Below are 42,657 nucleotides of genomic sequence, written 5' to 3'. Positions count from 1 at the left end.
CACCAGGCGACGCCGTCCGCCCCGTACTGACGGCCGAACCGGGTGTGGTTGTCCCAGCCCTCCTCGCCGTCCCATGTCTCGTAGATCTTCTCGGGGATCGCCATGACGTGGTCGAGGAGAGTCCGCCAGCGCGGCGACGAGGAGTCCGCGGAACCGCTGCCGGACCCATGTTGCGCCTCGCCGACTTTCGGCACGCGATCACGGGCAGGGCGGACCAAGCACTGGCCACAGGCATGCTCGGGCAGTGCCGAGGTTGTCCGCGTTGCGTTCGACGGCCCAGGCGTGGGCGGTGTCGAGGGTGGCCAGGGGGCCGGACGTGGTGCGAAGAAGTTGGGCGTGGCTGTGGGAGCTGTCGGAGACGTTGCGGCCGGACGAACGGTGTCTCCTGTGGATCTGCCGGGGCCGGCAAGGGCAGCCCCGGTTCGTCCAGACGGTCTTGTTGTTGAAACGCATCTCATCTGTGGGAGAGGAGTGAGCGATGATGCTCGTGCGAACCGACCTCTTCCGGGAGCTGGACCGGCTGACCCAGCAGGTCTTCGGTACCGCGACGAGGTCGGCTGCCTTGCCAATGGACGCCTTCCGTACCGGTGACGCGTTCGTGGTCGAGCTGGACCTGCAGGGAGTGGACCCGGCGAGCATCGACCTGGACGTCGAACGCAACGTGCTGCCGGTCAGGGCCGAACGCCGTTCGGGTTGCCGACGCGGGCGCTGAGGTGGTGATCGCGGAACGGCCCATGGGGTCCTTCAGTCGCCAGCTCTTCCTCGGCAACACTCCGGACGCCGGACGCATAGACGCCTCGTACGAGGCCGGCGTGCTGCAGCTTCGGATCCCGGTTGCCGAGCAGGCCAAGCCCCGCAAGATCACCATCAGCGGCGGTGAGGGGCGCGAGCAGATCGGCGGCTGAGTGTGCCGGACGGGGGCCCGCTCGTGCCGTACGCGCCCCACTGGTTCTCCCGGAACGACCGGCTCCCGGGAGAACTGGTGGGGCGGGTCGTCTGTCGTCGCGCTCATGGTCGTGGCGGCGATGCCGGCTGATGCCTGTTCCCCGCCGTTCAGGACGCGGCTGTCCACCGTGTCGCCCCGTCTGCCCCGGCCGCCTCGTCAGGGGTGCGGCTGCGGGCGGCGACCCGGAACGGAGCTGGTGCCCCAGGCTGCCGACAGCACACCCGACATATGGTGCTTGTGTGGGTGATTTCTGGTTCCCTTCTCTCACTCGGGAGCGAGGGCATGCAGCTGCACGTACCGTCCGCCTGTGTCCTGGCCGGCCGTCCACCGGCTCCGGCCGGGGCCGGAAGGAAGGGACTGCGGCCCGGACAGGGCCGACTGGGGATGGGGAGGCGGTGATCGCCCAGATGAGGGACACCATGTCGCAGGGTCGGCCGCCGTCCCGGCGAGTGCTGACCGCGTGGCGGACCAGCGACCTGCCGGTGTGGTTGCGAAGGCGGGCGGGGCAACCGATGTGGCCGACGGGTGCGTCGGGCCGACCGGCAGGCGCGGGCTGCGCCTCGTACGGTGTGACGAGGCCGGCAGTCGGCGCGGACGCGGTGAGCGGCTGCTCCAGCCCCGCCTGCACGGGCACCGCGGTCGTCACGAGGATCGGGTAGGGCCGTGCAGTCGTCGCTCTCCAGCCGCGGATCTGACCGCGGTATGGAACAGGTCGAAGCCCTTATGGCCGAGGTGATGCGTGAGACCGGAGCCTCGGTCGGCCTGCTCTACCTGCTGCCGCCCGGGGACCGGCTGCTGTGGCTCACTCTGCTGTCCGGTGTGTCCCGGCAGATCGCCGCGCCCTGGTCCCGCGCCTCGGTCGACACGGCGACGCCCGTCACGGACGCCATGCGCCTGCGGAGTCCGGTCTGGCTGGAGAGCCGGGAAGAGGTGGCCCGTCGCTATCCGCAATTGGGCCTGGTCCTGCCGTACGATTTCATGCTTGCCGCGGCTCCCTTCCTCAGCGGCACTCTGGCGTGGGGCGGCCTCGCGCTGCTGTGGCCCCTCGGACACCCTCCACACCTCAGCCCGCACCAACGTGAGGCCGTCACCACGTGCTGCCGGCGGACGGCAGGCGTTCTGCAGCAGGCCGCCGCCCGGGGCGACCCGCTGCTGCCTCCCGAGGAACCCAGGTACCTTCCGAACCTGCCCGAGGACGCCGACCCCGCCCAGGCCGTGGCCGCGCTCGCCTTCACCGAACGCCTCCCCACGGGCTGCTGCGCACTGGACCTGGACGGCCGGATCACCTTCATCAACTCCGCAGGCGCCGATCTGGTGGGCGCCGATGCGGCCACCCTCACGGGCCGTCGGCTGTGGGAAGCACTGCCGTGGCTGCACGCCGCGGTCAGTGAAGAAGGCTACCGAGCCGCGCTGGTCACCCGCCGGTCGACCTCGTTCACCGCAACACGTCCCCCGGACAGAGCACTGTGCTTCCGGCTCTACCCGGACGGCAGCGGTGTCAGCGTCCGCCTCACACCCGCCACGCGGCAGACGGCCCCCGCGCAGGCTCCGTCATCCGGGGAGTCGGTCGGCGCCATGGGGCTGTACCACCTCACCCACCTGGCGGCCGCCCTCGCCGAAGCCGCCACCGTCCAGGACGTGGCCGACGTCGCCGCCGACCAGGTCGTCCCCGCCTTCGGCCCCCAGGGACTGGTCCTCACCGTCGCCCAGGGAAACCGCCTGACCATCGTCAGCCACCGCGGCCACAGCGCCGAGCTCATCAACCGGTTCGACGGCACGCCCGTGACCTCCGACACCCCGACCGCACACGCACGCCAGATCGGCGCCCCCGTCTTCTTCCCCACTTTCGCCGACTTCCAGCGCGCCTATCCCGGCGCGCCCCGCTACGACACCAGGAGTTCCTGGGCCTTCCTGCCACTGACCACATCCGGCCACCGCATCGGATCCCTCGCCCTCTCCTACGACCAGCACCGCCGCTTCGACCCCGCCGAACGCGCCCTTCTCGCCTCCCTCGCCGGGCTGATCGCCCAAGCCCTGGACCGCGCCCGCCTCTACGACGCCCAGCACACCCTCGCCCACACCCTCCAGACCAGTCTGCTTCCCCCCGCACTGCCGCATGTCCCCGGCCTGGACATCGCCGCCCGCTACCAGTCCGCCGGCCACGGCATGGACATCGGCGGCGACTTCTACGACCTCATCCACATCCCCACCGCCACCACCGCAGCCATCGGCGACGTCCAGGGCCACAGCACCGCCGCAGCAGCCCTGATGGGACAAGTCCGCACCACCGTCCACGCCCACGCCATCTCCGGCACCTCCCCCGCAGACCTCCTCGCCCGCACCAACCGCCTCCTCACCGACCTCGACACCGGCCTCTTCACCAGCTGCCTGATCGCCCAGCTCGACCTCGCCCACCACCACGTCCGTCTCGCCACCGCCGGACACCCACCACCCCTGCTCCGCCACCCCGACGCACGCACCGAGGTCCTGGACCTGCCCCCCGGACTCCTGCTGGGCATCGACCCCGACGCCGACTACGACACCACCGGCATCCCGCTCCCGCCCGGCGCCGTACTCCTGCTCTACACCGACGGACTCGTGGAAATCCCCGGCACAGACATCGACGACACCACCGCCGCCCTCGCCCGGCACCTCTCACAAGCCCGGACCGACAACCTCGACCGCCTCGCCGAGAACCTCATCCGCCACGCCGAACACTCCGACCACCACCACGACGACATCGCCCTTCTGCTCATCCGGCGCGCCCCCACCAGCGACTGACGCCCCCCACACCACCGCCCACAACGGACGAACCTGCCGTCGCCGAAAGAGCCGTTCGGCGAATCAGAGAACGTCACCGACGAGCGTGCCTCATTCGGGCCGGCACGAGCGCAGGCGGGCCACCGGGCGGGTCATGGCCGGGGAGACCGGCCAGGTGCCGGCTGATCCACCGCAGCGGCGAACTGCTCCGCGGGGGCAGGCAGTTCCTCTGCCGGGGCGGTGAGGTCGAATCGGACGTCCACGACGCCTTCGACCGCGTGGACCAGCCGGAGCGCCGTGGGCACCAGAGAGGTGTCACGGAGGTGCCCGGTCACCGTGACCACACCGCGCGCGACCGACACCTGGAGCGAGGGCTCGTCGGGGAAGAGGGCCGACACCACCTCGTGGCGGACCTCGCGCTGGATGGCCGTGTCGGAGCGCAGGAAGCCCTTGAGGATGTCACAGCGGCTGACCACGCCGATCAGGCGGCCGTCGCCGTCGACGACCGGCAGCCGCTTGACATGCTTGGTCCCCATGAGCCGGGCGGCCTCCGCCAGGGTCGCTTCGGGCCGGACACAGACCGCCGGTGCCGTCATCAGGTCGCCGACGATCACCCCGGACGCCTTGCCCAGTTCACTCGCGCGCAGCAGGGCCTCGAGCCGGGTCGGGTCGCTGTCGCGCAGTTCCTGTTTGGGCAGCAGATCCGCCTCGGAGACCACGCCCACCACACGGTTGTCGCCCTCGATCACCGGCAAGGCACTGACGTTCCACTTGGCCGTCGCCTCGACCACATCCTTGTAGGTGGCGTCGCGGACGACGGCGACGACCTTCGCCGTCATCACGTCGCGGACGGTGTGCGGGGCATCGCTGACGAACATGATCTGCCTCCCTGGACACGCGAACACGGATTGCCGTCAGAACTCTTGGGAACTACCGCGGCCGAGGCCGGCAGGCCGATGAGTGTCTCCATGGTCAACGCACGCCCCCTCTCCGCGCAGGGCCGATCGGGTCCCGCCGTGCGGCCGACCGGCTCATCGGGGTCAGGCCCCACGACGCACCGAGGACGAGAGAGGCGGCGCTCCATCGCGAGACGGCCACGGTCCGGAGCCGACTCCTTCTGCCGGGATCGGCGGGATCCGAGGCCGCCCCGGCCGGTGACAGGCCTGCCGACGCGGCACCGAACATCCGCCTGTTCGAGGCTGTTCGGTCCCCTGGGCGCAGGGACCACCGGCCTCGGGCCGGGGACCCCAGGTCCCTTCGGGTCGGTCGAAGCGCGCGGCAGAGTGGTGACGGAAAGGCTGAGCGACATGAACTCTCGCAGCAGGACGCACCTCACGCGCCTGGACGTGGCTCCGCGCGTACGGTCCCTTCCGCACGTGGGCGCGGCAGTCGGGCACGTGCTGGGTGTCCCGATCGGGAGGGACGGTGAGATGATGAGCCTGCGCGCGGCTGACCTGCGGCGGACACTCGTGGAGCTGGCCGCGCCGGAGGAACCCGGCCTCGACACCGTCTGCCGGGCTGCGGTCGATGTCTGTGGCGTGGACGCGGCGGCCTTTCTGACCGGCCGGGGAGAGAACCGGGGTTCCCTGCACACCACCGACGCCACCTCGGCCGCCATGGAGGATCTGCAGATCACTGTAGGGGAGGGCCCCAGCGTCGACGCGTGGGAGACGCGTGGCCCGGTGCTGACGGGTGATCTGGAGGACGAAGCCCTGGCAGGCCGGTGGCCCGGATTCACCGCGCTGGCGCACGGTCGTGGCGTGAGAGGCGTGTTCGTGTTCCCCCTCCAGGTGGGTGCGGTACGGCTGGGCACGCTGTCCCTGTACCGGTCCCGGCCGGGCCCGCTCAGCCGGGAACAGGCCCGTGACGCGGTGCTGCTGGCGGCGATCGCCCTTGACAGGCTGCTGGAGCCGTCCGAGCGCAGCGGATGGTCGCAGCCGGCCACACCGGATGTCGGGCAGGACAGCCTCAAGATTTATCAGGCCACCGGGATGGCGGCCTCGCAGTTGGCCGTGGGCATCGATGAGGCGTTCTCACGGTTGCGGGCTCATGCGTTCGGCTCGGGTCTCCCGCTCGCGGAAGTCGCCCGTCAACTGCTGGACGGCGCACTTGACTTCGCAGCGCAGGACGAAGACACCGAAGGCCGGGAACGCTCCTTCGGCCACCACGAGGAAAGCTGAGAGGGGCGCGTGTCATGGCACGGGAAGAAGCACTGGTCCAGGCGTTCGTCGATCTGGCCGACACGCTCGTCGAGGACTTCGACATCATCGAGTTCCTCAACCGGCTGGCCGGGCACTGTGTGTCGCTTCTGGATGTCGACGCGGCCGGCATCCTGCTGACCAATCCTCAGGGCCGCCTCCACCTGATCGCGGCCTCCAGCGAGAAGGCCAGACTTCTGGAACTGCTTCAGCTCCAGGGTGCCCAGGGCCCCTGTGTCACCTGCTACACCGAGCGGCGCCGCGTCGACTACAGCGACCCCGTTCCCGGTGCTTCCGCCGACGTCCTGCCCTGGCCGCGCTTTGCGATGGCGGCCCGGCAGGAGGGGTTTCACGGAGTGTGCGCGCTGCCGATGCGCCATAACCGTCAGGTCATCGGCGCACTGAACCTGTTCCGCACCGAGGCCGGCGTCCTGGACGACCGCAACGCGGCACTCGGACAGGCCCTCGCGGACATAGCCACCCTAGGCATCCTCCAAGAACGTGCCGTACGGCAGCGGGAGGTCCTCGCGGAGCAGCTCCAGCACGCGCTCGACAGCCGCGTCATCATCGACCAGGCCAAGGGTTTCCTCGCCCACCGTCTGAACACCTCGCTCGACGAAGCCTTCCGCGCCCTGCGCGGCCTCGCCCGCAACAGCAACCGCAAGCTCGTGGACGTGGCACTCGACGTGGTCACCCAGCCCGGCACCATCGTCCCGGACAGCGGCATCGCACCCGACCGGCTCGTCGGCGAAAGCTGAACCAGGGGAACGAGCGCAGTTTCCCGCGTGCCGACGCATACGCAGGACACCCCTGTTGGAAGCCGACGACTGACCCGGGTTCCGCAGTTGATGTAGCGGGATAGTCCGTGGATTCGGGGGTTGACGTGCGGAAACGCGCCGTCGGCTGGTGGGACGGCGTGTATCTAGGGCTGGTGGTTCGTGCTGGTCAGCGGCTCGCGGGGGCGAGCTGGTAGATCCGTGGCGGTGGGTCGAGCTTGAGGGCGTGGAGCAGGTCGCGTTGGGGCTTGGTGATCTCGGTGCGCTGCTGGAAGGTGCCGGCGGGGCCGGTGAAGGTACCGAGCTTGATGCGGTCGAGTTCGTGGCGCAGTGTCGGCCAGGTCTGCCCGGTCTGGGTCTCGGCGATGCGGGCCAGGAGCAGGGCGAGCCAGCAGAGCAGGACATGCACGCGGATGTGTTCCTCCTTGCGGTGGAACACCGGCCGCAGGTCGATGACCTGCTTCATGTCCCGCCAGCCGCGTTCGACTTCGAGGAGTTGCTTGTAGCCGAGCTCGATGTCCTCGGTGGTCATCTTGGGGTCGGAGGTGCGCAGCAGGTACTTGCCGTCCAGGTTCTCCTCGGCCTTGATCTTCGCGGCGTCGATGCGCAGCAGCCCGCCGGGCGTGACGCGCAGGTAGCGGTTGAGTCCGGGCTTGGTGGAGATCACCCCGCGCAGTTCGGCCCGCTTGGTCGGTGCGAGCTTGTCGGTGTTGTCGATCAGTTCGGTGAGGTGGGCGACCAGGCGGTCTCTGGTCTTCGCGTCGCGGTCGGCGGCGTCGGGGTTGAAGCAGATGACGAACCGCTCGTCCTCGCGGATGCGGACCTCCTTGACCCGCAAGTTGTCGCGGACGTCCTGGTAGCGGCCTTGGCGGGCCAGTGCCTCGGTGGCCTCGGCCGACCCGGAGCGGAGTTTCTCGCCGATGATGTAGTGGTGGTCGCCCGTGCGGAGGTGGTGGCGGTTGCGTTCGGAGGCGAAGCCGCGGTCGGCGACCCACACGATCCTGGAGAGCGTCCAGTCGCGCATGTCGTCCTTGACCTGCCGGATCAGCGCCGAGTCGCTGGTGCAGCCGGGCCAGGACCACACGCGCACCGGGATGCCGGTGCGGGTGACGGCCATCCCGATCACGACCTGCGGCAGGTCATCGCGGTGGTCCTTGGACTTGCCGAACGACCTGAACCCCCGCACCTGGTGCTCGTCACTCGCCTCGTTCTCGGGGACGGGCCGGCCCTGCTCGTCGCGGGCGATGGCCTCATCGGCGTCCTCGGTCTCGAAGTAGGTGGAGGTGGTGTCGAAGAACAGCAGGTCGACCTCCAGGTTGAGGAGGCTGGCGACCTGGTGGAACACCTCTTCCTCGAGCGTGGCGGAGATCTCGATCAGCCAGTCCATCGCCCGGTAGCAGGCGTCGTCGCTGGTGGCGGGCAGCCCGTCAATGGCGACGTCGTCGTTGACCCACCGGGCCGCTGCCAGCTTCGACGACGGTGCCAGGGCGCGGTTGGCGACCAGCGCGAACAGCACCCGCTCCGCGCTGGCATCGAGGCGACGTTTCTTGAGCAGCCGTTTCATCGCCTTGCCGATCTCCAGCTGCTGCCAGAGCCCGTCCAGCACCCAGGTGCCGCCCAGCGGCCGGGACTCCACGAACACCAGCCCGTCCACCGTCGCGGACAGGGCGGCGTCGGGGTCCAGGAACCGGGTCACCGACGCCACCAGCCGCTGCAGCGCGTCCCGGTTGGATGCGTCCTCCCGGCCGAAGTTGTAGATGACCTGCACCCTGGAGCGTTTCGCCGCGGGGTCCCACACGTTGTGGGCCAGCTGCAGGTAGCGCACCACCGTGCCGTCCCTGTTCCGCCGAGGAGTCGACCGCAGATACATGGACTAGAACCTAGCCTCCAAGCCCAAGGCACGTCAGGGAAATCACCTACAAGCGTGTATCTAGGGCGAACCTCGATTCCCACCAACTGCCACACCGCTGACCAGCAAGTCCGACCTCACCCAAGGCCCAGAAACCCGATTAGCTGCGGAACCCGGGACTCAGGGAAGGATTTGCCGTTCCCTCTTCTCCGGAGCGAGGTAAAAAACGATGCCCGTCACGGCTGGGAGCGGTCATCTTCGCCCGGCAGCACCCCTCGACGACAGCCCAACGTGACCCAAGCAAGGCGCTCGCCGTCCAGCCGGCATCGTGACCGCAGCCGCCGTGCCCAAGACATGCTGCGCGACCAGGTCGCAGGAATGGCCGAGAAGGCCGGTCAGGAAACGTCTGTCTCTAGTGGCTTGAGGTCGGGCGGGTAGCCCTTTGCGCGGAGCCAGGTGTCGAGGGCGAGGGTGACGATGTCTCCATGTGGTACGCCAGTGTCGGCGTTGTAGCGGCGAATCCGGCGCTGGAGCTGGAGGACTTCGGGGACGGCGTGGTTGAACTGTCCGCGTTTGGTGTGCCGGTTTCTGATGACGTCCAGGGTGTCCGGGTGCGGCGTGAGAACGTCATCGGTCGGCTGGGACACGGCGTCGAGAGCGTCGGCGATTTCACGTAGTCGGCGGGCGTAGGGGGAGTGATCAGGCACGAGAGCTGCTCCGGTCGGTCCGGATAGGCCGATAGCTATCCGCCTATTGGGCTATTGGAATAGTCGGCACGGGGCGGCCGCCCCCTTGCGTGAGGGTGGCCGCCCTGTTCCTTGCGGTCGGGTCAGAACCCGCGGGTGGTGAGCCACTCGTCCAGTGCGACCGAGACGATGTCGCCGATGGGCAGGTGGTCGAGTTCGTTGTCCAGCGCGAAGCGCTTGAGCCGCTTCTTCAGCTTCAGCGCCGCGGGGACCGACGAGTCGAGACTCTCGCGCGCGATGATGCGCTGGTTGAGAACGACGGCGGTCTCAGGAATGTCCTTGGGACGGCCGGATCCCTGAGCCCACGGTGTTCCTTCGCTGGGCGCTGCCTGCGATTGCGCCTCCTGTTCCTGGTGAGCCCGTGAAACATCGGTCCTCACCGGGAACCCGTTGCCCCCTGCGGCCGTCGGAGAATCTGCAGGGCGAAGCGCCACCTCGGCGCCCCAGACTGCGCCAGGAGCCGCGGACGTGCCGTGCTGCACAACGGGTGCGGCTGGCTGCGTGGGCTGGATGGCAGGTGCTGCGGGCTTGGCAGCCGGGAGCCCTGCCTCGGTGGCGGCGACGGCCGGGCGAACTGGCTGACTGGCGGCCGGCTCCGGGACGGGCCTGTTCGGTGCCTCGGCAGTCGGCTGGGCGGAGGACTGTGCCACTTCGGGCATCGCCTCGGCCCGGCCCTGTGCCGACCCCTCGGGGTTGGGAACAGCGGAAGGAGCGGGCTGAACCTGCGGCTCGCCGGCTGCGGGACGGTCTTCGCCCTGGGGGGTGGCCTGTTCGGCGGCGTACTGCTCGGGGGTGAGCTCGGCGGTCGGGGGAGGGGGCGGAGGGGTGGTCTTCTTGGTTGCGCCCAAAGTACGGCCGCCCGTGCGGCGGGCCGGGGGCTTCATGCGTTCGGTCATGCTGCGGTCAGCTCCTTCATCAGCTTGGCGTACTCGCTCAGTTCGGTGGGGATCTCGCCGAAGGCCTCCATGTAGTGCACCCAGGAGTGGATGGTGGTCTCGGCGAGCGGGAAGGCCTCGTCGCGGTCCGGGCCGATGCCCTCGCCCTGGTCGGGGTCGAGGAGTTGGTCCTTGGCATGGCGGGGCAGGCTGGTGCGGTCGTCGGCCTTGACCATGACGACATGGGCGGTGACGCCGTGCTCGTTGCGGGCGGCGGCGCGTTCGGCCTCGTCGAAGGTGGCCACGAGCTTGCGGCGCTCGATCTTGGTGGGGGCGACCGGGACGAGCAGCAGGTTCGCCTCGGTGATAGCCTCGTGGAAGATGCGGGCGCTGCCGCCGCCGGCGTCGACCACGATCGCGCCGAACTCGGTGCGCTTGGTACGGATGTACTCGGCGATGTCGTCGAACGGGTACCGCTCGACCACCAGGTTGGCCGGGACCTCGAAGCCGGCGGCCTGGGCGACCTTGAACCAGTCGTAGGCGGACTGGCTGGTGGCGTCGGCGTCCAGCAGCAGGGTGGGCAGTCCGAGGACGACGGCGTAGTAGAGGGCGATGAACCAGGCGGAGGTGGTCTTGCCGGTGCCGCCCTTGAGCATGCCGACGACGATCACGAACGCGTCCCAGACGTGTTCTGTGGCCGCGGCCAGGGTCTTGTGGCGGGTGTTCTCGTTCACGTGTGCTCGATCTCCTGAAATGGGAAGGGGTGTCTTGTTGTGCGCGCGTCGACGAAGGAGCCGACGACGGGGGCGCCCGTGCTGCCCTGTGGCGGCTGGAATGCCGCACGGGCGCCCTCGTGATCTGCCAGGCAGGGTGGGGAACACCCGCGAGGACAGGGGTGCTCATTGCCGCTTCCTCGCGTCGTGGGCGGGTCCGTGGGCGTGCTGGGGCCGCATGCGGGTGCCTGCCTGGTGCAGGAGCCGGTAGACGGTGGCGACGGAGTAGCTGTGCTCCCTGGCAAGTTCCGGCACCGTTTCACCGGCCTCGTACCGTGCGCGCAACGACACCGCGAGCGTGTGCCGCTCGGCGGCCCGTGCTGCGGCGCGCATCCGCAGGGTCTGCTGGGTCGTGCGTACGGTGCCGTCGGCTTCGATCAGCAGGCGCCGGGCACCGCGCCGCGTCTCTCCTGCTGCTGTGGCGAGTTCGGTGAGGGTTGCGCCGTGCTGCTCGTACAGGGTGCGCAGATGGGCCGCGAGGCGCTGGCGGGCCTGCGGGTTCTCCCGCATCCGGCGGGTCTGCCAGGAGGTACGCATGACGGTCCCGGCGTCGTGCAGCCGGTTGAGGACGGTGCCGTAGGACAGGCCGCTGGCGATGACGAGTTCGTCGACCGTGGCACCGGACTCGTACTGCTCGCGCAGGGCTTGGGGGGTCACCGCCTCGTTCGCGACAGGGGTGACCGTGGGTTCTGGGTTCATGCGACGGACTCCCATTCGCTGAGGGCTTCGGCATGGGCGGCGGCCAGCTCGTCATAACTGCGCTGGTCCGATGGGGTGATGAGGATCAGGTGGCCGTCGGTGGCGACCCGCCAGTCGGCGGCAGGACGCCCTGTGACCGGGTCGAGGACGCGCCCGTCCGGGGCGTGCCATGGCGGTGGGATCTCGTCGGGGCGCGGCACGGGTACCAGGACCTGACGGCCGTCGCGGACGATCACGAGAGCCCTGCTGCGGTGCTCCGCAGGCCGGTCCAGTGCCTCCTGGTAGGCCGCCCGCTCGGCCGCGTGCAGGGCCTTCCGCCTGGCCGCGATGCCCCAGGTGCCGTGTTGCTCGGCGACCTTGGCCCAGCCCTGTGCCGGCGCTGTGGTGTGGCCGTTGTCGGCGTCCGGGAGGCGGTTACCGAAGCCTTCCAGAGCATGTGGCGCGAGGGCCCAGGTCTGCCCGGTGTGCTGGACGAGGCCGTGGTCGGCGAGGCGTTTCAGGGTCCGGTAGGTGGTGGCGCGGGAGACCGAGGAGGTACCGACGAGCTCGGCAACGGTCTGATCCTGGCGTACGCGTAGAGCGCTGATGATCATGAGGGCGGCGCTGCCGAGGCTGTGGTGGGCAAAGGCGTCGTGGGCCATCAGACGGCCGAGGACGGTGGAGTCGATGTCGGCCGTCGTGGCCGTCTCAGGGGTGTTCCACTCCTCAAGTGCCGGGTCGGGGGGGCACTGAGTGGTACGGGTACGAGACAACGCAGGGGGTGCCGTGTGCCGGCGGGGACTGCCGAGGGTGAGGTACCAGGTGGAGCCCTCCCGGCCGTGGCCCACCCGCAGGCGCCGCAGCCAGCCGTGCGGCTTCAGGACGGTCTCGTAGACGGCCCGCAGGGTCGTCCTGGAGATCCCGGCCTCCTCGGCGGTCTGGCGCTCACTGGCGTGATGCAGAGGGCCGCCCGCGATCTCCGCGAAGTTCAGGTGCGCCCGCAGGACGCGCAGCGCGGTCCTGCCCCGCTCGCCACGCCAGGGCGTGGTCTCGATCCGGTCCCGCAGCGCCGCCAGGAGCTCGTAGGCGTGGTCACGGGAGCCGAGCGCCCTGGTGGTGTTGATCATCTGGGTGGCGCTGGCCCACACCCGGCGGATGTAGTCCAGGGCTCGGGACTGCCCGGAGCGCAGGGAGATGTTCCGGGCGTGTCTGCCGCCCTCGTGGTCGGGATGCAGCAGCAAACGGGTCAGCTGCTCGATGCTTCCGCCGGCGCGGGCCACGTGGCAGGCGATGGCCGCGGTGATCCGGTGACCGTGCTCCGCCGCGCCCTGGCGGTCGCCACGCAAGGTCACCGTGCGGCCGTCGGGGCTGAGCCTGCTGTAGCTGCCTGCTGCGTAGCGGCCGGTGAGGTCGCCGAGCAGGACCAGGTCGGCGGCAGGCTTGGAGAGGTGGGAGAGTCCCTGCAGCGTGGTGTGGCTGCCTGTGACTGCCTCTGGTGGGGAGAAAACGGGACGTCGAGCCGACGGGGAGTAGTGCGGGTGGGCTGTGGGGTGTGGCATTCTGGGCTTGTCCCAAGGACATGGACGCCACCAGGGCCCGCTAAAACCGCAGGTGGTGTCCGGAACCGACCTCCAATCGGTGCCAGCGAAGCCTCCAGGATGGCCGTCCTGGAGGCTTTCGTGCGCTCTGGCACCGGTCGGAGGCAGGCGTCCCCATCGCGGCTCGACCGGAGACGAACGGGAGGCCTGTCAGAGTCGCCACCTTGGATCCGCACCGGTCAACTCCGCTCGCTCAAAGGGCAGTTTGGGAGGTCGATGCCTCTGACTGCCTCTGAGCGACCCGGGTCGAACCGGGGTCGAATCAGAGTGTTTTCCTCTGACTGCCTCCGATCGCCTCTGCAACCCGACCTAGCAGGTCACAGCCGTTTCGGCCTCAGTAAGCCCAGGTCAGAGGGGTGCACCGGAATTACCGCCAGTACTCGGCCGTCGACCTGGCGCACGCCCGCTCCTTCGAGGACGTGTGGCACCTTCTGGTCCACGGCGATCTTCCCGACGCGGGGCGCGGAGCCGCCTTCGCCGCCGAGACCGCCGCCCTGCGGCGGCTTCCCGAGGCGGTGGCGGCGGCCCTGCCCGCCATCGCTGCGGCCGACGCCGGGATGAACCCCCTGGCCGGAATGCGCACCGCCCTGTCGCTGCTCGGCGCGGAGAAGGATTTCCGGCCTGTGTACGACATCGACGCGGACCGGCGCCGCGCGGACACCGTCGTGGCGGCCGCGGCCGTACCGACACTGCTCACCGCGCTGTACCGGCTGGGGAAGGGGCTCGAGCCCGTCGAGCCGCGCGAGGATCTGTCGTACGCGGCGAACTACCTCTACATGTTGACCGGGGCGGAACCCGACGGCGAGCGGGTCCGCGCGATCGAGCAGTACCTGATCTCAACCATTGATCACGGCTTCAATGCGTCAACGTTCGCCGCCAGGGTGATCGCCTCGACCGGAGCCGATGTGGCCGCGTGTCTGGTGGGGGCGGTGGGGGCGCTGTCGGGGCCGCTGCACGGAGGTGCGCCCAGCCGGGCGCTGGATACGCTGGACGCGATCGGCACGCCCGACCGCATCGACTCCTGGATCCGGGAGCGGGTGCTCGCCGGTGAGCGCATCATGGGCTTCGGTCACGCCGTGTACCGCACGGAGGACCCGCGCTCGCGCATGCTCCGCGAGACGGCGCTGGGTTTCGGCGGGCCGCGTGTCGCGTTCGCCGTCGAGGTGGAGCGGCACGTCGAGGCGATCCTCGCCGAACTGAAGCCGGGCCGTGAGCTGCACACCAACGTGGAGTTCTACGCCGGTGTCGTCATGGAACTGTGCGGGCTGCCCCGGGAGATGTTCACCCCGACGTTCGCGGCGGCACGGGTGGTGGGCTGGAGCGCCAACATCCTGGAGCAGGCCCAGGATTCGAAGATCATCCGCCCTGTGGCGCGGTATGTGGGGCCGGGGGCGCCGGTGGCGGTACCGGAGGGGGCGTGAGGGGCTGCGCATCGAGGGCTGTTCAGCGAGGTGCGCCGAAGGGGGCGCGCACGGCGCACGGTGGGCGCACGAGCGGTGGGCCCGGTGTCACGCGTGACGGACCGGGCCCTGCGCGGGGGGAGCCCGACGGCCTTCCCCGAAGGCGCGTCACGCGTCCGGGATGTCGGCCTTCGCGCGAATGAGGGTCTCGCGGGTGATGACGACGATACGTTCGTAGTCGGCGCGGGAGGCGTCGGACGGAAGGTCGGGGTCCAGTGAATCCGTGACGTCCGTGCCGATTACGGCGAAGTTCCCGTCGGCCAACTCGAAGATGTCAGGGCAGTTGCCCCCTCCCGTGCTCCCCCGCTCGGCTGGGGGCACACCGATCCGACGGATGATCTGACTCACTGTTGCTTCCCTTGGTCCGTTGGCTTGCGCACGACGACTGCTCGGTGCAAGGCGGGCCCTGTGGGGTGCACTCGTCATCCGGCGGCGTAGGCGACGATGGTGTGGGGTCCTCTACGCGATCAAGCGCGAGTCAACTCCCTGGCGTCCCCATCAACTCCGCACTTGACCTGTTCGTTATGGGCCGTCGGCGTGAACCTCGGGATGCGCGCCCTCTACTCGGCCGGTGGCTCGCCCACGACCCACCACTCGTCCACGTCGGCCTCTTCGAGCTGACGCAGGAGCTCGTCGACCATCCGCCCCAGGTCGGCCTCGATCGAGTCGGAGGGGAGAGTCGCCCGCTGGCCCTGCGTGGCGTACCAGTACTCCCGGACGACAGGGTTCTGCAGCAGACCTCGCATCCGGCCGTGGAACTCCTCGCGGGTGAGGTTGCCGATGCGGTAGTAGAAAAGCAGGTTCGTGTACAGGGCGTTGGCGAAGAGGTACTGCCGTCGTTTCTGGGGTGACGCCGGCACCTCGAAGATGTCCAGCACTTCGGCCAGCTCGGGGCTGTCGATCGCCTTGCTCAGCAGTTCCCAGTGCAGCCGCTGCTGATGAGCGAGGTTCGTGTGGGGAGGTGCCGCGACCGCCTGCTCCAGGCGCTCGAGTCGCGTGCGCAGCGCGTTGAGGGTGTTCCGCTGGACGGTCAGTGCTGCGAGGGCCCCGGCCGCCATGCCGAGGCCCGCTGCGGCGACGGGAGCGAGCCCCCGCATCCGAGACTTCCGTGTGGCCATGTCAACCCCCGAATCAGGCGGCCGTGCGCCGGTCGTCGGGGTGCGGGTGGAGTGACGGGGACCGGCGAGCAGTGGGCGGCGCTTGCCGTCTCCCAGAGTGCCGAGCGGCTCTGATCGGCGGGGGAGGCGGAGGGGAGGCGCACGGAGGGAAGCGAGGGTCGCACGCCAGGGCGCCTTGCCAGACGTCTGCCCCGCAAGTGCTGCTAACAATCGTTCACTTCGTGGGGATTCCGCCGACTCGTATCCTGGGGCGCGTTCCATGGTCGTACGCGCTCCGGAGCCGTGAGCCGGAGTGCGCGCAGGTGTCAGAGAGGTCGCACGGTGACGCAGAGCCGCAGTCCGCAGCAGATCCCGGTCGTCGTCATCGCCGGATTCCTCGGCTCCGGCAAGACGACCTTGTTGAACCATCTCCTGCACCGCAGTGGCGGCAGTCGGATCGGGGCGATCGTCAACGACTTCGGGGCGATCGAGATCGACGCCATGGCCGTGGCCGGCGCGCTGGGCGACTCCACCGTGTCCCTCGGCAACGGCTGTCTGTGCTGCGCCGTCGACGCGAGCGAACTCGACGTGTACCTGGAGCGGCTCGCCCGTCCCGACACCGGCATCGACGTCATCGTGATCGAGGCCAGCGGTCTCGCCGAACCCGAGGAACTGGTGCGGATGGTGCTTGCCAGCGAGCATCCGGGGATCGTGTACGGCGGGCTCGTCGAGGTCGTCGACGCCGCCGAGTTCGACGACACCCGTGCCAAGCACCCCGGGATCGACCGGCATCTCGCCCTCGCCGACCTGGTCGTGGTGAACAAGCTGGACCGGGCCGCCGACGGCGAGCGCGTCCTCGGACTCGTCCGCTCCCTCGTCGACCGTGCCGCGGTCGTGCCCGCCTCGTACGGCCGTGTCGACCCGGAGTTCCTCTTCGACTGCAGGCCGAGCGAGGAGCGCGTCGGGCAGTTGTCCTTCGACGACCTGCACGCGCACGACGCGGGCGAGGCGCATGCCGATCATCTGCACGCCGGCTACGACAACCTCTCCCTCACCTCCGAAACCCCCATGGATCCACGCCGGTTGATGCGATTCCTCGACAGCCGTCCGGAAGGGCTCTACCGGATCAAGGGGTACGTCGACTTCGGCGCCCACGACGCCATGAACCGGTACGCCGTGCACGCCGTCGGCCGGTTCCTGCGCTTCTACCCGGAGGCCTGGGGCGCCGCCGAGGAGCGTCTCACCCAGCTCGTCCTCATCGGCTCCGGCATCCACGCCGACGCCCTCGGCAAGGAGCTGGAGGCGTGCAGGAGCGACGCCTCGCGTGCCGACGAGCATGGCATGTGGGGCGTCCTGCGCTACGTGCGGGATCCGAACGACGCACCGGGGCCCGGGGAAGTGGCCTAGGCCGGGTCCAAGCGTCGTTGTTCGACTGCAGCGCCGTCGTGGCTGGTCGCGCAGTTCCCCGCGCCCCTTCAGGGCGCGGCGAACAGCGCCGGACCTCAGCGAAGCCGCTTACACAGGGCCCGCCACCACGCCCACCGTCTTCGGCAGGGAGACGCCCGAGCCGTCGCGGCGCGGGTCCATCTCCGGCAGCTCGGCCGGCATGCCGTTCTTCTGGGCGGCCTTCGCCGGGACCGGGCCCGCCCAGGCGAAGGACAGGCAGTCCTCGCCCTTCAGGAACCGCTGGCAGCGCACACCGCCCGTGGCGCGGCCCTTGCGCGGGTACTGGTCGAACGGGGTCAGCTTGGCCGTCGTCTGGACGGAGTCGTCCAGCGTGCCGCGCGAGCCCGCGACCGTGAAGACCACCGCGTCCGCCGACGGGTCCACCGCCGTGAACGAGATCACCTTCGTGCCCTCGGCGAGCTTGATGCCCGCCATACCGCCCGCCGGACGGCCCTGCGGACGCACCTGCGAGGCCTGGTAGCGCAGCAGCTGGGCGTCGTCGGTGATGAAGACCAGGTCCTCCTCGCCGGTGCGCAGCTCGACCGCGCCGACGATCCGGTCGCCCTCCTTGAGGGTGATGACCTCCAGCTCCTCCTTGTTGGACGGATAGTCGGGCACCACCCGCTTGACCACGCCCTGTTCCGTGCCGAGCGCCAGACCCGGCGACGACTCGTCGAGCGTGATGAGGCAGACCAGCGTCTCGTCGCCCTCCAGGGAGACGAACTCCGACAGCGGGGCACCGCCCGCGAGGTTCGGCGCCGCGGCCGTCTCCGGCAGCTGCGGCAGGTCCACGACGTTGATCCGCAGCAGCCGGCCCGCCGAGGTGACCGCGCCGATCTCCCCGCGCGCGGTGGCCGGCACCGCCGAGACGATCACATCGTGCTTGGCGCGCTTGCCGTCGCCGTCACCGGCGAAGGGCTCGCTGTTCGCCGTACGGGCCAGCAGGCCCGTCGACGACAGCAGGACCCGGCACGGGTCGTCCGCGACCTGCAGCGGTACGGCGGCCGCCGGCGCGCCGGACGACTCCAGCAGGACCGTACGCCGCTCGGTGCCGAACTTCTTGGCCACCGCGGCCAGTTCGGACGAGACCAGCTTGCGGAGCTCCGCGTCCGAGTCCAGGATCCGCGTCAGCTCCGCGATCTCCGCGTTGAGCCGCTCCTTCTCCGCCTCCAGCTCGATGCGGTCGAACTTGGTGAGACGGCGCAGCGGAGTGTCGAGGATGTACTGCGTCTGGACCTCCGACAGCGAGAAGCGCTCCATCAGGCGCTCCTTGGCCTGCGCGCTGTTCTCGCTGGAGCGGATCAGCCGGATGACCTCGTCGATGTCGACGAGCGCCGTCAGCAGGCCCTCCACCAGGTGCAGCCGGTCGCGGCGCTTGCCGCGGCGGAACTCGCTGCGCCGGCGGACCACGTCGAAGCGGTGGTCGAGATAGACCTCCAGGAGCTCCTTGAGGCCCAGTGTCAGCGGCTGGCCGTCCACCAGCGCGACATTGTTGATGCCGAAGGACTCCTCCATCGGCGTCAGCTTGTAGAGCTGCTCCAGGACCGCCTCTGGCACGAAGCCGTTCTTGATCTCGATCACCAGGCGCAGGCCGTGCTCACGGTCGGTGAGGTCCTTGACGTCGGCGATGCCCTGGATCTTCTTCGAACCGACCAGGTCCTTGATCTTGGCGATGACCTTCTCGGGGCCGACCGTGAACGGCAGCTCCGTGACGACCAGGCCCTTGCGGCGGGCCGTCACCGTCTCCACCGCGACCGTGGCGCGGATCTTGAAGGTGCCGCGCCCCGTCTCGTAGGCGTCGCGGACGCCGGACAGACCGACGATCCGGCCGCCGGTGGGCAGGTCCGGGCCCGGGACGAACTTCATCAGGGTGTCCAGATCCGCGTTGGGATAACGGATCAGATGACGGGCGGCCGCGACGACCTCGCCCAGGTTGTGCGGCGGCATGTTCGTGGCCATGCCGACCGCGATCCCGGACGCGCCGTTGACCAGCAGGTTCGGGAAGGCGGCGGGCAGCGCCACCGGCTCCTGCTCCTGGCCGTCGTAGTTCGGCGCGAAGTCGACCGTGTCCTCGTCGATCGACTCGGTCATCAGGCTCGTCGCCTCGGCCTGGCGGCACTCGGTGTACCGCATGGCGGCCGGCGGGTCGTCGTTGCCCAGGGAGCCGAAGTTGCCGTGGCCGTCGACCAGCGGCACGCGCATGGAGAACGGCTGCGCCATGCGCACCAGGGCGTCGTAGATCGACGAGTCGCCGTGCGGATGGAGCTTGCCCATGACCTCGCCGACCACGCGCGCGCACTTCACGTAGCCGCGGTCGGGGCGCAGGCCCATCTCGTTCATCTGGTAGACGATCCGGCGGTGCACCGGCTTGAGGCCGTCGCGGGCGTCGGGCAGGGCTCGGGAGTAGATGACCGAGTACGCGTACTCCAGGAAGGAGCCCTGCATCTCGTCGACGACGTCGATGTCGAGGATCCGCTCCTCGTACGAGTCGTCGGGCGGCGGGGTCTTCGTGCTGCGGCGGGCCATCGCTGCCGGCTCCTTGCTGAGGCGTGTGACGGAATCTGACGCGGTCCATTGTGGACCGTGGCACTGACAAGACGGGCCCAGGACTTAAGCCCTCTCGTGATTGCCCGCAGGGTACGTCATGTCCGTTCCGGCCCGGCGCCCCGGATTCTCGCTCTCGGCGTACGTCGTCCGGGAACTTCGCCGACCCACCGCACGCTTGCATACAGTGACAGGACCGGCAGGAAACGCGCGGTTTCCACGACCGCGTCCGCGATCGGAAGGACGTACATGCCCATGGGTCACACGGCCACAGACCAGGCAGGCACCGGGGGCCTGACAGCGACCGAGCACCGCCTGGCCAACGGCCTTCGCGTGGTGCTCTCCGAGGACCACCTGACCCCCGTCGCGGCGGTGTGCCTCTGGTACGACGTCGGCTCCCGTCACGAAGTCAAGGGCCGTACCGGCCTGGCTCACCTTTTCGAGCACCTCATGTTCCAGGGCTCCGCCCAGGTCAAGGGCAACGGCCACTTCGAGCTGGTCCAGGGCGCCGGCGGCTCCCTCAACGGCACCACCAGCTTCGAGCGCACCAACTACTTCGAGACCATGCCCGCCCACCAGCTGGAGCTCGCCCTCTGGCTGGAGGCCGACCGCATGGGCTCCCTGCTCGCCGCCCTGGACGACGAGTCCATGGAGAACCAGCGCGACGTCGTGAAGAACGAACGCCGCCAGCGCTACGACAACGTGCCCTACGGCACCGCCTTCGAGAAGCTGACCGCCCTCGCCTACCCGGACGGCCACCCCTACCACCACACGCCGATCGGCTCGATGGCCGACCTGGACGCGGCCACCCTGGAGGACGCGCGCGCGTTCTTCCGCACGTACTACGCGCCCAACAACGCCGTCCTGTCCGTCGTCGGCGACATCGACCCCGAGCAGACCCTCGCCTGGATCGAGAAGTACTTCGGCTCCATCGCCTCGCACGACGGCAAGCCCGAGCCGCGCGACGGCACCCTGCCCGACGTCATCGGCGACCAGCTGCGCGAGGTCGTCGAGGAGGAGGTTCCGGCCCGCGCCCTGATGGCCGCCTACCGCCTGCCGAACGACGGCACGCGCGCGTGCGACGCGGTCGACCTGGCGCTCACCGTGCTGGGCGGCGGCGAGTCCTCCCGTCTGTACAACCGGCTGGTGCGCCGTGACCGTACGGCCGTCGCCGCCGGCTTCGGGCTGCTGCGGCTCGCCGGGGCGCCCTCCCTGGGCTGGCTGGACGTGAAGACGTCCGGGGACGTCGAGGTGCCCGTCATCGAGGCCGCCATCGACGAGGAGCTCGCCCGGTTCGCCGAGGAGGGCCCCACGGCCGAGGAAATGGAGCGCGCCCAGGCCCAGTTGGAGCGCGAGTGGCTCGACCGGCTCGGCACCGTCGCGGGCCGCGCCGACGAACTGTGCCGGTTCGCCGTCCTGTTCGGCGACCCGCAGCTCGCCCTCACCGCCGTCCAGCGCGTCCTGGACATCACGTCCGAGGAGGTGCGGGAGGTCGCCAAGGCCCGCCTGCGCCCCGACAACCGCGCGGTCCTCGTCTACGAGCCGACCGCCCCCGAAGCCCCCGCCGACCAGGACGAGAACGAGGAGGCGGCCCAGTGACGGAGCTCGCCACGATGGACTTCCACCCCCAGCCCCGGGCGGGCGAGGCCAGGCCGTGGGCGTTCCCGGCGCCCGAACGCGGCACGCTGGACAACGGCCTGACCGTCCTGCACTGCCACCGCCCCGGCCAGCAGGTCGTCGCCGTCGAGGTCCTCCTCGACGCGCCCCTGGACGCCGAACCGGCCGGCCTGGACGGCGTCGCCACGATCATGGCGCGCGCGTTCTCCGAGGGCACCGACCAGCACTCCGCCGAGGAGTTCGCCGCCGAGCTGGAGCGCTGCGGCGCCACCCTCGACGCGCACGCCGACCACCCCGGCGTCCGGCTCAGCCTGGAGGTGCCCGCCTCCCGGCTGCCCAAGGCGCTCGGCCTGCTCGCCGACGCCCTGCGCGCGCCCGCCTTCGCCGACAGCGAGGTCGAGCGCCTCGTCCACAACCGTCTGGACGAGATCCCGCACGAGCTGGCCAACCCCTCCCGCCGCGCCGCCAAGGAGCTCTCCAAGGAGCTGTTCCCGGCGACCGCGCGCATGTCGCGGCCCCGCCAGGGCACCGCGGAGACCGTCGAGAAGATCGACTCCGCCGCCGTGCGGGCCTTCTACGAGCGGCACGTCCGGCCGGCCACGTCCACGGCGGTGGTTGTCGGCGACCTCACGGGCGTCGACCTGGCCGCGCTCCTCGGAGAGACCCTGGGCGCCTGGACGGGCACCCCGGCCCAGCAGCGGCCCGTGCCGCCGGTGACCGCCGACGACACCGGCCGCGTCGTCATCGTGGACCGCCCCGGAGCCGTCCAGACGCAGCTGCTCATCGGCCGGATCGGCGCCGACCGGCACGCGCGCGTGTGGGCCGCCCAGGTCCTCGGCACGTACTGCCTCGGCGGCACTCTCACCTCCCGCCTGGACCGCGTCCTGCGCGAGGAGAAGGGCTACACGTACGGGGTGCGCGCGTTCGGGCAGGTCCTGCGCTCCGCCCCCGACGGCTCGGGCGCGGCGATGCTCGCCATCAGCGGCTCCGTCGACACACCGAACACCGGTCCTGCCCTGGACGACCTGTGGAAGGTGCTGCGCACCCTCGCCGCCGAGGGCCTGACCGACGCCGAGCGCGACGTCGCCGTGCAGAACCTGGTGGGTGTGGCGCCGCTGAAGTACGAGACCGCGGCGGCCGTCGCGAGCACGCTGGCCGACCAGGTCGAGCAATCCCTGCCCGACGACTACCAGGCCACGCTGTACCAGCAGCTCGCCGCGACCGGCACGGTCGAGGCCACCGCGGCGGCCGTGAGCGCCTTCCCGGTGGACCGTCTGGTGACCGTCCTCGTCGGTGACGCCGCTCAGATCAAGGAGCCCGTGGAGGCGCTCGGCATCGGCGAAGTGACCGTCGTCGCCGCCGAGTAGGCGCCGGGAGGCACGGACGTGTTGCGGCCCCGGGTGACAGAGGTGTCCTCCCGGGGGCTGTACCGGGGGCCGCAGGATGTCCGAATTGGGGCGGAGGTTGCCTGTCTGCCGTGTGGCGTGCGCTACAAAAGCCGTGATCCGTTTGAGGATTGATAACGGTCCCGCATACCGTCGGCCCGGCTGTTCGTCAGGCAGTGCGCCGCATCCGCGGCACCGGACAGTCATCGCCGAGTCCCCGTACGGCGCGAGCCAGGGGAGCCGGGGACCCATATCAGTCCCTGGGGTGAATCGGGCGCCCGCGCGTGAGCGAGGGGGTCCGTAGGAGACCTTCCTGCTCCGAACCCGTCAGCTAACCCGGTAGGCGAGAAGGAAGGAAAGGACCGCTCGTCTTGGCGTACACCTGCGCCACCGGGAAGCATCGCCGGCCCAGCCGGATGCAGCGCACCTCCGTCCGCGCGGCGGGTTTCGCGGCGCTGACCACCACCGGTGTCATGGCCACCGTCGCCTCCACCCCGGCTCTCGCCGCGGAGCCGACCCCCGAGCAGACCGGGCTGATCCCCGTCGTCGCCGCTGGTGAGGCCGTCGCCGACCAGGTCGACGACCAGGTCGCCCTGCAGAAGAAGGCCGCCTTCGAGGAGGCCGCGCGTGAGGCCGCCGCCAAGAAGGCCGCGGAGGAGCGCGAGGCACGCGTGCGTGCCGCCCGCGAGGCCGAGCGCAAGCGTCTGAACGCCTTCGTGCTGCCGATCACCGGCTCCTACGTCTCCACCGGCTATCACGCGAGCAGCTCCCTGTGGTCCTCCGGCAGTCACACCGGCATCGACTTCCACGCCGCCAGCGGCACGTCCGTGCACGCGGTCGGCCTGGGCACCGTCGTCGAGGCGGGCTGGGGCGGGTCGTACGGCAACCAGGTCGTCATCAAGATGAACGACGGCACGTACACCCAGTACGGCCACCTGTCCTCCATCGGCGTCTCGGTGGGCCAGCAGGTCACCCCTGGGCAGCAGATCGGCCTGTCTGGCGCGACCGGCAACGTCACCGGCGCGCATCTGCACTTCGAGGCCCGTACGACGGCGGAGTACGGCTCCGACATCGACCCGCTCGCCTACCTCCGCCAGCACGGCGTCACCATCTGACGGCACCCGGCGACGTCTGACGGCACCCGGCGACGGCCCGTCCCGAGCCCCGGCCCACGCGGCCGGGGCTTTCGCCGTTTTCGGCACCTCGCTGTCCAAAAAATATCCCTGGATTCCGGCCCGCCGTCGGAAATTCCGGCTCATTGCAATAGAGTCACGGAACACACGTCAATCGGCGGCGCTCGGCGACGTTTCACGGGGATTAAGGCGGAGGTCGGTATGCGTATTCCGGCGCACTCGGTGTGCACGGCCATCCGGGACGACATCGTCGCCGGTGTCTACGAGCGCGGCGGCCGCCTCACCGAGGAACTCCTCGCCCGCCGCTACGGCGTTTCCCGGGTCCCCGTCCGGGAGGCACTGCGCACCCTGGAGGCCGAGGGCTTCGTCGTGACCCGGCGGCACGCGGGCGCGTGTGTCGCGGAACCGACCGAGCAGGAGGCGGCCGACCTGCTGGAGATGCGCATGCTCCTGGAGCCGCTCGGTGCCGCCCGGGCCGCCCAGCGGCGCACCGAGGCCCACCTGAAGGTGCTGCGCGGACTCGTCCGGCTGGGCCAGGAGCGGGCCAGGAGGGGCAACAGCGAGGATCTGCGCTCCCTGGGCGGCTGGTTCCACGAGACGCTCGCCCAGGCCTCCGGAAGCCACGCCCTGACGTCCATGCTCACCCAGCTGCGCCACAAGATCGCCTGGATGTACGCGGTGGAGGCGCCCGCCAACCCCGTGGAGTCCTGGGCGGAGCACGGCGCGATCGTGGACGCGGTGGCGCGGGGCGACCAGGAGCGGGCGCGGACGGTCACGGCGCTGCACACCGAGCGCGCGAGCGCCGCCCACCGGCTGCGTTTCGTCGGCGGCGCGGACCGCGCCGACCGTGTGAGGACTTCGCAACCTCCCGTAAACATGACGGGTCTGCGTCATTAACACGGGAGCCGTATACAAAGAAGAGATATTCGGCGGAGAGGTATTTCCGCTGCCCTTTTCCGTGCGCGCCCGGAATTCTCGGTGGCGCGCATTCGGTGTGCCCGGCCCCGGGTTTCCGGTTATGCCGCCGGTAATGTCGCGGAGCAGCCGCGGAGCAGCCGCGGAGCGAGCGTGGAAGTGAGCGCGGAAGCCAGCGCTGAATCAGGCGTGAAAAAACGGCGGGGCCGCGCCACCCCGAGGGTGACGCGGCCCCGCGTGTGACTCAGACGGTCTCGGGGAGCTCCTCGAGACCCTCGGCGACCAGCTTCGCCAGCCGGTCCAGGGCGATGTCCGCGCCCTCGGCGTCGGAGGCGAGGACGATCTCCTCGCCCCCCTTCGCGCCGAGGCCGAGGACGGCCAGCATGGAGGCCGCGTTGACGGGGGTGCCGTCGGCCTTGGAGATCGTCACCGGGACGCCTGCGGCCGTGGCGGCTCGGACGAAGATGGAAGCGGGGCGGGCGTGGAGGCCCTCGGCCCAGCCGACGTTGACGCGGCGCTCAGCCATGTGTTGCTGCCCTTCGGTTCTCAGGTTGTCTAGACCGGTGTTGTCTAGACCAGTGTTCCACACGTGAAGCCGGTGAGGAACGGGCCGAACGTCCCGTTCCTCTGGCGGTCGCCGGATCGCGGCCTCGATCCTGCTTCCGTCCTCCACAGACTGCCTCGCGCCGTTGTCGTACGCGAGCCGTACTCTGGGCCCCATGCAGAGCGCCTCGGACCGGCACGAGTACCCCGCCCACTGGGAAGCCGACGTGGTGCTGCGCGACGGCGGCACCGCGCGCATCCGCCCCATCACCGTCGATGACGCCGAGCGCCTGGTCAGCTTCTACGAGCAGGTCTCGGACGAGTCGAAGTACTACCGCTTCTTCGCGCCCTACCCGCGACTGTCCGCGAAGGACGTCCACCGCTTCACGCACCACGACTTTGTGGACAGGGTGGGACTCGCGGCCACGGTCGGCGGCGAGTTCATCGCAACCGTACGCTATGACCGCATTGGTGCCGACGGTATGGCCGCCTCCGCGCCCGCCGACGAGGCCGAGGTCGCCTTCCTCGTCCAGGACGCCCACCAGGGGCGCGGCGTCGCCTCCGCCCTTCTCGAACACATCGCGGCCGTCGCGCGGGAGCGGGGCATCCGCCGCTTCGCCGCCGAGGTGCTGCCCGCCAACACCAAGATGATCAAGGTGTTCACGGACGCCGGCTACACCCAGCAGCGCAGCTTCGAGGACGGCGTGGTCCGCCTGGAGTTCGACCTCGAACCCACCGAACGCTCCCTGGCGGTGCAGCGCGCGCGGGAGCAGCGCGCCGAGTCCCACTCCGTACGACGGCTGCTGGCGCCCGGCTCGGTCGCCGTCGTCGGCACCGGGCGCGCCCCCGGCGGCGTCGGCCGCAGCGTCCTCGGCAACCTCCGCGAGGCCGGCTTCACCGGCCCCCTGTACGCCGTGAACCGGGCGTTCCCCGAAGACCTCAAGGAGATCGACGGGGTCCCCGCACACCGCTCCGTCCGCGACATCGCCGGCCCCGTCGACCTCGCGATCGTCGCCGTCCCCGCCGACCTCGTGCCCGAGGTCGTCACCGAGTGCGGCGAACACGGCGTCCAGGGCCTCGTCGTCCTCTCCGCCGGATACGCCGAGAGCGGCCCCGACGGCCGCGAACGCCAGCGCGCCCTCGTCCGGCACGCACGCGCGTACGGCATGCGGATCATCGGCCCCAACGCCTTCGGCGTCATCAACACCTCCCCGCAGGTGCGGCTCAACGCCTCGCTCGCCCCCGAGATGCCGCGCCCCGGCCGCATCGGACTGTTCGCCCAGTCCGGCGCCATCGGCATCGCCCTGCTGTCCCGGCTGGACCGGCGCGGCGGCGGCGTCACCGGTGTCACCGGCGTCTCCACCTTCGTCTCCTCCGGCAACCGCGCGGACGTCTCCGGCAACGACGTCCTGCAGTACTGGTACGACGACCCGGACACCGACGTCGCCCTCATGTACCTGGAGTCCATCGGCAACCCCCGCAAGTTCACCCGCCTCGCGCGGCGCACGGCGGCGGCCAAGCCACTGGTCGTCGTCCAGGGCTCCGGCTCCGCCCCGCAGGGCCACGCCGTCCGCGCGACCCGGCTTCCGCGCGCCACCGTGTCGGCGCTACTGCGCCAGGCCGGCGTGATCCGCGTCGACACCATCACCGAGCTGGTCGACGCGGGCCTGCTGCTCGCCCGCCAGCCCCTGCCGACCGGACCCCGCGTGGCGATCCTCGGCAACTCCGAGTCGCTGGGCCTGCTCACCTACGACGCCTGCCTCTCCGAGGGCCTGCGCCCGCTGCCGCCGCTGGACCTGACGACCGAGGCCTCGGCGGAGGACTTCCACGCGGCGCTCGCGCGGGCCCTGGCCGACGAGACCTGCGACGCGGTCGTGGTGACGGCGATCCCGGCGATCGGCGAGACCTCGCCCAGTGACGCCGCCCTCGCGGAGGCGCTGCGCTCGGCGGCCGCCGCGGCCCCCGCCAAGCCGGTCCTCGTCGTCCACGTGGAACTGGGCGGCCTCGCCGCCGCGCTGTCCGCCGCGACCAGCACCGCGCCCCGCGCCGGAGCGGGTGCCGGAGCGGGCGCACGCACGCGTGGCGCGACGCCGCCACAGCCCGGCGCCGCCCCCGAGGGAACCGCCCCCGAGGGAACCACCCCCGAGGGAACGGCCGCTGCGGTGGCGGCCCCCGAGGGCGCCCACCTCATCCCCGCCTACCCCGCCGCCGAGCGGGCCGTACGCGCCCTCGCCGAAGCCGTGAAGTACGCGCAGTGGCGGCGCGAGGCCGCCGAACCCGGCAAGGTGCCCGAGTACGAGGACATCGACGAGAAGGGCGCCGCCCGGCTGATCAACGGGCTCCTCGCGCGTGGGCAGGGCCTCACCCTGGGCACCGAGGAGACCTGCGAGCTGCTCGGCCACTACGGCATCCACCCCCGCCGGGCCACCCCCGCGCCCGCCCCCGACGACGCGGCCCGCGCCGCGGGCACCCTCGGCTACCCCGTCGCCCTCAAGGCCACCGCCCCGCACCTGCGCCACCGCGCCGACCTGGGCGGCGTCCGCCTCGACCTCGCCGACGAGGAGCAACTGCGGCGGGCGTACGCCGAGTTGACCGAGCTGTTCGGAAAGCCGGAGGAGATCCGTCCGGTCGTCCAGGCGATGGCCCCGCGCGGGGTCGACACGGTCGTCCGCGCGGTCATCGACCCGGCGGCCGGGGCCGTACTGTCCTTCGGGCTCGCCGGGGCGGCCTCCCAACTGCTCGGCGACATGGCCCACCGCCTGGTGCCGGTCACCGACCGCGACGCGACCTCCCTGATCCGCTCGATCCGTACGGCCCCCCTGCTCTTCGGCTGGCGCGGCGCCGCCCCGGCCGACACCCCCGCCCTGGAGGAACTGCTCCTGCGCGTATCCCGCCTGGTCGACGACCACCCGGAGGTCGTGGCGGTCACCCTGGAACCGGTCGTCGTCGCCCGCCACGGCGTCAGCGTCCTGGGCGCCTCGGTCCGCCTCGCCCCGCCCCCGGCCCGCGACGACCTCGGCCCGCGGACCCTGCCGGCCTACTGACGCCTCCGGCGGACCCGCGCCGCCCCGGACCGAGCCCTCGCGAGCGGTGCCTCGCAGTCAGTGGGTCCCCGTAGGATGGACCGCATGGCCAAGACCAGTACGACGACCCAGGGGCTGCGCGCGGCGATCGAGCGCAGCGGCTACTACCCGGCCCTCGTGGCCGAGGCGGTGGAGGCCGCCGTGGGCGGCGAGCCCATCCGGTCGTACCTGGTCCACCAGGAGACCACGTTCGACCAGAACGAGGTGCGCCGGCACGTGACCGTGCTGGTCCTCACCGGCAACCGCTTCATCGTCAGCCACACCGACGAGCAGGCCGCCGACACCACCTCCCCGACGCCGTACGCCACGACGTCCACGGAGTCGGTGAAGCTCGGCCGGATCTCCTCGGTCGTCGTCAGCCGCGTCGTCGCGAACCCGGAGTCGTACACACCGGGCACCCTGCCGCGCGAGGTCGTGCTGACCATCGGCTGGGGCGCCGTCTCCCGGATCGACCTGGAGCCGGCCGCCTGCGGCGACCCCAACTGCGACGCCGACCACGGCTACACGGGCAACTCGACCGCCGACGACCTCAGCCTGCGCGTCAGCGAGGCCGGCGACGGCCCGGACACGGTGCGCCAGGCGCTCGCCTTCGCCCAGGCGCTCTCCGAGGCCACCGCGGACACCGCCCGCTGATGGCCGCCCCCGCCTCCTGGGACCACCCCGAACCCCTCGCCGTCTCCACCGCCCCCGTCCCGGAGTACGGCACCGGCTCCCTCGCCGACCTGCTGCCCACGCTGGCCGCCGGCATGGGCGTACCCGGAATGACGGCGGCGATCGAGGAGCTGACCCCGGCCGACCGCAACTGCGTCTTCCTGATAGACGGCCTCGGCTGGGAGCAGATCAAGGACCACCCGGACGAGGCGCCGTATCTGCACAGCCTCCTCGGCGGCTCGCGCGGCGGCACCGGACGTCCCCTCACCGCCGGCTACCCGGCGACCACCGCGACCTCCCTCGCCTCCGTCGGCACCGGCCTCCCGCCCGGCGCCCACGGCCTGCCCGGCTACACCGTGCGCAACCCGGCCACCGGCGAGCTGATGAACCAGCTGCGCTGGCAGCCCTGGACCTCGCCGCACGCCTGGCAGCCGTACCCCACGGTCTTCCAGCTCGCCGACGCGGCCGGTGTGCATGCCGCGCAGGTCTCGTCGCCCGCCTTCCAGAACACCCCGCTGACCAAGGTCGCGCTCAGCGGCGGCACCTTCCACGGGCGGCTCACCGGCGAGGAGCGCATGGACCTCGCCGCCGAGCAGCTCGCCGCCGGCGACCGCTCCCTCGTCTACACGTACTACGCCGAACTGGACGGCGCGGGCCATCGCTACGGCGTCGCCTCCGACACCTGGCGCGGCCAGCTCATGTACGTCGACCGGCTGGTCCAGCGCCTGGCCGAGCAACTGCCCCCGCGCAGCGCGCTCTACGTCACCGCCGACCACGGCATGGTCGACGTCCCCTTCGACGAGCAGCACCGCATCGACTTCGACGAGGACTGGGAGCTCCGCGCCGGAGTCGCCCTCCTCGGCGGCGAGGGCCGCGCCCGGCACGTCTACGCCGTCCCCGGCGCCGAGGACGACGTGCTGACCTGCTGGCGCGAGGTGCTCGGCGAGCAGTTCTGGGTGGCGTCACGGGACGAGGCGATCGCCGCGGGCTGGTTCGGGCCGCAGCTGGACGAACGCGTGTACCCCCGTCTCGGCGATGTGATCGCGGCCGCCCGCGACGACGTCCTGATCATCGCCTCCGAGCGGGAGCCCAAGGAGTCGGCCATGGTCGGCAACCACGGCTCGATGACCCCTGCCGAGCAGCTCGTCCCCCTGCTCGAAGTACGCTCCTGACGCCCGCACATCCCCCTCTCCACCGAAAGGTGTCCCACTCACCATGCCCGAGCTGGTGTTCTTCTCCGGAACCATGGACTGCGGGAAGTCGACGCTGGCTCTGCAGATCGAGCACAACCGCTCCGCGCGCGGGCTGCAGGGCATGATCTTCACCCGCGACGACCGTGCGGGACAGGGCAAGCTGTCCTCCCGTCTGGGCCTGGTCACCGACGCGGTCGAGGTCGTGGACGGCCAGGACCTGTACACGTACCTCGTCGACCACCTCTCGCAGGGCGGCCGTGCGGACTATGTGATCGCGGACGAGGCGCAGTTCCTCGCCGAGGAGCAGATCGACCAGCTCGCGCGTGTGGTCGACGATCTCGGCATCGACGTCTACGCCTTCGGCATCACCACCGACTTCCGCTCCAAGCTGTTCCCCGGCTCCCAGCGGCTCGTCGAACTCGCCGACCGCGTCGAGGTCCTCCAGGTCGAGGCGCTCTGCTGGTGCGGCGCCCGCGCCACCCACAACGCCCGCACGGTCGGCGGCGTCATGGTCGTCGAGGGCGCCCAGGTCGTCGTCGGCGACGTCAACCAGGCGGACACCGTCGGCTACGAGGTCCTGTGCCGCCGGCATCACCGCCGCCGTATGACGAGCGCCTCCGCACGCGCGGGCGCGCTCTCGCCGGACGTCCTGCCGGTTTCTCCCTACTGAGGTCGTCGGACAGCACCAGTTCCGCACCCGGCGCCACACTGAACCGCTCCGGGGCCGATGGAGTCTCCGGACGGTCCCGGAGCGGTTCAGCGGAACTCCACGGTGCTCTGCGTCCACCTGGGCGGCCGGCCCGCACCGCGTCGGCTCCCTACGCCGCTGCTCGCCGCTCGCCGGTCCGCGCGCGCCGCCCGAGCACATACCCGGCCTGGAGCCGCGTCCTGGCGCCCAGGGCGTCCATGAGATCCGCGATCCGCCGCTGGCAGGTCCGCAGGGAGATGCCCAGACGGCGGGCGATCACCTTGTCCTCGAGACCGTTCAGCAGCATGCGCTCGATGGAATCGTCGATCAGCGCGGAGGCCGAGCGCGCGCTGTCGTGGTCGTAGCTGCCGTCGAACGGCCGCGCCTGGTCCCACGCGCCGTCGAGCGTGCGCCACAGTGCGGCGACCACGGACGGTTCACGCACCACGCTGAGTCCCGGTCCCTCGCCGACCGGGACCACGGCGACCTCCGCGTCGACGACCAGCAGCCACGCCGGCGAGGAGGCGGCCGTACGCACTTCTCCTCCGTGCGTGTACAGGGCCTCGGCCCGCTCGCGCACCCGTACGTCGAACCGGGCGGCCTCCGGCAGCAGCACCCGGAGCAGTTCGGGTCGGGTCCCCGCGTACCTCGGCCACGGGCCGCGTTCCGGGTCCGCGGGCTCGTGCCAGGGGTCCTCGGCGGGCAGGGACAGCAGGATCTCCCGCTCGGCCCCGGCGGTGACCGTGGAGAGGACTCCCCCGGCCGCCGAGGGGTCCTCGAACCGCTGGACCTGCGGCGGCCATGCCTCGTCCACGAGATTGGCCCGGTACAGCGGCAGCAGACTGTGCATCTGCTGCCGCAGCCGCTCCAGTTCGTTCTGCCGCTGCTGCAGGGCCTCGTCGTGCGCCGCCAGCAACTGCACGGACGCGGTCAGCGGATTGACGGCCACGTACGCGTAGGTGCAGCCGTGCACCAGGTGCAGCAGCCGCAGCCGGCCCAGGTCCTCGATGGCGTCCGCGGCCTCCGCCTCGGAGAGGCCGAGGTCTCGTACGCAGCGCCCTATGTCGACCCAGTCGCTGCGTAAGGCGAGCGTGTACACCTCACTGGCCGCTGTGCCTGCCCGCGGTACGTCCGGCAGGATGGATATGTCATCGATGGACATGATGTGTCTCCCCTTCGTATTCGTGCCTGACGCAAGTCGACGGCTGCCCGTCGAGTCGCCCCCGATCGATTCTTCAACGGGAGCGGGGCGCGCGCCGAACCACGGCGCGCCGTCTTCGTCAATATGCAACAACCGGGCAACACAAGCCGCTCGAGCCATAGGGGATGCATGAGCCACCGTCAGTCCGTAAGCCCTTTACCAGGCCTTTGGTCCGATCTGAGTCCCATCACGGCCCTGCCGGTGACAGCCGAGGAGCAACGCACGGGCAACGTGCTGGGGCGGATCAGCTTCGCCGACGCCCCGGCCGCGCCCGGACTCGACGACGGCATCCCGCGTCTGACCACCCACATGGCGAACGAACTCGTCCCTTCCGTCCAGGAGATCTGGCGGACCGACCGCCCCGTGCGGGCCGGTGCCGCCGGTGATGCCGTCTTCGCCGAGGACGGCGAGCACCTCTTCTACGCGGCACGCCTGGGCCCGCGGCCGGTCTACCGGGACGCGGTGCGCGAACTCTACGAGAACGCCCTGCGGTTGACCTGGGAGCGCGGCTACACCGACCTGGCCCGCATGTGGAACCTCATCGGCGGCATCACCAGCCCGAACGCGGACGGCCTGGAGATCTACCGCGACTTCTGCATAGGCAGGGCGGAGGCCTTCGCCGCCTTCGCCGAACAGTTCCCGCAACTGCCGGCCGCCACCGGAATCGGCACGCTCAGCCCCGGCGTCGACCTCTGCTTCCTCGCCGCGAAGCCCGGCCGCGCCGTACACCTGGAGAACCCCCGGCAGACGCCGGCCTACAAGTACCCCTCCGCCTACGGGCCGAAGTCGCCGAGCTTCGCCCGGGCGACCTTCCTGAGGGACCTCGAAACCCCTGGCGCCGGCCGCCTCCTCGTTTCGGGCACCGCCAGCATCCTCGGCGACGACACGGTGCACCTCGACAACGTTGCCCGGCAGACCGAGGAGACCCTCCGCAACATCGAGGCCCTCGTCGGCAGCGACAACCTCCGCCGGCACGGCGTGGACGGCGTCGGCTACGACGTCAAGGACCTCGACCAGGTCAAGGTCTACGTGCGCGACGCCGAGGACCTCCCCGTGGTGAAGGGCATCTGCGAGTCGGCGTTCCCCCGCGAGACCGACATCGCGTACTTCAACGTCGCCGTCTGCCGGCCCGACCTGCTGGTGGAGATCGAGGGAGTGTGCTCGTGACCGACATCCTTGCGCAACCCCGGGCCGTCCCCACCCCGGCCGACGCCAACCTGGCCGCCCGCCTGGAGCAACTCGCCGAGGACAAGGGCTGGTCGGAACGGACCGCCTACCTCCAGGGCACCCACCGCTACTCCTACTCAGAGGTGTACGACCGCGTACGGCGCACCGCCGGAGCCCTCCGGGCACTGGGCGTCGGCCGCGGGGACCGGGTGCTGCTGGCGCTTCCGGACAGTGTCACCTTCGTGGTGACCTTCCTGGCCGTCCTGCGGATCGGCGCGGTGGCCGTACCGGTGAACACCTTCTTCCACGCGGACGAACTGCGCTCCAGCGAGGAGATCGCCGAGGCATCGCTCGTCGTCTCCGACGCCGCGCTGCGGGAGGAGTTCCGCGGCCGGACGGTGACACCGCGGGACCTCACGGAGGCGGAGGACGACTCGACCGGCGCCGCCGAGCCGGTGCCGTCCGACGCCCCCGCCTTCGCCGTGTTCACCTCGGGCACGACGGGCGCTCCCCGCCTGTGCTTCCACGACCACGGCGACGCGCTCCACTTCGACCGGGCCATCGGCGGCGTCCTCTCTCTCCGCCAGGGCGAGGTGAGTTACTCCGTGTCGCGGATGTACTTCGCCTACGGCCTGGGCAACTCGGTCCTCCTGCCGCTGCAACGCGGCGCCTCGGTCGTACTGACACCCGAGCGCGCCGACGAGACGATCGCCCTGTCGGTCCTGCGACGCCACGGCGTGAGCGTCCTCTACGCCCAACCCAGCTTCTACGCCCGGCTGCTGGCCCACCCCGACGCGGGCGCCCTGGGCCGACTGCGGCTGGCACTCGTCGCCGGGGAGACCCTGCCCCGGCCGCTGGAGGACCGGCTGCGCCGCATCCTCGGACCGCGCCTGCTGAACATCTGCGGTACGAGCGAGATCGGCCACGCCGTCCTGGCCAACGGCCCCGAGGAGATCCACCCCTACAGCCTGGGCCGCGTCCTGTCCCCGTACCGGGTGCGGGTGGTCGACGACGCGGACGAGCCCGTACCGGCCGGCGAGGTCGGACGGCTGCAGATCTCCGGTCCGACCATCGGCCCGGGCGTGCGGCGCGGCAGCCTGCCGCCGCACCGGCTGGACTCGCAGGAGTGGTTCACCACCGGCGACTCCGCCCGCCTCGACGAGGACGGCCTGGTGTGGCTGTTCGGACGGGTGGACGACATCGAGATCGTCGCCGGCGCCAACGTCCACCCCACCGAGGTGGAGGATCTGATCACCGGTATCGCCGGGATACGGGAGGCCGCGGTGGTCGCGGTGCGCCGGCCCGGTGGGATGACGAGCCTGCGGGCCTATGTCGTCACCGAGCCGGGAACGGGCCGCGCCTCCCTGGTCAAGGCGGTCCGCTCGACCGCCGAGACCGCGTTGACCTGGTACAAGGTCCCCGAGGACGTCGAGTTCGTCGACGCCCTGCCCCGTAACAGCACAGGGAAGATCCTCCGCCGGGTCCTGCGCGGATGGACCGAGGAGGTATCCGATGGCAAGGACTGAGACGCCCGCCGTCGCCGCGAAGATCCCGCCCGCCGCGACCGCCGCCGCACTGCTCACCATGGTGCTGTGGGCCTCCGCGTTCGTGGCGATCCGGCACGTCGGCGAGAGTGTGCGCCCCGGCTCCCTGGCACTGGGCCGTCTGCTCGTCGGATCCCTCGCGCTCCTCGCCGTCGTGGCCGTGCGGCGCGAGGGACTGCCGCCGCGCGCCGCGTGGCCCGGCATCGCCGGCATGGGCGTGTTCTGGTTCGGGCTGTACATGGTGGCACTCAACTGGGGCGAGCAGCACACCGACGCGGGCACGGCCGCCCTCCTCGTCGGCACCGGCCCGCTGCTGGTGGCGCTGCTCGCGGGTTTCCTGCTGCACGAGGGCTTCCCGCGCCCGCTGCTGGCCGGCCTCGTGGTGGCCTTCGCCGGCGCGGCGCTGGCGGGCGCCTCCAGCGGGGGCGGGGACACGGCCGTCGCGGGTGTACTGCTCTGCCTGGCCGCGTCGGCCGGGCACGCGGTGGGTGTCATCTTCCAGAAGCCCGCGCTCTCCCACGCCTCGCCCTTGCAGGTCACCGCCTACGCATCGGCGATCGGTGCCGTCGCCTGTCTGCCCTTCGCCGGCCAGCTCGTCAGTGACCTCGGCGACGCCTCGGCAGGCAGTTGGGCGGGGGTCGTGTACCTCGGGCTCCTGCCGACCGCGCTCGCGTTCTGGACCTGGTCGTACGCCCTCTCACACATGCCGGCGGGGCGCCTGGGAGCGGTGACGTACATCGTCCCGGCCCTGACCGTGGTGCTGGCCTGGCCCACGCTGGGGGAGTTCCCGTCGGCGCTCGCACTGGCCGGTGGCGTGCTGTGCCTCGTGGGAGTGGGCGTCTCCCGTCGCCCCTCGCGGACCGAGCTCGCCTCCGATCCGTCGTCCGCCGAGTCCGAACCTCCGGAGGAGGCACGGGTGGGGCAGACGACGGACGCTTCCGGGCCGACGCGCGAAAAGGACTGACAACAGGACAGGTGGTCATGGGGCGGACCGAGGGCCGGTTCGCCCGGCCCGCACTCCGCCGGCCTCCTCATCCGGTACGGTCTGCTGAAGCCCGTACCACCGGTTGCGCGGCAGATGGTGGACGGTCAACCAAAAGTGGACGGTCAACCAAAAGGACGCCGGCTCTGCAGATCGAGCACAACCGTTCCGCGCGCGGACTGCGGGGCATGATCTTCACCCGCGACGACCGTGCGGGCCAGGGCAAGCTGTCCTCCCGTCCGGGCCTGGTCACCGACGCGGTCGAGGTCCTCCAGGTCGTCGTCGGCGACGTCAACCAGGCGGACACCGTCGGCTACGAGGTCCTGTGTCGCGCGCACCGTCGCAGCCGGTTCTCTCCTCCTGCCGGGCGAGGCGCCGGCCAGGAGGCCCGCCGGGACCGGACGAAGCCGTTCGTCGGCGCCTCCGAGTCGGGTGGGACACCTGGCAATGGTATGGCCGACGCGCGAGATCTGCGTACGGCACTCCTCGCCCACGCGCTGACCGACAGCCGCCGCAAGGCCGCCGTTTCCGAGGCAAGGAAGACGGCCTCCTCGTCGGCTATGCGCCGCTGACGGAGAACCTCCAGAAAGCCATCGTTGAGTACACCGAGGCCGACCCGTGCGACCGCACCCTCGGCCAGGACGTCGAACCGCGCGCTGGACGAACTACGCAACGAGTGCGACATCCTCACCGGCATCGTGCGCGGCTTCGCCTGGAGGCCCTGCTCGACCGTCCCGGCCCTATGGCCAAGTGCGGCCGACAAGTGGTGATTGAGTCTCAGCGACACGCCGTGTATGCGGCGTGTCGCTGAGACTGAGCGCACACTTGGCTTCGCCCGCCGACCGGTCAGATGCGACGCTTGGCAGAGGCCGGCCCGACGAACTCCGCCCACGCCTGCCGCCGCCCGAACTCCTCGCGCTCCAGCCCCGGCCTCCTCCTCCGGTCGCCGCGCGGCCCCGTCGTCGTTGTCCCAGCCGTCCCCGAGACTCACGACCACCGCACCCACGCCGCCGTTCTCACGCGCCCCGGGAACCGCCTCGGCCCCCGCCGTCGCGCCCTTGCGCTCCGCCATGTCCATCACCGCCTCCTTGCCGAGGGCACTGTCGTCGGCATGACGACGAAACCCGCAAACCCCACCAGCACCATCCAACCCGCCATCTCCTGCGCTTCCTTGAAGTCAGCCCGCACCTTCGAGATGCGGTTCACCTCCACGCCCCGCGGAGCCCGCCTCGCGGCCGTCCGTCTGGACGAGTGGGGGATCCCGTACGGCACCGGCCCGCACGAGGCGATCGTGCTGATCCTCGTGTCGCACCTCGCGACCCGCTGGGACTGGCAGCCACGACAGCGCGCTGCCGCTGCCGCTGCCCCAGCTCACCGACGGCGTGAAGAGCCGTATCCGTGAGGCACTCGGCGACTCCGAAGACGGCGCGGGGGAGTCCCACACCCTCGCCGGGCCCGTCTACCCGGGGAGCGCCCGAACCACACCGTCCGCTGGCGCAACCTGCACCGGGGCGAGACGACCGCCGTCGAGGTGAGGCTGACCTGTCATACGTCGGCCCCGGCAACCTGATCAACGGCAAGCCGTCCGAGATGTACGACAACATCGCCGCGATCCTCGGACTCGAGCACGACGACCGGGCGTTCAAGGCCCTTGTGACGATGGAGGGGATGGAGGGGGTGGAGAGGACGGAGGGGAAGGGCGGCCGTTCCGACTACGCCGTGCTCGACGCCCTGATGCCGGTGTGTCCACGGCCGACGAGGGCCGGCTGCGGGAGGCGCGGCTGGCGGCCGCCGGGTGGAGGGGGATTCCCCCGTGTGGCGGACGGCCCCGCTCCCCCGCCGTCGGCCGGCAGGGGAGCGGGGCGGGTCGCCAGGGGTGTCCTCATTCCCACCAGTTGAGGCTGCTGATGGGGGAGATGGCGGAGTAGCTCTCGATCTGCGACCAGGAGAACGCGTACTTGTTGAAGACGGCCTCGCTCGGGATCCAGCGGAAGCCGTACCAGGCGTCCCAGATGTAGACCCGGGGGCTGCTGGTCGTCTTGGCGAGGAACCCGCCCGACAACTCATAGGCCGTGGACCAGCCGCAGTCCGCGAAGACACTGCTGCCGACGATGCTGATGCCGTTCCAGCTGTCCCACAGGTCGAAGTAGACCGTCTCGTTGGGGATGTAGTACAGGACGCTGCCCGGGCCGACCAGGTACACGCGCGGGTTGGAGGCCGTCTTGATCCGCTGTCCCGGTGTCGGGCACGCGGCGGCCGTGGACAGCGGGGCCGAGTCCTCCGCTGCCGTCGGCAGCCCCGACAGGTCGTCGGTCGCCTTCACCAGCACCGGTTGGGCGGCTTCGGTGGCCGCGGAGGACGCAGCCGAGGTGCCGGCGGTGGCCAGCGAGAGGCACAGTCCCACTGCCAGGGCGAGCCATATGCGCTGAATCAGGTTTTTCACGGGCGGTCGTCTCCCTCTTGCGATGATGCGGACAGGGCGTCTGCCCGGTGACGGAGCGGTCCCCCGCACCTCTCCGTCACCGGGCCAGGCCGACGCTGGCAGCAGGCTCGGGAGCCTGGCAACGAATCACCGCCCGGTGGGATGCTGGGACGCTGAAACACACGGGGACCAGGTACGTCCGTCGATCTGCTGGGACGTCGGTGGGACGGGCGCCGGGGTGAGGACGGAGGGGGAGTCGGGCATGGCGGGGCAACTCGTGGAGTTCGAGGAGTTCGCGGCCTGTCTACGGGCGCTCAAGGAACGGGCGGGCCTCAGCTACGGCGCGCTGGCCAAGAAGACCGGAATCAGTAGTTCCAGTCTGCATCGGTACTGCTCCGGCTCGTACGTTCCGCAGGACTACGGGTCGGCACACCACTTCGCCACGGCCTGCGGGGCGTCACGGGAGGAACTGCGCCGATTACACCGACTCTGGGCGCTGGCGGACGCCGGCCGGGAGACCGTCCGCGACCCGGCTCCGGCCCCGGACCGCGACCCGGCCCCGGCTCGGGCCCCGGCCCCAGACCCGGCGCCCGAGCCGACCCCGGACCCTGCCGTGGAACCCGCTCCAGCCACGTCCCCACCCGCGCCCGCCCTACGTGCACCCGCCCCACCCGCACCCGCTCAAACCGCCCCGGCCCCAGCTGCCCCCACCACAACGTCCCCGCCCACCACCGCCCGCGGCCCGCGATCCCCTTGGCGTCACAGAAGGGCGCTCGTTCTCGGTGTGATCGCACTCGCCCTGGCGCTGGCCACCGCATGGGGGGTGGTGACGGCGTCCGGCACCGGATCCGCCCTCGGCGGCGGCGCGGCCGACGGCGAACGGCTGCTGTTCTCGACGGCGTGCACCGGGCCCTTGAGCATGGGCCGGCGCGGCACGTGTGTACGGGAGGTGCAGCGGCTCCTGCGCCGTGCCGGGGCCGAAGTGGACATCGACGGCGAATTCGGCCCACAGACCCTGCGTCGCGTGACCGCCTTCCAGGTGCTGTCGCGCATCGGCGCCGACGGGGTGGTCGACGAGGAAACGAAGAAGGCGCTTTACGCACCGGGGATCCGGATGGACACCTGGGCACGGGAGAAGGTCGGGCAGCGGGTCCGTGAGGTGTTCGGTGGGGCCGCCGAGCGGGCGGTCGCCGTCGCCGTCTGTCAGTCGTCCCTCGACCCGCTGCACATCGTGTCGAACGCCGACGGCACCAGGAACTGGGGTGTCTTCCAGCTCTCCGACATCGCCCTGCGGAAGTCGGGCGGCACACCCCGCGACGCGGTCGATCCGGAGTGGAACATCCAGGCCGCCCACCGCCTGTGGAGCCGTACGAAGGATTTCAGAGCCTGGCCGTACTGCGATGGTGCGGCCTCTCCCGAAGCCGTCGAACCCGGCTCGGTGAAGACGTCCGACGGCCGGCTGGTGCCGCCGACGCAGAGCGCCTCCTCGGCCGCCTGTCCGGCACCGGGGCAGCGGTTCAAGCTGGCCGCCCACAACCGGGTGTACCTGGTCGGCCCGGGCAGCAGCCTGTACTACATCCCCGACGAAACCGTCTACTTCAATCTGTGGGACAGCTGGGACGGCGTCGTCACGCTCAGCGGCGAGGTCTTCGTGGACTGCAACTGGCCCAAGGCCTACGCCCTGACGGGCGCGTTCCTGGCCAGGACGGGCAGCGGCGCCCGGATCTACATCTGGGACGCCTGGTACGGCTACCGCTTGATCCCGGACGGTAGGGCCTTCGACGCGTACGGGTTCTCCAGGCCGAAGATCCAGACGCGGTCCTCCCTCTCCCCCGCCGACAGCGACCGCAGGTGGCAGTGAGCGAGTGACTGACACTTGAGTCTGCGACAACTACCCTCGCAAGAGGAAGCGTTGCGTGTCTCAACGGGGAGCCAGTGATGCCGGGGGAGAACAGGACACCGGGCCTGCGTTTACGCGGTCTCACGGAGGGCACCGCGCCGCCCGCTCCCAGGCGGCCGGGTGTCCGGCAGCGCGGTGCGGCACTGGCCGCTGCCGTGCGGGCCAGGCTGCGGCCGACCCGTAACCGGGTCACCGGTTACATAGCGATCAGCGCCGTCGGCGCGCTCATCGGCACGTCACTGGCCGTGGGAGTCGGTGTGTCCGGCACCATTCCCCGGCTCGCCGACATCGGCGCCTGGCTGAGCAGCAGCGAGAAGGGCGAGGTCGCCCACGCGAACGGTCTGACGGGAGATGTGGACGGCAAGGTCGTCCTGCCGCCGGGGATGGAGGGCCATCCCGTCTCGGTCTCGCAGGACGGCGAGACCATTCTGGTGCTGGACGAGAAGACCGGGAACGTCGTCAGGATCGACGCGTCCCAGCTGACGGCCGAACAGTCCGCGGACTACGGTGCGGCCGGGCTGCAACTGGTCTCCGGCGGCGCCTACGCGTATGTCGTCGACCCGGTGAAGGGCACCGTCCAGCAGATCGACCCCGCGATGACGACCCCCAAGGGCCCGCCGGTCAAACTGGGTGGCAAGCCGGGAGTCGCCGTGGCGAGCCAGGACGGCACGCTGTGGGTGCCGCTGCCCGGCAAGGGCACGGTGGTGCCGTTCGTCAAGGGCCGCAGGAGCACGACGGTCAAGGTGGCCGAGGCGGGCCACGATCTGGTGCTGACGCTGGCCGACGACCGTCCCGTCGTGACCGACCGGACCGCCGCCGTGATGAAGATGCTGACGCTCACCGGCGTCCAGGACACCTTCGACCTCGGTGACGCGCTGGACGACTCGGCCCCGAAGGACATCCTGGTGCCGACGAGCACCGACGGTCCGACGGTACCGGTGCTGGCCACCGGCAGCGGGGTGCTGGTGCTGGCGAACGTCGGCAGCGGGCAGGTCGTCCACGCCCGGCTGCCGGTGGACGGCACCGATCTGGGCGCACCCCAGGTGCTCGGCAAGAGGGTGTACGTCCCGGACGAGTCCAGCGGCAGACTGCTGGTGTACGACGTCTCCGCCGCCGCCCTCGTCGACCCGGTACAGGTGACCGAGGGCGCCGGGCAACTCGAACTCTTCGTGCGCAACGGTCTGCTGTGGGTGAACGACCAGGACAACGCCGCCGCCGCGGTGATCAACGCCGGCGGGAAGGTCGTACGCATCGGCAAGTACAAGGAGGATGTGCCCACCGCGCGCAAGCCCCAGGACAAGCCGGTGGAGGACAGCGTCCCGACCCGCCCGCCGACCAACCAGGGCCCGCCGCAGACGACGGACCCGGCCCCCGACCCGGCGGATTCGGCCCCTGATCCGGTCGCCCCCGCACCGGGCCCCGATCCCTCCACGGACGCGCCGAACACCGACCCGGAACCGGAGCCGTCCGGGGGCGGGACCGCATCCGGGACTCCGACGCCGGACTGCGAAGTCCGCTGGGAGGACGGCTGCCCGGAGCCCGAGGCACCGGGAACACCGCAGGCACAGTCGGGCGCGGGCGTCATCCGCATCACCTTCGCCGCGGCGTCGGGCGTGACCCCGAAGCGCTACGTGCTCCGGGGGGCAGCCGCGGGCCAGACGGTCACCCCGGAGGAGGTCGGCCCGGAAGGTCCCTTCACGTTCGAGGTCAGGGGCGGGTCCTGCGACCAGCAGTACAGCTTCACCGTGGTCGCCGAGTACGCCGGGGGCGCGCCGAGCAAGGAGTCCGCCCCCTCGGTGCCCGCCCGCCCGTGCATCGCACCCGGCGCACCCCAACAGCTCACGATCACCCCGGCCGGGGGCGGACACGGCGGCACGGTGACCTGGCAGCCTCCGCAGGGCGCCGACGGCTCCGTGACGTACGTGATCAACGGAACGCAGCAGGTCACCGGGACCACCTACACGTACACAGGTCTGAAGAACGGGAGCAAGTACCCGGTGTCCGTGACGGCGAGCAACGCCGCCGGATCCGGCGGGGCCGTGAACGGGACGCTCGACCTGACCCCGCCGGACAAGGTGAAGGGCATCGTCCACAACCTGAACGACTCGACTCCCCTGGCGATCCGGACCGTGCCGAGCACCACGGAAGGCGGCAGGGTCACCAGGATCCCGGGCATGACGCAGCCCGACGTCACCGTCCACTGCAAGACGACGGGCAGCCAGGAGACGCACCCGTACACCGGGGCCGTCAGCAACGTCTGGGGCAAGATCACCTGGAACGGCTACACCGGTTACGTCGCCGACATCTACCTCGACTCCCGCCTCGACCCCGACATCTGGGACTGCGAATGACCTCTCCGAACCATGACGGCACCGCGCTCTTCGCACAGTGTTTCCGTGCCCTCGCCGACAATGTCGAACGGGTCGTCAAGGGCAAGCGCAGCACCGTCGAGCTGGCGCTGATCTGCCTGTTCTCCGAAGGCCACCT

35 protein-coding genes, 3 pseudogenes and 1 riboswitch (1 of these 39 only partly in view) are annotated in these 42,657 nt (G+C 70.9%); of the genes and pseudogenes, 24 read left to right on the top strand and 14 right to left on the bottom strand.

Features of this window, described 5'->3' with window-relative positions:
• On the bottom strand, positions 1–194 hold a 194-nt coding region (locus ACLZN2_RS17125), incomplete at its 3' end, for a hypothetical protein (protein WP_416979334.1).
• A 287-nt stretch (positions 195–481) separates the two neighbouring features.
• Between ACLZN2_RS17125 and ACLZN2_RS17120 the strand changes: the two are divergent.
• Together ACLZN2_RS17120 and ACLZN2_RS17115 are read left to right on the top strand one after the other, a co-directional pair.
• Positions 482–905 (top strand): annotated as a pseudogene (locus tag ACLZN2_RS17120) (Hsp20/alpha crystallin family protein).
• A 743-nt stretch (positions 906–1,648) separates the two neighbouring features.
• Positions 1,649–3,727 (top strand): SpoIIE family protein phosphatase, encoded by a 2,079-nt coding sequence (locus tag ACLZN2_RS17115; protein ID WP_416979333.1) that lies wholly within the window; start codon positions 1,649–1,651, stop codon positions 3,725–3,727.
• A 131-nt stretch (positions 3,728–3,858) separates the two neighbouring features.
• Here ACLZN2_RS17115 and ACLZN2_RS17110 read toward each other — a convergent pair whose 3' ends face one another.
• Positions 3,859–4,584 (bottom strand): CBS domain-containing protein, encoded by a 726-nt coding sequence (locus ACLZN2_RS17110; protein WP_416979332.1) that lies wholly within the window; start codon positions 4,582–4,584, stop codon positions 3,859–3,861.
• Positions 4,585–5,139: 555 nt separating this feature from the next.
• On the opposite strand from ACLZN2_RS17110, the gene ACLZN2_RS17105 reads away from it, so the two are divergent.
• Complete coding sequence (locus ACLZN2_RS17105) at positions 5,140–5,886, top strand: GAF and ANTAR domain-containing protein (RefSeq protein WP_416979331.1); 747 nt, start codon at positions 5,140–5,142, stop codon at positions 5,884–5,886.
• Between the two features lie 14 nt (positions 5,887–5,900).
• A complete protein-coding gene (locus ACLZN2_RS17100) occupies positions 5,901–6,662 on the top strand; it encodes an ANTAR domain-containing protein (RefSeq protein WP_416979330.1) in 762 nt (253 codons plus the stop codon).
• Positions 6,663–6,849: 187 nt separating this feature from the next.
• On the opposite strand, the gene ACLZN2_RS17095 is transcribed toward ACLZN2_RS17100, so the two are convergent.
• The 6 genes from ACLZN2_RS17095 to ACLZN2_RS17070 form a co-directional block, all read right to left on the bottom strand.
• Positions 6,850–8,550, bottom strand: coding sequence for an IS1634 family transposase (locus tag ACLZN2_RS17095; protein WP_416979329.1), 1,701 nt, complete (start codon positions 8,548–8,550; stop codon positions 6,850–6,852).
• 374 nt (positions 8,551–8,924) lie between these two features.
• A complete protein-coding gene (locus ACLZN2_RS17090) occupies positions 8,925–9,236 on the bottom strand; it encodes a hypothetical protein (protein ID WP_416979328.1) in 312 nt (103 codons plus the stop codon).
• A 122-nt stretch (positions 9,237–9,358) separates the two neighbouring features.
• On the bottom strand, positions 9,359–10,171 hold the full coding sequence (locus ACLZN2_RS17085; RefSeq protein ID WP_416979327.1) for a hypothetical protein: 813 nt from the start codon (positions 10,169–10,171) through the stop codon (positions 9,359–9,361).
• Positions 10,168–10,884: a ParA family protein gene (locus ACLZN2_RS17080; RefSeq protein ID WP_416979326.1), complete on the bottom strand. Its 717-nt coding sequence runs from the start codon at positions 10,882–10,884 to the stop codon at positions 10,168–10,170. The genes ACLZN2_RS17085 and ACLZN2_RS17080 overlap by 4 nt, the downstream gene beginning before the upstream one ends.
• Before the next feature lie 165 nt (positions 10,885–11,049).
• A complete protein-coding gene (locus tag ACLZN2_RS17075) occupies positions 11,050–11,622 on the bottom strand; it encodes a helix-turn-helix domain-containing protein (RefSeq protein WP_416979325.1) in 573 nt (190 codons plus the stop codon).
• Positions 11,619–13,160 carry a transcriptional regulator gene (locus tag ACLZN2_RS17070; RefSeq protein WP_416979324.1) on the bottom strand — a complete coding sequence of 514 codons (1,542 nt, stop codon included), beginning with the start codon at positions 13,158–13,160 and terminating at the stop codon, positions 11,619–11,621. The genes ACLZN2_RS17075 and ACLZN2_RS17070 overlap by 4 nt, the downstream gene beginning before the upstream one ends.
• Before the next feature lie 395 nt (positions 13,161–13,555).
• Here ACLZN2_RS17070 and ACLZN2_RS17065 point away from each other — a divergent pair, with 395 nt between their 5' ends.
• Positions 13,556–14,620 carry a citrate/2-methylcitrate synthase gene (locus ACLZN2_RS17065; protein WP_416979323.1) on the top strand — a complete coding sequence of 355 codons (1,065 nt, stop codon included), beginning with the start codon at positions 13,556–13,558 and terminating at the stop codon, positions 14,618–14,620.
• Between the two features lie 147 nt (positions 14,621–14,767).
• On the opposite strand, the gene ACLZN2_RS17060 is transcribed toward ACLZN2_RS17065, so the two are convergent.
• Both ACLZN2_RS17060 and ACLZN2_RS17055 read right to left on the bottom strand, forming a co-directional pair.
• The gene (locus tag ACLZN2_RS17060; RefSeq protein WP_416979322.1) at positions 14,768–15,007 is read right to left on the bottom strand and encodes a hypothetical protein; all 240 of its coding nucleotides are present in this window, start codon (positions 15,005–15,007) and stop codon (positions 14,768–14,770) included.
• A 212-nt stretch (positions 15,008–15,219) separates the two neighbouring features.
• On the bottom strand, positions 15,220–15,777 hold the full coding sequence (locus ACLZN2_RS17055) for a DUF6082 family protein (RefSeq protein WP_416979321.1): 558 nt from the start codon (positions 15,775–15,777) through the stop codon (positions 15,220–15,222).
• Between the two features lie 321 nt (positions 15,778–16,098).
• On the opposite strand from ACLZN2_RS17055, the gene ACLZN2_RS17050 reads away from it, so the two are divergent.
• Positions 16,099–17,163: a CobW family GTP-binding protein gene (locus ACLZN2_RS17050; protein ID WP_416979320.1), complete on the top strand. Its 1,065-nt coding sequence runs from the start codon at positions 16,099–16,101 to the stop codon at positions 17,161–17,163.
• 108 nt (positions 17,164–17,271) lie between these two features.
• Here the strand turns inward: ACLZN2_RS17050 and ACLZN2_RS17045 are convergent, their stop codons facing one another.
• Entirely contained in the window at positions 17,272–19,728 is a 2,457-nt protein-coding gene (locus ACLZN2_RS17045; protein ID WP_416979319.1) for a DNA gyrase/topoisomerase IV subunit A, read from the bottom strand.
• Between the two features lie 267 nt (positions 19,729–19,995).
• On the opposite strand from ACLZN2_RS17045, the gene ACLZN2_RS17040 reads away from it, so the two are divergent.
• The 4 genes from ACLZN2_RS17040 (at position 19,996) to ACLZN2_RS17025 (ending at position 24,778) form a co-directional block, all read left to right on the top strand.
• Positions 19,996–21,345 carry a M16 family metallopeptidase gene (locus tag ACLZN2_RS17040; RefSeq protein WP_416979318.1) on the top strand — a complete coding sequence of 450 codons (1,350 nt, stop codon included), beginning with the start codon at positions 19,996–19,998 and terminating at the stop codon, positions 21,343–21,345.
• The gene (locus ACLZN2_RS17035) at positions 21,342–22,730 is read left to right on the top strand and encodes a M16 family metallopeptidase (protein ID WP_416979317.1); all 1,389 of its coding nucleotides are present in this window, start codon (positions 21,342–21,344) and stop codon (positions 22,728–22,730) included. The genes ACLZN2_RS17040 and ACLZN2_RS17035 overlap by 4 nt, the downstream gene beginning before the upstream one ends.
• A 215-nt stretch (positions 22,731–22,945) precedes the next feature.
• Positions 22,946–23,108: riboswitch (cyclic di-AMP (ydaO/yuaA leader) on the top strand.
• Positions 23,109–23,119: 11 nt separating this feature from the next.
• Complete coding sequence (locus tag ACLZN2_RS17030) at positions 23,120–23,863, top strand: M23 family metallopeptidase (RefSeq protein WP_416979316.1); 744 nt, start codon at positions 23,120–23,122, stop codon at positions 23,861–23,863.
• 219 nt (positions 23,864–24,082) lie between these two features.
• Positions 24,083–24,778, top strand: a complete 696-nt coding sequence (locus ACLZN2_RS17025) for a GntR family transcriptional regulator (RefSeq protein WP_416979315.1) — start codon at positions 24,083–24,085, stop codon at positions 24,776–24,778.
• Between the two features lie 262 nt (positions 24,779–25,040).
• Here the strand turns inward: ACLZN2_RS17025 and ACLZN2_RS17020 are convergent, their stop codons facing one another.
• A complete protein-coding gene (locus ACLZN2_RS17020; RefSeq protein ID WP_416979314.1) occupies positions 25,041–25,322 on the bottom strand; it encodes an HPr family phosphocarrier protein in 282 nt (93 codons plus the stop codon).
• Positions 25,323–25,515: 193 nt separating this feature from the next.
• Here ACLZN2_RS17020 and ACLZN2_RS17015 point away from each other — a divergent pair, with 193 nt between their 5' ends.
• From ACLZN2_RS17015 to ACLZN2_RS17000, 4 genes are all read left to right on the top strand, one after another.
• Complete coding sequence (locus tag ACLZN2_RS17015; protein WP_416979313.1) at positions 25,516–28,383, top strand: GNAT family N-acetyltransferase; 2,868 nt, start codon at positions 25,516–25,518, stop codon at positions 28,381–28,383.
• Positions 28,384–28,458: 75 nt separating this feature from the next.
• Positions 28,459–29,055 carry a DUF5998 family protein gene (locus tag ACLZN2_RS17010; RefSeq protein ID WP_416979312.1) on the top strand — a complete coding sequence of 199 codons (597 nt, stop codon included), beginning with the start codon at positions 28,459–28,461 and terminating at the stop codon, positions 29,053–29,055.
• Positions 29,055–30,245, top strand: a complete 1,191-nt coding sequence (locus ACLZN2_RS17005) for an alkaline phosphatase family protein (RefSeq protein ID WP_416979311.1) — start codon at positions 29,055–29,057, stop codon at positions 30,243–30,245. The genes ACLZN2_RS17010 and ACLZN2_RS17005 overlap by 1 nt, the downstream gene beginning before the upstream one ends.
• Positions 30,246–30,288: 43 nt before the next feature.
• Positions 30,289–30,936, top strand: a complete 648-nt coding sequence (locus tag ACLZN2_RS17000) for a thymidine kinase (protein ID WP_416979310.1) — start codon at positions 30,289–30,291, stop codon at positions 30,934–30,936.
• 148 nt (positions 30,937–31,084) lie between these two features.
• Here ACLZN2_RS17000 and ACLZN2_RS16995 read toward each other — a convergent pair whose 3' ends face one another.
• Complete coding sequence (locus ACLZN2_RS16995) at positions 31,085–32,116, bottom strand: LuxR family transcriptional regulator (protein ID WP_416979309.1); 1,032 nt, start codon at positions 32,114–32,116, stop codon at positions 31,085–31,087.
• A 240-nt stretch (positions 32,117–32,356) separates the two neighbouring features.
• On the opposite strand from ACLZN2_RS16995, the gene ACLZN2_RS16990 reads away from it, so the two are divergent.
• From ACLZN2_RS16990 to ACLZN2_RS16965, 6 genes and pseudogenes are all read left to right on the top strand, one after another.
• A complete protein-coding gene (locus ACLZN2_RS16990; protein ID WP_416979308.1) occupies positions 32,357–33,322 on the top strand; it encodes an FkbO/Hyg5 family chorismatase in 966 nt (321 codons plus the stop codon).
• Positions 33,319–34,848 (top strand): class I adenylate-forming enzyme family protein, encoded by a 1,530-nt coding sequence (locus tag ACLZN2_RS16985; RefSeq protein WP_416979307.1) that lies wholly within the window; start codon positions 33,319–33,321, stop codon positions 34,846–34,848. Before ACLZN2_RS16990 ends, ACLZN2_RS16985 begins: the two co-directional genes overlap by 4 nt.
• Positions 34,835–35,830: a DMT family transporter gene (locus tag ACLZN2_RS16980; protein ID WP_416979306.1), complete on the top strand. Its 996-nt coding sequence runs from the start codon at positions 34,835–34,837 to the stop codon at positions 35,828–35,830. The genes ACLZN2_RS16985 and ACLZN2_RS16980 overlap by 14 nt, the downstream gene beginning before the upstream one ends.
• 164 nt (positions 35,831–35,994) lie before the next feature.
• Positions 35,995–36,117 (top strand): annotated as a pseudogene (locus tag ACLZN2_RS16975) (thymidine kinase); the annotation flags it as partial.
• 842 nt (positions 36,118–36,959) lie between these two features.
• Positions 36,960–37,250 (top strand): hypothetical protein, encoded by a 291-nt coding sequence (locus ACLZN2_RS16970; protein ID WP_416979305.1) that lies wholly within the window; start codon positions 36,960–36,962, stop codon positions 37,248–37,250.
• Positions 37,251–37,438: 188 nt separating this feature from the next.
• Positions 37,439–37,747: a hypothetical protein gene (locus tag ACLZN2_RS16965; RefSeq protein ID WP_416979304.1), complete on the top strand. Its 309-nt coding sequence runs from the start codon at positions 37,439–37,441 to the stop codon at positions 37,745–37,747.
• Here ACLZN2_RS16965 and ACLZN2_RS16960 read toward each other — a convergent pair.
• Entirely contained in the window at positions 37,731–38,291 is a 561-nt protein-coding gene (locus ACLZN2_RS16960) for a hypothetical protein (protein ID WP_416979303.1), read from the bottom strand. The two genes, ACLZN2_RS16965 and ACLZN2_RS16960, sit on opposite strands and share 17 nt — an antisense overlap.
• A gap of 22 nt (positions 38,292–38,313) precedes the next feature.
• Between ACLZN2_RS16960 and ACLZN2_RS16955 the strand changes: the two are divergent.
• From ACLZN2_RS16955 to ACLZN2_RS16940, 4 genes and pseudogenes are all read left to right on the top strand, one after another.
• Positions 38,314–38,739: pseudogene (locus tag ACLZN2_RS16955) on the top strand (helix-turn-helix domain-containing protein); the annotation flags it as partial.
• 315 nt (positions 38,740–39,054) lie between these two features.
• Positions 39,055–40,131, top strand: coding sequence for a peptidoglycan-binding domain-containing protein (locus tag ACLZN2_RS16950; RefSeq protein WP_416979336.1), 1,077 nt, complete (start codon positions 39,055–39,057; stop codon positions 40,129–40,131).
• A gap of 77 nt (positions 40,132–40,208) precedes the next feature.
• Positions 40,209–42,521, top strand: a complete 2,313-nt coding sequence (locus ACLZN2_RS16945) for a fibronectin type III domain-containing protein (protein ID WP_416979302.1) — start codon at positions 40,209–40,211, stop codon at positions 42,519–42,521.
• On the top strand, positions 42,518–42,657 hold the start of the coding sequence (locus tag ACLZN2_RS16940) for an AAA family ATPase (RefSeq protein ID WP_416979301.1). Its footprint extends 832 nt past the window's final position; 140 of the gene's 972 nt are visible here — the first part of the coding sequence; the start codon lies at positions 42,518–42,520; the stop codon falls past the right edge of the window. Before ACLZN2_RS16945 ends, ACLZN2_RS16940 begins: the two co-directional genes overlap by 4 nt.

The organism is Streptomyces sp. T028 (genome assembly GCF_048159505.1).
Classification (GTDB): domain Bacteria; phylum Actinomycetota; class Actinomycetes; order Streptomycetales; family Streptomycetaceae; genus Streptomyces.
The sequence above is the reverse complement of the archived record's forward strand: the minus strand, read 5'-3'. Positions and strand labels throughout refer to the sequence as shown.

What these genes read in the sequence shown, in the direction of transcription:
- ACLZN2_RS17115 (WP_416979333.1), top strand. Translation starts at nt 1,649, where the DNA reads ATGGAACAGGTCGAAGCCCTTATGGCCGAGGTGATGCGTGAGACCGGA.
- ACLZN2_RS17110 (WP_416979332.1), bottom strand. Translation starts at nt 4,584, where the DNA reads ATGTTCGTCAGCGATGCCCCGCACACCGTCCGCGACGTGATGACGGCG.
- ACLZN2_RS17105 (WP_416979331.1), top strand. Translation starts at nt 5,140, where the DNA reads ATGAGCCTGCGCGCGGCTGACCTGCGGCGGACACTCGTGGAGCTGGCC.
- ACLZN2_RS17100 (WP_416979330.1), top strand. Translation starts at nt 5,901, where the DNA reads ATGGCACGGGAAGAAGCACTGGTCCAGGCGTTCGTCGATCTGGCCGAC.
- ACLZN2_RS17095 (WP_416979329.1), bottom strand. Translation starts at nt 8,550, where the DNA reads ATGTATCTGCGGTCGACTCCTCGGCGGAACAGGGACGGCACGGTGGTG.
- ACLZN2_RS17085 (WP_416979327.1), bottom strand. Translation starts at nt 10,171, where the DNA reads ATGACCGAACGCATGAAGCCCCCGGCCCGCCGCACGGGCGGCCGTACT.
- ACLZN2_RS17075 (WP_416979325.1), bottom strand. Translation starts at nt 11,622, where the DNA reads ATGAACCCAGAACCCACGGTCACCCCTGTCGCGAACGAGGCGGTGACC.
- ACLZN2_RS17070 (WP_416979324.1), bottom strand. Translation starts at nt 13,160, where the DNA reads ATGCCACACCCCACAGCCCACCCGCACTACTCCCCGTCGGCTCGACGT.
- ACLZN2_RS17055 (WP_416979321.1), bottom strand. Translation starts at nt 15,777, where the DNA reads ATGGCCACACGGAAGTCTCGGATGCGGGGGCTCGCTCCCGTCGCCGCA.
- ACLZN2_RS17045 (WP_416979319.1), bottom strand. Translation starts at nt 19,728, where the DNA reads ATGGCCCGCCGCAGCACGAAGACCCCGCCGCCCGACGACTCGTACGAG.
- ACLZN2_RS17040 (WP_416979318.1), top strand. Translation starts at nt 19,996, where the DNA reads ATGCCCATGGGTCACACGGCCACAGACCAGGCAGGCACCGGGGGCCTG.
- ACLZN2_RS17025 (WP_416979315.1), top strand. Translation starts at nt 24,083, where the DNA reads ATGCGTATTCCGGCGCACTCGGTGTGCACGGCCATCCGGGACGACATC.
- ACLZN2_RS17020 (WP_416979314.1), bottom strand. Translation starts at nt 25,322, where the DNA reads ATGGCTGAGCGCCGCGTCAACGTCGGCTGGGCCGAGGGCCTCCACGCC.
- ACLZN2_RS17015 (WP_416979313.1), top strand. Translation starts at nt 25,516, where the DNA reads ATGCAGAGCGCCTCGGACCGGCACGAGTACCCCGCCCACTGGGAAGCC.
- ACLZN2_RS17010 (WP_416979312.1), top strand. Translation starts at nt 28,459, where the DNA reads ATGGACCGCATGGCCAAGACCAGTACGACGACCCAGGGGCTGCGCGCG.
- ACLZN2_RS17005 (WP_416979311.1), top strand. Translation starts at nt 29,055, where the DNA reads ATGGCCGCCCCCGCCTCCTGGGACCACCCCGAACCCCTCGCCGTCTCC.
- ACLZN2_RS17000 (WP_416979310.1), top strand. Translation starts at nt 30,289, where the DNA reads ATGCCCGAGCTGGTGTTCTTCTCCGGAACCATGGACTGCGGGAAGTCG.
- ACLZN2_RS16995 (WP_416979309.1), bottom strand. Translation starts at nt 32,116, where the DNA reads ATGTCCATCGATGACATATCCATCCTGCCGGACGTACCGCGGGCAGGC.
- ACLZN2_RS16980 (WP_416979306.1), top strand. Translation starts at nt 34,835, where the DNA reads ATGGCAAGGACTGAGACGCCCGCCGTCGCCGCGAAGATCCCGCCCGCC.
- ACLZN2_RS16970 (WP_416979305.1), top strand. Translation starts at nt 36,960, where the DNA reads ATGACGACGAAACCCGCAAACCCCACCAGCACCATCCAACCCGCCATC.
- ACLZN2_RS16965 (WP_416979304.1), top strand. Translation starts at nt 37,439, where the DNA reads ATGTACGACAACATCGCCGCGATCCTCGGACTCGAGCACGACGACCGG.
- ACLZN2_RS16945 (WP_416979302.1), top strand. Translation starts at nt 40,209, where the DNA reads ATGCCGGGGGAGAACAGGACACCGGGCCTGCGTTTACGCGGTCTCACG.